The sequence below is a fragment of the Nocardia sp. NPDC058499 genome, from assembly GCF_042719915.1.
Taxonomy (GTDB): domain Bacteria; phylum Actinomycetota; class Actinomycetes; order Mycobacteriales; family Mycobacteriaceae; genus Nocardia.
Map to the genome: position 1 here is coordinate 1 of NZ_JBHXMZ010000004.1, position 57,671 is coordinate 57,671.

Below are 57,671 nucleotides of genomic sequence, written 5' to 3' on the forward strand. Positions count from 1 at the left end.
CAACCAGTTACCGGAGACCTCGCCACATCACCAACTTCTCCACCCGGACAACGGGTTCCGCCCCACAACTCGGGCGCTTATGAAACAGGCTCTAGGTGCCCCGCCGGTAGCCTCGGATCGGGAGATCAACCCGACAACGAGGAGTCATGCAGATGAGCCGACCGGTTCGGATCGGAATTCAACTCCAACCCCAGCACGCCCCCGATTACGGACTCATTCGCGACGCGGTGTTGCGGGCCGAGGACGCCGGCGTGGATATCGTGTTCAACTGGGACCACTTCTATCCCCTCTACGGCGACCCCGACGGCGCCCACTTCGAATGCTGGACCATGCTCGGCGCGTTCGCCGAGCAGACCGAACGGGTCGAGATCGGTGCGCTGGTCACCGGCGGCGGCTACCGCAATCCCGATCTGCTCGCCGATATGGCCCGCACCGTCGATCAGATCAGTGGCGGCCGGCTCATCCTGGGGATCGGTTCGGGCTGGTTCGAGCGCGACTACGACGAATACGGCTACGACTTCGGCACCGCGGGCAGCCGCCTGGACTTGCTCAAGGAATATTTGCCCCGGATCACCGGGCGGCTGGGAAAACTGAATCCGCAGCCGGTCCGTGAGATCCCGATCCTCATCGGCGGCGGCGGGGAGAAGAAAACGCTGCGGCTGGTCGCCGAGTACGCCCATATCTGGCACAGCTTCGGTGAACTGGATGTGTTCACCCACAAGAGCCAGGTCCTCGCGGAGCACTGCTCCCGGGTGGGTACGGAACCGGCGAAAATCGAGCGGTCGGTGGCCTGGCCGGGTGTCGAAGCAGCACCCGCTTACCACGCCGCGGGGGCCACGCTGTTCACCGTGGGGATCAACGGGCCGGATTACGACCTGACCCAGGTCCGGGAGGCGGTCGCCTGGCGGGACCAGATCAACCCGGAGCCGGTCAGCGGTATCGCCTGACGGGGCTGTTACGCGATACGGCCATGCCCTGAACTGTTCAGGGCATGGCCGTACCGCATTCCGCGGGTCCTTACCGGACGGCTCCCTACTATGTCGCGCCTGAAATTGGGCCGGTAAGTTATTGTTTTGTTTCTGGGTTCGACGGGTTGATTTTGGCGAGGTAGTCGGCAAGGGATTGGAGGATCTCGTCGGCGGTCTTGGTCCAGCGGAAGGGGTGGGGGTTGTCGTTCCAGGTCTGGATCCAGTCGGTGATGTCGTCTTCGAGGGCCTTGACGGAGGTGTGGACGCCGCGGCGGATGAGTTTGTCGGTGAGCAGGCCGAACCAGCGTTCGACCTGGTTCATCCAGCTCGATCCGGTCGGGGTGAAGTGGATGTGGAAGCGGGGATGCCGTGCCAGCCAGGTCTTGATTTCGGCGGTGTTGTGGGTGGCGTAGTTGTCGCAGACCAGATGAACCTCCAGGTCGCGGGGCACGGTCTTGTCGATGGTGATCAGGAATTTCTTGAACTCGGCGGCGCGGTGGCGGCGGTGGAGTTCGCTGATGACAGTGCCGTCGGCGATGTTGAATGCGGCGAACAGGCTGGTGATTCCGTGGCGCAGGTAGTCGTGGGTGCGGCGTTCGGGGGTGCCCATCGTCATCGGTAGCACCGGCTGCGAGCGGTCGAGGGCCTGGATCTGGCTCTTCTCGTCGACGCACAGCACTATCGCCTTCTCGGGCGGATTGTGGTACAGGCCAACGACATCGACCACTTTCTCCACGAACAGCGGGTCGGTGGAGAGTTTGAACGAATCCTGCAGGTGCGGTTTGAGATCGAATCTCTTCCAAATCCGGCCGATAGTCGATTTCGACAGCCCGGTGCGTTCGGCCATCGACGTCCGCGACCAGTGAGTGTCTTTGCCGGGCAGCGTTTCCAGCGTCGCGACGACCACGTCTTCGACCTGGTCGAGCAGGATCGAGGGTGGCCGGCCCGGCCGCGGCTCGTCACCCAGGCCGTCGAGCCGGTCCGCGACGAACCGGCCCCGCCACCGGATCACGCTCGACTCGTCCACACCGAGGTCGGTGGCGACCTGTTTGTTCGTCGCTCCCTCAGCGCAGGCCAGCACGATCTTCGCCCGCATCGCCAGATATTGAGCCGTCTTGGCCCGCCTCGCCCACGAAACCAGTTGCGCGCGTTCGGTATCGCTCAACACCAGCTCCGCCTTCGGTCGCCCCTCACGACCGCGATCATGCAGGCCGGCGAACCCCTCGGCGGCAAACTTGCGTCGCCATTTCGCCACCGTTCCCACAGCCAGACCCAGATCCCGCGCGACACCAGCGTTCGATAGGCCATGAGCGCAGGCCAGCACGATCCGGGCTCGTTCGGCCTCGCGCCGATCCAGTGACACTGCCCTACGCACAAGCTCGGCGCGCTCGACATCCGACAGCACAATCTCGACAGCAGAAGGCCCACGATGCGACACAAAAACAGGCTACATACTTACCGGCCCAATTTCAGGCGCGACATACTACTTGTCCGCCCAGCGGGTGGTGCCCGGCGGTGCGGTGAAGGTATTGATCATGTCCACCGCGGCGATGATCAGGGTGGGGCCGCCGACGACGATCGTGCCGATCACACCGCCGAGGGCCGCGCCGGTCACGATTCCGGCGGGTATTCCAACACCGGTTCCTGCGGTGATGAGCAGGCCGGCAACTGCGCCGACAACCGTCCCGACGAGCCCGCCGATGGCGGAAGCCAGGCCGATCTGGGAGGTGAGATTGTCCTGGGCCGCGAGGTTCTCCTGCGGGGAAGCCACCAGTTCGGCGGCCGGCCGCGCTGCCGCCGGGTCCTTCACCGCGGTGAGCTCCAGGACCCGGCCCTCCTCGCGGACCGCGTGCGGCAGCGGGTACTCGGTGCCGCCCTCACGGACCGCCAGCGGCAGGGTGACCACGGTGGCGCCGGATTCGTCGACGATATCGACCGTTTCCCCGGCTACCTCGAAGGTGCCGTGGGTGAGGGTGGTGACAACGGTTTTGCCGACCAGTTCGGTGCGGTAACCGATATCGGGCGCGGCGGCCGGCGCCGCGTATGCGGTCGCCGCACCGAAGGTAGCGGTGGCTATGAGCGGCACTACGGCCGCGGCAATCTTGCGGATCCTCATTGGTTCACATGTCCGATCTGATCACGGTATCGCCAAGGGTGGTTGACCGTCGGGACTACCGCGCCGACCGAGTTCCGCCGGACCGAAACGGCTGAGTCCCGGCGGTTTCGAACATTTGAGACACTACGCTGCCGAGGGCGCAAGTGCGACATAATTTAGGGGAATTCTCTCCGAAAAAGTTTAAAGATGGGATGAATCGGCTACCCAGTAGTGCCTTCGGGATCGAGTTGACCGGGCCTCGGTGCAGCACCGGCCGTGCCGGCGTCGCGGTCTCCGTATCGCACTCCGAAAACGGGCCACTACCGCCCGAAATCCAGATCCGTATGCGTGTCGCGCGCGATCGGGGTCGCAAGATCGGCGAACATGTGGCTATCTGCACTGATGCGCACTTGATAATGTAACTGTGTGCGTAGTTCCAGCTGACCGTTTCGAGGAAAGAAGGAACGCTCATGACAACGGCACATGCTCAGCACACCGAACACGAGCACGAACACGGACCGGACTGCGGCCATGTCGCGGTACCGCACGGCGACCACGTGGACTACGTCCACGACGGCCATCTGCACCGCGAGCATGCCGGCCACTACGACGAATGCGAGCCCGCGGCGCATACCGAACACGGTGGCCACGACCATGTGCACGGTGAGGGCTGCGGCCATGTGGCCGTCCCGCACGGCGACCATGTCGACTACATCCACGACGGCCACCGCCACGCCCCGCACGACGGCCACTACGACGAACACTGACCCCCGCGAATCCGCGCGCAGATCCTCGGTCCGGCCACTGGGTGATAGGCGCACGGCCCTGCGACCGGCGTGAGCGTGCCGCCGATGACGGCCCGGCCGCACGCCACCGGGCCTCCGGAACCGGTCACCACGATCGCTGTCGTGGGCCCGTGCACGCTGCGCGGCGCCGGTCGCGGCCGCACCGGCGTCACGGTCACGGCATTCCGGTCCCGGTAACGCCCCGACCGTCTCGTGTCGGCGGCCGGTAACGACGGAATTGCCTGCGCGGACAACTGTTCCCGGCATATCAGGATTTGGTTGTATTCATCGGGACCTGCCGCAACGGTGGGTCCCGATGAATACGGTAGTGCGTCCCGCGGTCGATCCCCGGGGTGTCAGTTCTGCGGAGCCGCCTGTTTCTTCGGTGCCCACTGTGTAGTGCCCGGTGGCGCATTGAGGGTATTGACCAGCTCCACTGCCGCGATGACCAAGGTGGGGCCACCGACGGCGATCGTGCCGATGATGCCCCCGATGGTGGCGCCGGCGATAACGCTGGCGACAACGCCCGGTCCGGTGACGATGCCGGTGAGACCCACGAGCGCGCCGATCGCGGTACCGACGAATCCGCCGATGGCGGTGGCGATCCCGAACTGCGACGCGAAATTGTTCTGCGCCGCCAGATTCTCCTGAGGTGAGGCCACGAATTCGGTGGCAGGTCGCGCTGACGCGGGATCCTTCACCGCGGTGAGCTCCAGGACCCGGCCCTCTTCCCGGATCTCGTGTGGCAGCGGGAATTCGGTGGTGCCCTCGCGTACAGCCAGCGGCAAGGTGACCACTGTGGCACCCGATTCGTCGACGATATCGACGTTTTCGCCGTCCAGTTCGAAGGTGCCGTGGGTGAGAGTGGTGACAACGGTTCTGCCGGCGAGTTCGGTGCGGTAACCGATATCCGGTGTGGTGGCGGGCGCCGCGTATGCGGTTGCCGCGCCGAAGGTCGCGGTGGCTATCAGCGGCACGACGGCCGCGGCAAACTTGCGGATCCTCATGAGTTCACACGTCCGATCTGATCACTTCGTCGCAAAGGATGGTTTACAGCCGGTACGAGCACGCTGTCCGAACACACCGGGGCGAATTACCTGCTCACCGGCGAAATCGAACATTCGGGACACTACGCCTGGGAGAGCTTCCGGAGGGCGGGGATTTCGTCGAAATTCCGCCGTGCCAGGTGTAATGGGCCGCACTGTATATCGGCGGGTCGGTGAATGTCCAGCTATCCGTTGCGAATCGGTGCGGGTGGATCAGCGTGGGCGTAGAACGATCTCGGTGGGATGGCCGTCGCGGGGGGTGTCGATCGCGGTTCGGACCGCACGGGCGACCGTCTCCGGACGCAGGAACTGGGCGGGATCGTAGGCCCGGCCCTCCCCGGCCACGATCTCGCGCTGCATATCGGTATCGATCCGCCCGGGATGGACGGAGGTCACCCGGATCGACGGCTCCTCGAGCCGCAGCGCGTCCCCGAACGCCCGTAGACCGAACTTGCCGGCCGCATACGCGGACCATCCGGCGTTCGCGCGCAGCCCGGCCCCCGAATTGATCAGCACCACGTGACCGCGCGCCGCGCGCAGGGCGGGGAGCAGCAGCCTGGTCAGCTCCACCACCGCGATCAGGTTGGCTTCGAGCGTTTCGCGCCACTGGCGTACCGAGGAGTCGGCGATAGTGCCCAGGTCGGCGATACCGGCGTTGTGCACGAGAACATCGAGCCGCTCGATCGGCGCCGCCGCGGCAGCCACGGCGGAATAGTCGGTGAGTTCGACCGGCCAGCCCGTCGCGCCGGGCAGCTCGGTCAGGATCGGTTCCAGGCTCGCGGCGGTCCGTGCCCCCAGCAGCAGCGCGTGGTCGGGCGCCAGCTCCCGCGCAATCGCCGCCCCCAGCCCGCGCCCCGCCCCGGTGACCAATGCCACGGCCTGCTCCCGGCCGGTCCCTTCAGCTCCACGTTGCACAGCAGAATTCTATTGCCGCACAGATCTGCGCGGGCCCAGGCCCCCTCCCCGCCGCGCGGATTAACAGAGCCAACATCCTGGTGAAACCCCGCCCGAGTAAAACAACTATGACCAGCCCCGACCTCCACCGCCCCCAGAAACCCCCAGCCAACCCCCCACCAACAACCCGGGTGGGGCCCGCCCGGTTCTGGAGCGACGGAGCGGGGGAGCGAAGCGGAGGAGCGGAGGAGTGAAGAACCGGGCCTATAAGGGCCCCACCCTCGAGGCGCGGAGCGCCTCCAAAATCACAGCCCGCCCATTCACGGACGGTCCACCCCCGAGACAGCGGAGCCCCGAGACAGCAGGGCCCCGAGACAGCAGGGCCCCGAGACAGCAGGGCCTCGACGCAGCAGGGCCTCGACGCAGCAGGGCCCCGAGACAGCAGGGCCTCGACGCAGCAGGGCCTCGACACAGCAGAGCCCCGAGACAGCAGGGCCTCGACGCAGCAGAGCCCCGACGCAGCAGAGCCCGAGACAGCGGAGCCTCGACACAGCGGAGCCCCGAGACAGCAGGGCCCCGAGACAGCGGAGCCTCGACGCAGCAGAGCCCCGACACAGCAGAATCACCGGCGAGCAACTGCTCCAGGCATGCCCCGATCTGCGCCCCCTCGGACCTCGCGGCACCGAAGGCGCCCAGGAGACAGCGAGCAAGATATAGAGATGGCACACCCCGGCTTCACCCCCACCCAGCTCGCCGCCCGTGCGGCATACCTGCTGCGTGGCAACGATTTGGGCACCATGACCAGCGCCGCCCCGCGACTGTATCCGCATATGTGGAGCTGGGACGCGGCCTTCGTCGCGGTGGGTCTGGCGCCGTTGAGCGTGGAACGTGCGGTGATGGAACTCGATACGCTGCTTTCCGCGCAATGGAAGAACGGGATGATCCCGCACATCGTGTTCGCCAACGGTGTGGACGGTTATTTCCCGGGACCGGCCCGCTGGGAATGCCGGTTGCTGGCGGTGCAGGCGCCCGACGGTCCGGATACCTCCGGGATCACCCAGCCGCCGGTGCATGCCATCGCGGTGCAGCGGATCCTGGACCATTCGCGCCGGCACGGGCGCAGCACGCGTGCCGTGGCCGAGGAGTTCTTGAATCGCCGCTGGTCCGATCTGGTGCGCTGGCATCGCTGGCTGGCGCATGCCCGCGACCCGCTCGGCAACGGCCGGATCACCCTGTATCACGGCTGGGAGTCGGGGATGGACAATTCGCCGCGCTGGGACCGGGCTTACGGCAATGTTCTGCCCGGCGCGGATCTGCCGCCGTATCGGCGTGAGGATGTGCTCGTCATCGATGACCCCACCCAGCGCCCCAGCGACCGCGAATACGACCGGTACCTGTGGCTGGTGGAGCAGATGCGGCGCGCCCGCTACGACGACGCCGAACTGAGTTCGGTGATGCATTTCGCCGTGGAGGATGTGTTCGTCACCGCGATTTTCGCTATGGCCTGCGAGGTGCTGGGGCAGATCGGCGAGGAATACCACCAGCCGAAGGCCGATACCCGGGAACTTTTCGCGTGGGCCGACCGGTTCCGCGCCGGCGTGATCGCCACCACCGACGCCCGCACCGGCGCCGCCCGCGATTACGACACCCGGCTGGGTCGCTGGATCACCACCGAAACCCTGGCGATGTTCGCGCCCCTCATCAGTGGCGGGTTGCCGCGGGCCACCGAGCGCAGCCTGCTGCGGATCTTCGAGGGCCCGCGGTTCTGCGGCCACCCCGACCTGCGGTATGCGCTCCCGCCCTCCACTTCGCCGGTATCGAAGGATTTCCGCCCCCGGGAGTACTGGCGTGGCCCGGTGTGGCCGGTGATGAGCTGGCTGTTCTCCTGGGTTTTCGCTCATCGCGGCTGGGCGGAGCGTTCCTTCTTGCTGCGCGCCGAAGCGTTGCGCCAGGCCAGCGACGGCAGCTTCGCGGAGTATTACGAACCGTTCACCGGGGAACCGCTGGGCAGTATGCAGCAGTCGTGGACGGCGGCCAGCGTGCTGGACTGGCTGGGCTGACCGATCAGGCCGGCTGCGAGCTGGCGGCGGGTTCGCAGGTGCTCTTCAGCGAACATCCCCCGCAGGATCCGCCGCAGCCGCCGGTCTCCGGCGGCGGGGCGATGGCCTCGGCGGCCCGCGCGCCCGCATTGGCGCCCGCGCCGAGGGTGAACAGCGCGATGACCAGTACGCCCACGGTCACGATGATGCCGGTGAGCGTTGTCGCGGCCAGCACCACCAGCCCGCCCGCGGCGAGTAGCGCGCCGGAAACCACCGAGGTGGGTGCGGCGATCCGGTTCGCGGTGCGGAACGCGGTCTCGTCGCGCAACGCGGCTTCGGTGTGCACACCGATGTAGCGGTTGCCGGGCAGGCGGCCGAAGAAGCCGAGCACGCCCGTCGTCAGGGCAACGAGGGCCAGGACGAACAGCAGAATCGCGACGACAAGCACCAGCCGAGAATACCGCAGGGGGTTCGGCGGTCCGCGGCTCGGCCGGGGCACTTGCAGGGAGTAGACCCAGGTCACACCTTGGTGCAAGGGCTCGGCCGTGCTGCCGAGATCGGTCCGGCGTTATGCCGGCAAGTGCCGCGCCGAACCGGTCGTGAATATTCCGTTGAGAGGGCTTACTCGTAAGGCTGAGGATGCGAGCTTGCTTCGCCGCCGCCGGTGGCCGGCGGTTTTCGGCGGGCCGAACCAGGGCCACCTGGTGCAGGGCTGCACTCGCCACGGCGGCTACGCACGGATCTCTAGTCCAATCCACGTCAGATGGCCGGCATTTATGGTCGGGGCCCGCCCGGTTCTGGAGCGACCAGAGGGAGGGAGCGCAGCGACCGACCGGCGGGAGTGAAGAACCGGGCCAACAGGGCCCCGACCCCGCGACGCCGGAGGCGGCGCCATAGACACAGGGGGCAAGTCTTAGGCTGTCGACGACGGATTTCTCCCCATGAGCAGCTAGAGAAGGCAGGACCGTGCAGGACTCCCGCGCAACCGAGACGGCCGGGCGGAGCTCGGTAGACAACGGCACCCCGGTCCGGGGTGACGATACGCCCGCCCATCGGTACACCGCTGCGCTCGCCGGGGAGATCGAACGCCGGTGGCAGGAGCGCTGGAACGAGCGCGGCACGTTCCATGCGCCGAACCCGGTGGGTCCGCTGGCGGGGGAGGTGCCGGCGGACAAGCTGTTCGTGCAGGACATGTTCCCGTACCCGTCGGGGGCGGGGCTGCACGTGGGGCATCCGCTGGGTTATATCGCCACCGATGTGTTCGCGCGGTACCACCGGATGCACGGGCGCAATGTGCTGCACGCGCTGGGCTACGACGCGTTCGGCCTGCCCGCCGAGCAGTACGCCGTGCAGACCGGTGCGCATCCGCGCGACACCACCGAGGCCAATATCGCGACCATGCAGCGGCAGCTCGACCGGCTGGGCCTGGGGCACGATCGGCGGCGGTCCTTCGCCACCACCGACCCGGAGTACTACAAGTGGACGCAGTGGATCTTCCTGCGGATCTACAACGCCTGGTATGACCAGGAGGCCGGCCGGGCCCGGCCGATCGAGGAGCTGGAGCGGCAGTTCGCTTCGGGTGCCCGCCCGGCGCCCGGCGGTAAGGAATGGACGGGTATGTCCGCCGCCGAGCGGCGGGCGCTGATCGACTCGTATCGGCTGGTGTACCAGACCGATTCGATGGTCAACTGGTGCCCCGGCCTGGGGACCGTGCTGTCGAACGAGGAGGTCACCGCGGACGGCCGCAGCGAACGTGGCAACTTCCCGGTCTTCCGGAAGCAGCTGTGGCAGTGGATGATGCGGATCACCGCCTACTCCGACCGGCTGATCGACGATCTGGACCATGTGGATTGGCCGGAGAACGTCAAGGCCATGCAGCGCAACTGGATCGGGCGTTCGCGTGGCGCCCGGGTCGAGTTCGCCACGGCGGCAGGCGATGTGGAGGTGTACACCACTCGTCCCGACACCCTGTTCGGCGCCACCTACATGGTGCTGGCCCCGGAACACGAGATGGTCGATGCGCTGACCGCGGCCGCCTGGCCGGCCGATACCGATGCCCGCTGGACCGGCGGCAGCGCGACCCCGGCCGATGCCGTCGCGGCCTACCGTAAGGCCATCGCGGCGAAATCGGATCTGGAGCGGCAGGAGAACAAGGAGAAGACCGGCGTCTTCCTGGGGGCCTTCGCCACCAACCCGGTGAACGGCGCGCAGGTGCCGGTCTTCATCGCCGACTATGTGCTGAGCGGGTACGGGACCGGGGCGATCATGGCCGTGCCGGGGCAGGATCAGCGCGACTGGGATTTCGCGACCGCGTTCGGCCTGCCGATCATCCGGACCGTGGAGCCGCCGCAAGATTTCGACGGGGAGGCCTACGCCGGTGACGGCCCGGCGATCAACTCCGACTATCTGAACGGGCTGTCCATCGCCGACGCCGAGGCCGCCGTGATCGCCCGGCTGGAAGCCGACGGCCGCGGCGCCGGCACGGTGCAGTACAAGCTGCGGGACTGGCTGTTCGCGCGGCAGCGGTACTGGGGTGAACCGTTCCCGATCGTCTACGACGAATCCGGTGCCCCGCACGCCCTGCCGGAATCGATGCTGCCGGTGCGGTTGCCCGAACTGGACGATTTCGCCCCGGTTACCTTCGACCCGGACGATATGAATTCCGAACCTTCTCCGCCGCTGGCCAAAGCCACCGACTGGGTGGCGGTGGAACTGGATCTGGGTGACGGACCGCGCACCTACCGCCGCGATACCAATGTCATGCCCAACTGGGCAGGTAGTTCCTGGTACCAGCTGCGTTACGCCGATCCCACCAATTCCGCGGCGTTCTGTGCGAAGGAGAACGAGAACTACTGGCTGGGCCCGCGCCCGGCCGAGCACGGCGCGGACGATCCTGGTGGCGTAGATCTGTATGTCGGCGGTGTGGAGCACGCCGTCCTGCACCTGCTGTACGCCCGGTTCTGGCAGAAGGTGCTGTTCGATCTGGGGGAGGTGAGCAGTAGCGAACCGTACCGGCGCCTGTTCAACCAGGGCTATATCCAAGCTTTCGCCTACACCGACGCACGCGGCGCCTATGTTCCGGCGGCCGAGGTCGTCGAACGCGATGGCACGTTCTACTGGACCGACGCCGCCGGCACCGAGATCGTGGTGAACCAGGAGTACGGCAAGATCGGCAAATCGCTCAAGAACGCCATCTCCCCGGACGAGATCTGTGAACTGTACGGGGCGGATACGTTCCGGTTCTACGAGATGTCGATGGGCCCGCTGGATACATCCCGGCCGTGGGCCACCAAGGACGTCATCGGCGCGCACCGCTTCCTGCAGCGGGTGTGGCGGCTGGTGGTGGACGAGGAGACCGGCGCGACCCGGGTCACCGAGGACAATCCGTCCGATGAGACGCTGCGGTTGCTGCACCGGACCATCGCCGGGGTCGACGAGGATCTGGCGGCCATGCGCGACAACACCGCCGGCGCCAAACTGATCGAGCTGACCAACCACCTGACCAAGGCCTACGCGAAGGGCGCGCCCCGTTCGGCCGTGGAACCGGTGGTGCTGATGCTGGCGCCGCTGGCCCCGCATATGACGGAAGAACTGTGGGAACGACTGGGCCACACCGGTTCACTGGCGCACGGCCCGTTCCCAGTGGCCGATCCGGCATTGCTGACGGCAGAAACCGTGGAGTACCCGATCCAGGTGAACGGGAAGGTCCGCAGCCGTATCCAGGTGGATCCGGAGGCCGATCAGGCCGCGATCGAGGCGGCCGCGCTGGCCGACGAGAAGATCGCCGCGCTGCTGGGCGGGAAAGCGCCGCGCAAACTGATCGTGGTGCCGGGCCGGCTGGTCAATATCGTCGCCTGATCGGCCGACACGGTGGCCCGGCAACACCCGGGTTACCGTGTTGGCCGGTAGTTAATCTGCGAGACTCCTCGGACTTGCCTGCGTCGGCTAGCGTGCGTGCGTTCAGCCCGGAACAGGAGTCCACTGTGAAACCTCTTGCGCTCTTCGTCGCACACCAGCCGGCCGGCTCCCGGTCGCGCGTGACCTGCCAGTACAAATGCGGTAACGCCTGCTTCCACGAGGTGCCCAATACCTCGTCGAACACCTACTTCGGGGATATCGTGGCGGGAATCTCCCGGCGCCGGGTGCTGCAGGGCGGCGCGGCCGCGGTGGTCGCGATCGGCGCCGCCGGTACCCTCGCGGCCTGCGGTGACGATGCCGGGGCCGGTAGCGCCGAGAGCGGGCAGGGTATGGGGACCGGGTTCGCGCCGGTCGCGCCCAACACCGAGGATGCGGTCGTCATCCCGGACGGCTACGAGCAGGGCGTGGTCATCCGCTGGGGTGACCCGCTGTTCGAGGATGCGCCCGAATTCGATTTCTACGGCCAGACTCCCGCCGCCCAGGCCAGGCAGTTCGGTTACAACAACGATTTTGCGGGGCTGCTGCCGATCGAAGGAGAGCCCGGCAAATACCTGCTGGTGGTGAATCACGAATACTCCACCGAGGTGTTCATGTTCCCCGGGTACAAGCCCGAGGCCATCAGCAGGGAGCAGGTGGAGATCGCCATGGCCGCGCACGGCCTATCGGTGGTCGAGGTGCACGGCGAGCCCGGAACCGGGCAGCTGAAACCGGTTTTCGGCAAATACAACCGGCGCATCACCGCGACAACGGAGTTCGAGCTGACCGGCCCCGCCGCCGGCAGCGCGCTGCTGAAAACCACCGCCGACCCCACCGGCACCAAGGTGCTGGGCACGATCAACAACTGCTCCGGCGGTGTGACCCCCTGGGGCACCGTGCTTTCCGGGGAAGAGAACTTCAACGCGTACTTCATCGGCAAGGCCGCGGATCCGGTGACCGCCGAACGGCTGGACCGCTACGGCATCGGCGAATCCGATTCCCCGCACTTCTGGGAGAAGTTCGACAAACGTTTCGATATCGCCGCCGAACCCAACGAGGCCAACCGTTTCGGCTGGGTGGTCGAGGTGGATCCGTGGGACCCGCAGTCCACGCCGGTGAAGCACACCGCGCTGGGCCGGTTCAAGCACGAGGCCGCGAATATCCACGTCACTGCCGACGGCACCGTGGTCGCCTACAGCGGTGACGACGAACGCTTCGACTACATGTACAAATTCGTCTCCACCCGCAAGATCGAACCCGGCACCGGTGCCGCGAGCCGTCGCCACAACCGCACCATCTTGGATGCCGGCACCCTCTACGTCGCGAAACTCACCGGCGATCACCCCGACCGGATCGACGGTTCGGGCACCGTCCCCTCAAACCAGGGCTTCACCGGAAAAGGCCAGTGGATCCCGATCCTGCGCACCGGGGAAGACGGCCGCGGGGAATCGCTGGTGGACGGGATGACCGCCGAAGAGGTCGCGGTGTTCACCCGCCTCGCCGGTGACAAGGTGGGCGCCACCAAGATGGACCGCCCCGAGGACTTCGAGGCCAACCCGAAAACCGGCAAGGTCTATGTGGCGCTGACCAACAACAGCAAACGCGGCACCGACGGCGAGGCCGCCGCCGACGAGGCCAACCCGCGCAACGAGAACAAGAACGGCCAGGTCCTCGAGCTCACGGACGATCACGCGGGCACCGAATTCACCTGGTCGCTGCTGCTGGTCTGCGGTGACCCGGCGGCCGCCGACACCTATTTCGCCGGCTACGACAAGTCGAAGGTCAGCCCCATCTCCTGCCCGGACAACCTCGCCTTCGACCCGTACGGCAACCTCTGGATCAGCACCGACGGCAACGCCCTCGACGCCAACGACGGACTGTTCGCGGTGGTCCTCGACGGCGACAGCCGCGGCGAGACCAAACAGTTCCTGTCGGTCCCCGTAGGCGGTGAGACCTGCGGTCCGGTGATCACCGAAGAGCGGGTCATCGTATGTGTCCAGCATCCCGGCGAAACCGATGACGCCTCGGTGGAGACCCCGGCTTCGCATTGGCCCGACGGCGGAACCTCGCAGCCGCGACCGTCCGTGGTGGCGGTGTGGAAGTCCGGCGGCGGTCGGATCGGCGTCGAGTAACCGTTGTGCCGCAGCGGATCCGGCCGGGCCGAGTGGGCCCGGCCGGGTCCCGCCCGGAACGGCCGCCGGGGTTGCTCAGCGGAAGTCGTTCGCGTGGTCTTTCGCCCATTGCGCGAAGGGCTGCCCGGGTCGCCCGGTCACCTCTTCGACGATCGACGAGACGTTCGGCGGGTGAGCGGCGCCGGCCGCCCAACCGGCCAGCACGGGTTCGATTCCGTAGGCCGGCATGGTCTCGCTCAATCTGGCGCGGGCCTCGTCGACGGATACCACCTCGAAGGCTATTTCGCGATCGATGGCTTCGGCGATCCGGCGCACTTGCTGTCGCAGTGTCAGTGCCTCGACGCCCCATACCGGGTAGGCCTGCCCGTGGTGCCCCGGCTCGGTGAGCGCCGTGACCGCCAGGGCCGCCAGGTCCTTTTCGTGTATGGGCGCGGTCCGGGATTCAGGATCAGTTGCGTAGGCGAGGCCCTGGGTACGGATTGAATGTTGCCACCACCAGAGGGCATTGGTGGCGAACATACCGGGCCGGAGAAAGGTCCATTCGAGACCGGATTCCACTATGGCGGACTCGACCGCACTGTGCGTGCGGCCGATCGGGTTGTGTTCCGACGTGTCGCCCAGAACTGCCCCGGATGACAGCAGGACGACTTGTCGCACGCCTGCGGACCGGGCCGCCGCGACGAATCCGTCGATCCCGGCCGGTTTGGCGTAGAGGAAAACGCGGTCTGCGCCGTCGAGTGCGGCGGATAACGTTTCGGGACGCTCGAGATCGGCCGCGACCATCTCCGCGCCCGGAAAAGGGTTCGCCGCATAGGGAGTTCTGCTCGTCGGACGCACCTGCTCACCCCGCGCAACCAATCCCGCCGCGACGTGGCGGGCGACATTACCCCGGGCTCCGAAAACCACTGTGACCATGGCCGGGAGCCTAGGTAACTCGCTAACTAGCAGAAAGGACATACCTACAGGTAAGGTGCTTTCATGGCGGTACGTTCCCAGGCAACCACCCTCGTCGGCGGGGAGCTGAGTGACGCATTCAACAGTGATTGCCCGGCTCGTGAGGTGCTCGACCACATCACGAGCCGCTGGGGCGTGCTGATCCTGGCCGCGCTCGGTTCCGGGCCGCTACGTTTCTCCGCGCTGTCCGCAATGATCGGCGGAATCAGCGAGAAGATGCTTTCGCAGACCCTGCGCACCCTCGTGCGCGACGGCCTCGTCGCGCGGACCGTAGAACCCACCACGCCGCCGCGGGTGAGCTACGAACTCACGGAACTGGGTCAGGGCCTCGCCGTATCACTGGGACAGTTCCTCGACTGGGTCCGGGCGCATGCGGCGGAGGTCGTCGCCGCCCAGGAACGACACGACCGGCAACAGGGGTGAGCCCAACCGGCTCGAGCGGGCACCAGCGGGCCGAGTCAGTCGCCCGCCGGACGAGTTGCGGCAGCCATTCGCAGGCCGGGCGTTCCGCGGCATGCAAGCACGCCGAGAGCAGTCGCGGAGAAGTCCGGACAGGCGGTGCGGTGAGTTCGCTCCGACACAGGTGTACTCCTACCCGCTGCCGGTGAGGCCGCCCATCCGGGCGAACCGGTTGAAATCCCCTTGGGCGCCGCTGTACACGTTCACATCGGTGGGGCCGTGGATGCCGGGGATCGAGCCGGAATCGGTCTGCTGCCAGAACGTCCACGCCGGCCAGCGGCCGGGGACCTCCGGTTGCGGACGGTCACGGTAGTCGGCGATCCACAGCGGGTAGCGGTGGAACTGATCGCTGTCGGCCATCGCGGTCTTCCAGAAGGTCGGATAGGTGTAGATGATCGGGACGCGGCCGGTCAGCGCTTGGACAGTATTGAGATAGCGGTGCGTCCAGTCGATCAATGCGGCGGGTGGGAGTCCGCCGGAGTGCTCGATATCCAGTACCGGTGGCAGATCCAGCGGGCCGTTCTGGCCCAGTACGACCGCGGCGTAGAGCGCGGCCTGCGGTTCCGGCGGGAGGTCCGGATGCGCATAGTGATAGGTGCCGCGGGCCATCCCGGCGACCCGCATATGCAGGCTGTCCTGGACGAAGTACGGGTTGACGTAGTGCAAGCCCTCGGTGGCCTTGACCATGGCGAAACCGTGACCGGCGGCGCGGACCGCGAACCAGTCGATGGGTCGCCCGCTGTCGTGCTGCCAGGACGAGACGTCGGGGCCGGTCGGCTGGGCGGTCGCGGCCGGGCAGGCGCCGAACCCTGTCGCGCACACCAGCACCCCGCCCACAGCGGCCTTCCGCAGCAGGCGCCGTCCTACTCGGTCACCGGCCCGGTGGTGGGTACCCGCCGGCGTGCGGTGGTCGTTCGGGTCGCCGGGTCCGCGCCGCAGGAGGCGGCGCAACGGTGCAGTCGGTCTCCAACGGACAGGTTTCATGGACACCGACCCTATGCACCGGCAGTGCGGCTACCGGGTAAGACCGCGCCGTGAATCGGCACCGATATCGTCGCGGACCGCTCGGTCGCGAGCCCCGGCTCGGGCCGGCCTTCCCCGGTCCGTGGTCTACGGGGCGGCCGTGGCGTGGTCGCGGAGCCAGTCCCGGTAGTGCGTACCGGCCAGGCGGGCGTCCGGGCCCGCGAGGAGCACATCATCGGGGACGGCCGCGAACATACCGGCCGATTCGTCGGTGACGACGAGACGGTCGTCGTGCTGCGCGGCCAGGGTGATCCGGCCGAGTTCGTCCAATGCGAAGACCTCCGGTCCGGCGATATCGCGGATCCCCTGTAGTGGGGCGCGGGTGGCGACTTCGACCACCGCGTCGACGACATCGGCGGCCGCCATCGGCTGTAGCCGGGTGCCGGGCAGGCGGACGGTGTTGCCGTCGGCGGTCCAGGAAAGTACCGAGTCCAGGAATTCGAAGAACTGGGTGGCCCGGAGGATGGAGTACGGCGTGGGACCCCACTTCACCATCTGTTCCTGCCGCGTTTTGGCGCGGTAGTAGTCCAGTTGCGGCACCTTGTCCACGCCGACGATTGACAGCACGACCTGGTGTTTCACTCCGGCGTGTTCGCCCGCGGCGAGCAGGTTGTCCATCGAGGTGCGAAAGAAATCCAGGGATGCCTCGCCGAAGGTGGGCGAGTTCGCCACATTGGTCACCACATCGGCGCCGGCGAGCACCTCGTCCAAACCCTCCCCGGTGATGAGGTCGACCCCGGTGGACGGCGCCGCGGGGACGGCTTCGTGGCCGGCCGCCGCCAGCTGCTGCACCACCTGTGAGCCGATTCGTCCGGTACCGCCTACGACTACGTGTTTCATTGTCCCGCCTTTCACGGCATGGCCCCGGTTGCGCCGGGGGATTTCACGGAAGTCGGTGCTCTGGGTGTCCGGTGCTGCGCACGGGGCGGGAGCGGTCCCGCCGTGCCGCGGTGGCCGGGTTGTCGGTCACCGTATTCGGGTCCAAGGAAACCAGGTGCAGACCCCGGTAGGGGATCACCCGGCTCGGGTGAGGTTGCTCGGGTGCCTCGTGTCCCACAGCTCTGCCAGCGGCCGAAGAGGACGGCGCCGCCCCTGCTGGCGAGGGGTTTTCCGGTGAATCGCGACCACCCTCTTGCCTATACGTATACTTCTACATATAGTGGGCTCATGCCGAATAAGACCATCTACGTTGCCGATGACGATCTGCCCCTGTTCCAGCGAGCGCAGGAGCTCGTCGGCGGCAACCTGTCCGGCGCGGTGGTCACCGCGTTGCGGCGGTTCATCGAGCTCGAAGAAGGCCGGCTCGAAGGCTTCGACGAAGTGGTGCTTCGGGTCGGGCACAACGGGGTCCGGCAGGTGCGATTCCAAGGTTCGTTGCTCGGTGAACACCGGGACGTCAACGAGGAAGGGATGGAGCACTTGCGGGTGTTCCAGGGCAGGAAAGGCAAATTTGCCTTGCATGCGCAGTATTCGAAATGGTCGGACTATCCGGAATCGCAGAACTGGTTGCGCGATCTGAAGAACTGGCGGCGGATGCTCGGAATCGAACAGGACTGGGGCGATTATCAGCTCACCGTCACCGGCACGCTGGAGGAATTGAAGGGAAAGATTCCGGACGAGCTGTACCGGCGGGTCGCCGATATCGCCGATCGGCCCCAGGTGGAAGAACTCGATATCTGATCTTTTCCGGATGCGGCGCGCGCCGCTGACCGGCTGAATCCCGATACCGCGACCTGGGGAGCGGTGGCGATGAAACATGCCCTTATTCGCATTCGAATATGTATTTCACGGAAGGAAACCTCATGAACAACGGGCGCAGTCCCGCAATCCGCGCCACCGGCCTGCGGAAATCCTATGGGGACAAGATCGTGCTCGGTGGCGTCGATATCGCCGTCCCCGAGGCGACGATTTTCTCGCTACTCGGCCCCAACGGTGCCGGGAAAACCACCACGGTGCAGATCCTGAGCACCCTCATCGCCGCCGACGCCGGCGAGATCCGCGTCGGCGGATACGACCCGGCCGACGAACCCGACGCCGTGCGCTCGGTCATCGGGGTCACGGGACAGTTCGCGGCCGTCGACGAACTGCTGACCGGCCGGGAGAACCTGCACCTGATGGGCGACCTGCACCACCTGCCCCGGCGGCGCACCCGGGAACTCGCCGAGGAACTACTGGACCGTTTCGAACTCACCGACGCCGGCGACAAACCCGCCTCGACCTACTCGGGCGGTATGACCCGCCGGCTCGACCTGGCGATGACCCTGGTCGGCGACCCGCGCATCATCTTCCTCGACGAACCCACCACCGGACTCGATCCGCGCAGCCGGCGCACCATGTGGGACATCATCGGCGGCCTCGTCCAGGACTACGGCGTGACCGTTTTCCTCACCACCCAGTACCTGGAGGAAGCCGACCAGCTGGCCGACCGGATCGCCGTACTCGACCAGGGCCGGATCGTCGCCGAGGGCACTTCCGCGGAGCTGAAACGGCTCGTACCGGGCGGTCATATCCGGGTGCAGTTCGCCGACGCCGCCGGGCTGCGGGCCGCCGCCGATGTGTTCGGCTCCGTCGCGCGCCCGCTCACCGACGAACTCACCCTGGCCGTCCCCGGCGACGGCGGCCTCGGCTCACTACGAGCGGTACTCGACCGGATCGACTCCCACGGACTGCCCGCCGAAGGCCTGTCCGTGCACACGCCCAACCTCGACGACGTTTTCCTCACCCTCACCGGAACCCCCACCGCAGACAAGGAACCCGTGCGATGACCACCCTGACCCATGCGCCTCGCGCGTCCGCCCCACTGGCCGATTCCTGGACCATGCTGCGCCGCAACCTCCTGCAAGCGCGCCGCTATCCGAGTATGACCATCTCCGTCACGGTGATGCCGATCGTCCTGCTGGCCATTTTCAACTACGTTTTCGGTGGCGCCCTGGAACCCGGCCTCGGCGGTGAATACATCGACTATCTGGTGCCCGGGATGCTGCTGATGCTGCCGGCCTACCTGACCGCGTCGGTGGCGGTCTCGGTGTGCAGTGATGTCACCAAGGGCATCGTCAACCGGTTCCGGACCATGGCTATCGCGCAGTCCGCGCTGCTCACCGGGCATGTGCTGGGTGTGCTTATCCAGGCCTTCCTGGCCGTCGCCGCCATGCTGGGGGTTTCGCTGCTGATGGGTTTCCGGCCGTCGGCGACCCCGGTGGAATGGGTCCTCGCGATCGGTTTCCTGCTGCTCGTGGTGTTCTCACTGACCTGGCTGTCGGTTGCCTTCGGCCTGATCGCGCCGAACCCGGAGAGCGCCAGCAATCTGCCGTTCCCGATCATGATGCTGCCGTTCCTCGGCTCCGGCCTGGTGCCGACCGACACCATGCCGACGGTGATGCGCTGGTTCGCCGACTACCAGCCGTTCACACCGTTCACCGAGACCCTGCGCGGCCTGCTGATGGGGTCCGAGATCGGCAACAACGCGCTGATCTCGCTGGGGTGGTGCCTGGTGCTCGGACTCGGCGGCTTCCTCTGGTCGACCACGGTGTTCCGGCGGCAGGGCCGCTGAGGCCGCTGCCGACACCTCCGATCCCCGCCGTCCCCTCGGCGGGGATCTCGGCGTCTAGTTGCGTTCGACCTCGATCGGGTGAGTGGCCAGCAACGACAGCGGCAACGGCTGCCGGCGCAGCACCTCGGCCCACATATCGGTGCGGCGGCTGGTGATCGGATCACTGGGCAGCGCCGACACCACGATCCAATCGTCGTTGTCCAGTTCGCTGTCCAGCTGACCGAAGGTCCAGCCGGCGTACCCGGCGAAAATCCGGACACCCTCGACCAGCGCCCCGATCCGCTCCGGAGCGGCATCCAGATCCACCAGCACAACCCGGCCGTCGACACGCCGTACGCCGGGGACGTCGTCGATGGACGCGCCCACCCGGACGGTAGCCAGGCACAGTGCGGCATCGCGTTTCACCGGGCCACCCACGAACAGCATGCGCGGCTGTGCACAGACTTCGCTCCACTGCGGTAGCACATCGTGCACGGCGGTTTCGCTGGGCCGGTTCAGCACCACACCCAGGGTTCCGGCGTCGTTGTGCTCGATGATGTAGACGACCGTCCGGCGGAACGTCGGCTCGGCCAGATCGGTCGAGGAAACGAGTAGTGAGCCGGCCCGCACCATCTGCTCGTCCTGCCGGCTACCGCGACGACCAGGGCCGGGTTCGTGCCCGCCACCGCGGCCGCCCCGGGTCTTGCGATCATCGGGGTCATCTGCCTGCGCCACCAGGCCATCATCGCAGTTATTGCGCGATCGCGCCCCTCTGATCACCCGTTCGCTTCACGCAGTGTTCGGATGGGCGTCGGTTCCGGGCCATCCGGAGATACGCCTGCGGCCTGGCGTGGCCGGTCTTGCGCCGCAGCGTCTCACCGAAGCAGGGCCGAGAGCCATCCGTGGTTACGCAGCGCTGCCGCCGCCCGTCCTTGCTCGTAGAGTCAGCCGTATGCGACCTCCTGAGGTGCTTCTCGGCAACAGCGACGACGTGTACGACTTCTACCGTGCGCACCGGCAGAACCGGTTCCAGGCGATGGGGGCCTACGCCCTGCTCGGGCGGCGTTACCGGCCGCGGATCAGCTACGCAGACGGTGCCCGCGCCGCCATCCGCGAACTGATTCGCGCCCGCACGCCGCTGCTGATCGCGGTCAACCACCTCTCCCGGCTGGATCCGTACACGCTGGCGGCGGCCGCGTGGCGCAGCGAGTTGCGGCCTGTAATCGGGCGCACCCGGGTGCTGGCCAAGGACGAACTGTTCGTCGAGGAGAAACTGCGGCGCCGGATCGACATGATGGGCGGGATCCCGGTGTTCCGCGGCACCGATCACGGGTTGCGGGCGGTGAACGCCGCCGGCCAGCGCATGATGGATATCTGCGCCGAACGCCTGGCCGAGGGCGACAGCCTGGCCGTTTTTCCGGAGGGCACCTGCAACGATGTGGACCCGGCGCAGGTCCAGCCGGTCGGGACCGGCATCGGGCATATCGCTTTCCGGACCGTCAAGCACGGCGTCCATCCCGCACTGCTGTGTCTCGGGCTGAGTTACGGCCCGCGCGCCGACCCTGCTGTGGAGCCGACCAAGGAAGAAGCGAAATCGGCGAGCTTCCATTTCACCGTCCCCCGCACCGAGCTACCGGCGCGCCCCGCCGAGATCACCCGGCTGGTCCGCACGGATCTACAACAGGCGCTGGACGGAGCGGTCGCCGGGTACTGATCGGAGGGCGTGCCGCATCGTGTCGGCAGCCTCCCGCTCGAGTCGAGCAGTCTCATGCGCACAGCGCTCAGCGGTGTTCGGTATCGCTGCGGGTGCGGTGCGCGTACCGCGTTTTCAGCGGTCTGCTGCGCCTACCCGCGCAGCGGAGCGCGTCATTGCGGCAACCCGAGCCGGTCGCGGGCCCAGTGCGGGACCATCGACAGATACTGCGGGCGGGTTTCGATGAAATGCCCGACCACCCGGCACATCGGCAGCGCGCCGAGTCCTTCGACGCCGGTGGCGTGCAATGCCGCTTCGACCAGGTCGCGGGCATAGCCCTGGCCCTCGAAGCGCGGGTCGATCTCGGTATGGACGAACGCCCGTTCACCGGCGGTGTCCTGATATTCGATGTAGCCCGCGACCTCGCCGTCGACCGTGATCTCGAAGCGTTCCAGTGCGGTGTTGTTGCGGACGTCCGTCGGCATGGCTCGACGCTACTCGGTCGACCGCGAAAATTCGCCTCGATCGGGTAGTCGGCGCGGCGAGTCGCCCCCGGCGTCAGGACATTTCGACGATCGCTCGCCCGACGATCTCCCCGCGGGCGAGCGCCTGGTACGCCTCGTCGGCCTGCGCGAGCGGGTAGCGGCGGGTGATGACCTCCTGCGGCCGCACCGTATCCGCGGCGACCATGCGCAACAGGGCCGGCATATCGGTGCGGGCTTTCGCGCCGTAGGAGCCCAGTACCTGGAGTTTGCGCCGGACCAGCCGGGCCAGGTCGATACTGCCGGTGGAGCCCGCGGGTGCGATACCCACCACCACCGCGCGGCCGCCGTCGTCGAGGATATCCAGCGCCGTCGCGAAGGTGGCCGGACTCCCGAGCGCCTCGAAGGCCACGTCCACGCCGTGGCCGCCGGTGAGTTCCCGGACTCGGGCGGCGGCGTCCTCGGCGCGGGAGTTGACCGTATGGGTGGCGCCGAGTTTCGCAACGGCGGAAAGCTTTTCGTCGCTGATATCGACGGCGATGATCTGGGCGACCCCCGCGGCCGCCGCGAATTGCACGATCGAGGAGCCGACCCCGCCCGCCGCGACCACCGCGATCCGGTCACCGAGACCGAGTTCGGCGGTGTGGATCGCGCCGAGCGCGGTGAACGAGCTGCAACCGAGGATCGAGACCGCGTCCAGGCCGACCTCCGCGGGTACGGCGAAGACATCGGAGGCGGGTACGACACAGTATTCGGCCAGCCCGCCCATGGAATACATGGCCAGCGGTGTCCCGTCGTGGCGGGCGAGGCGGCTCGTACCGTCGTAGAGGGTGCCGTTCAGGCGGTTGTGTGCGAAGAATTTCTCGCACAGGTCCTCGGCTCCGCGGACGCAGTGCCGGCAATCCCCGCACGGCATGATGAAGCTGCACACCACGTTATCGCCCACCGCGATATTCGCCACGCCTTCGCCGAGCTGTTCGACGACACCGGAAACCTCGTGGCCCAGTACCGCGGGCGCCGGGAACTTCACCTCGGACCTGAGGACGTGCAGGTCGGTATGGCAGACCCCGCAGGCGGTCACCCGCAGCAGTACCTCGCCTCGCCGGGGCTGCGGTACCGGGATGTCCTCGACGACCAGCCGGGGTTCGCCTCCGTAGAAAACTGCGGCCTGCACAGCACCCTCCTCCACCACTCACTCGTTGCCCCCACATCCGCCACTGGGGGCACCCCCATCACCGTCTCAGAACTACCCCTCGACGGGACCTGATTCGGCGAAATCCCCCGACATTCCCGCCCCGCCCCTCCGCCGTGCCGATACCCACCCACCCAATAGACGTTTATCGCGCCCACCTCGAAATACGCCCCCGCCTTCGCGGACCGCATACCACGAAACCGTGCTCCACAGAGCCCCCCGGCCCGCTTGCCCGTTCCTGTGTGGGTCCACCTTCCCTGGGTGGGGCCCGCCCGGTTCTGGAGCGACCAGAGGGAGGGAGCGCAGCGACCGACCGGCGGGAGTGAAGAACCGGGCCCGTAAGGGCCCCACCCTCGAGGCGCGGAGCGCCTCCAAAATTACAGCCCCGCCCCTCACGGATGGTCTGCCCGATAGCCGGGATATCCAGGACCCCGACCCTGCGTGGCGGAGCGCCTCCAAAATTACAGCCCGCCCTTCACGGGTGGTCTGCCCGACGGCCGGGATATCCAGGACCCCGACCCTGCGTGGCGGAGCGCCTCCAAAATTCCAGCCCGCCCTTTACAGACGGTCTACCCGACAGCCGGGGATATCCAGATCCCCGATCCGCGTCCCGGAGCCGCCCAAAATTACAGAGAGCACTGCTCTTGACTCACCGGCAGCAAAGTGCGATCGTTGTTCACAACAGAGAGCAGCGCTCACAAAGGAGAATCCCGATGACCACCGCCACCCGCTACCTCGCCCCCACCGGTTTCGACCCGATCTTCAACCGGATCGTCAACCTGCTGCCCAAACTGGGCATCAGCATCGCCGGCTCCCGGCTGCTGGCCGTACGCGGCCGCAAATCCGGCGAGTGGCGGACCACCATGGTCAATGTGATGACCGCCGCCGACGGTGAGCGCTATCTCGTCGCGCCGCGCGGGCATACCCAATGGGTGCGCAATCTGCGGGTCGCCGGTACGGGCGAGTTGCGGCTCGGTCGCAAGACCGAAACGTTCACCGCGGCCGAGGTCGCCGATACCGACAAGATTCCGCTGCTGCGGCACTACCTCGAACGCTGGGGCTGGGAGGTCGACCGGTTCTTCGACGGTGTCACCAAGAACGCCACCGACGCCGAGCTCGCCGGAATCGCACCGGGATTCCCGGTTTTCCGGCTGGACACGGTGCGCTGATCAGGCGGTGGTCGCGCCGCGTGTCGCCAGGAAATCGATGGCGGCGACATAGCCGTAGCCGCCCATCCCGGCGATCACCGCATCGGCGATGGGCGAGATGTAGGAGTGCCGGCGGAACTCCTCACGGGCGTGCACATTGCTGATGTGCACCTCGACGATCGGCACCTCGGGGATGACCAGTGCATCCCGCAGCGCCACCGAGGTGTGGGTCAGCCCGCCCGGGTTGATCACGATTCCGGAAGCCGTACCGCGCGCGCCGTGGATGCGGTCGATCAGTTCGCCTTCGGAATTGGATTGGAAATGCGTGATCTCCCGGCCCCGCGCCGCGGCGGCCCGACGGCACAATTCGATTACATCCTCGAGGGTTTCCGTGCCGTACACCTCGGGCTGGCGAGTACCGAGCATATTCAGATTGGGGCCGTTGAGAACGAGGATCGGACTGCTCGGGGTTTGCGGGAAGGAGGCGTCGGGCATGACAGCAACCCTACCGACACCCCGAACGCGCACCGAGGGTTCTGGGCTACCGTTACGGGGTATCTCTGCAGTGGAAGCGGACTTGCGGGGTAACGCCACAGCGCCGTGGATCGATCGGTAGCGTAGCGAAGCCGGGTGTCCTCCGACAGTCCGGTAAATGATCATGGCCGGTTCGGCGGCGAGTTGGGTACGGCCACAACTACACACGGTGGAACAGGCTATGGTTTCGGGTTTGCGGGCACTCGCAAGCAGGCATTTTTCAGGTACGGTGGTCTTGTTACTGGAGTGGCAAGAGTGAAGAGTGGGCGACATGGATGTGTGGGGATCCCGCCGCTTTCGCTTCCGGGGCGCAGTGGCCCTTACGGGGGTGGCGGCTCTGGCAATCGCGATGGGATCGTGCGGGTCCGGCACCGAGCAGGCCGGTCCCGAATCGGTCGTCGATCAATTCACCGAACTGCTCGACGAGCGTGATCATGCCGCGGCGGCCGAACTGACCTCCTATCCCTCCGCCGCTTCGGCAACTCTGGGGCAAATGTTCGACGGGCTCGAAACCGGCAACGTCGACTACGAGAAAACGCAATTCATCGGACTGGACGCCGAAACCGGGATCTTCAGTCTGGACGTGCACTGGAACTTCGGTGAGCGCAAGGACTGGTCCTACAATCTGGAAGGCACCATCCGCAAACTCTCCGACGGGTGGAAGATCTCCTGGGATCCGGCCGTGGTGATGCCACAGCTCGAGCACGACCGCACCGTCCGGCTGGTGCGGACCACCCCCGAACCGGCGCCGCGCGTGGTGGACAATATCGGCAAACCGCTGATGACCCAGCAGACGATCAATGTCATCCAGCTCGATCCCGCGCGGATGCCCGACCAGGTCGCCTCCACCGATGCGCTCTCTCGCGCAATCGAACCGGTCGCCCCGTTGATCACCGGTGCGTCGCTGCGGGAGAAGCTGGCAGCGTCCGGCGGTAAACCCATTACGGCCGTGAGCCTGCGCGAAGGCGATTTCGCGATCCTGGAACCGGAGATGGCCCCGATTCCCGGTGTCGTGATGAAAAAGGAGCCGCGGCTGATCGTCTCCGATCGCCGGGTCTTCTCGCCGATGCTCGACGCCATGACCAATGTCTTCGAGGAAAGCCAGGACAAACATTCCGGCTGGGCCGTACAACTGTTCGAAAACGGGCAATTCGTCAAACAATTGGCCGGCCACCAGGGCCCGGCCGGTCCGGATATCGCCGGCACCATGGACCAGCGGCTGCAACGCGCCGCCGAGGACGCGGTGGTCAGTGTGGGCTCACCGGCCTCGATCGTGGTCACCCAGCCGTCCACCGGCGCCGTGGTCGCCGTCGCCCAGAACAACTACTCCAGTGCCCAAGGGCCGGTCGCGTTCACCGGGTTGTACCCGGCGGGCGGCATGATGGAGCTGTTCCGGGAGGTTGCCGCGGCGTCCGAGGGGAAGTCCGCGAAGGATGTCTCCGACGCCGAGGCGGTGGAAGCCGCGGCCGCGCTCGGCGTGGGCGTGGACTTCCGGGTACCCGGTCTGGAGGAGGTCACCGGCCGGCCCGCGGGCGCGGGCGACGCCGAACCGGTCCGTCAGGGCGGTGGTTCGGACGCACTGCTGGCCAGCCCCTTCGGTATGGCGATCGCGGCGGCGGCCATCGGCGACGGCACCCTGCGGCCGCCGATGATCGAACGGGGCCGCCCGGGCGAAACCGACGCGCCGACGGGCCCGCTCCCCGGGCCGGTCACCGATGCGGCGCGCCGAGTGCTGCGTGACGGGATGAAGGCGCCGCAGATGGCACGGTTGCGCGGATTCCGCGATGTCACCGGGTATTCCGCCAAGGCCGGCGAAGACGGCTGGCTCATCGCCACCATGGGTGACCTGGCATTCGCCATCCATATCGCCGATGTCGACAGCGGCGATATGGTCGTGCGGATGGGTGAACGGATGCTCGCCTCGTTCGCCAAACCCGACGAGTGAGGTCCGGCGTTTCCTAGTTGATCGCCCGGATCGCCGCCCGCCAGCCGAGCAGGAACAGGGCCAGCACCGACGCCGCCACGATGACGAAACTGACCGCCGTGCCCTGACCGCTGACCACCCGGAGCGCCATACCGATGATCAGGGTGCTCGACCAGATCACCAGGCCGGTCGGCCGCAGGCGCATACCGTTGAACGGTTCGGTTTCCCGGCGCCGCCGGTACAGCAGGTAGGCGGCGACCCAGCCGACGGCGAGTCCCGTCGCGAACGGCCATGCCGTACGCAGCAGACCGGCGAGGATCGCCTCGTCGTGACTGCGGCGCCCGATAACGCAGAACAGCACCACCAGCAGCGCGTCGACAACGATAGGTCCCAGCCATCTCACACTGCGCAGCATAATGGGTCGCAATCCGGCGAACTCCGTCCGTAGACCTGTCGCCGGGCGTTCCGCGCGGCGGGTCAGGCGTTGCGCCGGGTGAACTCCTGCTCGTATTCGTCGTCCTCGGCGTTGCGATTGCGGAACAAGAACGCGAACACTATCCAGCCGATGATGGCGATCAAGACGAAACTCACCAGCCGGTAGACGAACGCGGCGGCGACGGCCTGGGCCGCCGGCAGCCCTGCAGCGGCGGTGAGCCCGTAGATCAGGGTCGCGTCCACGTAGACGATGCCGCCGGGCGCGAACGGGATGGACCCCACCGCTTTACCGGCCGCGAACGCGATCAGCAGACCCGCCCACCGCGGGTCGCCGCCGATGGCGTAACACGCGGCACCCAGGCAGGCGACATCGGCGATCCGGTGCACCACTGCCCAACCGGTGACCCAGACGCCGTCGCGGGTGCCCATATCCACCGATTCGACCTGGGCCAGCATCTCCCGGATCTTCTCGCGCCCGGCGTCCGCGGGGCGTTTGCGCAACCGGTTGACCAGGGCCAGGCCGCGCCGGAACACCCCTTCGAGGGTGCCCGGATGGCGGGACGCGTAGTTACCCGCCCAGACCAGCGCCACCACGGCGGCCACCGACACGATGACGTTGACCGGGCCGACCCGCCCACCGGCCAGCACCGTGCCCAGCACACCGAGCAGGGCGAGCCCGGCGGCCGATACGACCCCGGAGAAGACGAGCTGCCACGACGCGACCACCGGGCTGGCGCCCCAGCGCCTGGTCTGGCGGTAGGTGAACGCGGTGGAGAAGACCTGCCCGGCCGGCAGCGTGACCGACATGGCCGTCGCGCCGTACACAACGGCCACCGATTTGAGCTGCCTGACCTCGACGCCGCCCGCCCGTAACAACTGTTTCTGCACCCGGCCGAAACCGGACATGGACAGCATTTGCAATGCGATACACGCCGCGACCCAGCCCCAATGGATTTCGGTAAGTTTCTGCCACGACTCGTGCAGCCGGGGATAGAGGTAAACCCCTTCCCCGATCAACAACAGCAGCAGTACGGAAACGGCCAGCCATTTGAGCCACCGGAATCTCCGGGAGCGTTTCCGATTCTCCGGCGTTTCGCCTGCCCCGGACACAGCAGGCGTATCCGCTGTATCACCGTTGGCAGTCACGAGCCCAGCCTAATGGACGCCGGTGGCCTGCCACCCGGCCCCGCAGCCGGGACTCACCGGAGCGCGTGCTATGTGCGTTCCGCCTCGTCGGCGGTAGGTTCCGATTCGACGGCCGTCGCGGCGGGCACTGTGCTGGTCTCGGCCACGGAATCGCTGGGCCAGGACAATCTCGTCTTACGGCGCCGCCCCCGTAACTGCACTTCCTCGCCGGCGGTCCAATTGCGCTGTTCGCTCTCCTCGGCGAAATAGAGCGCGGACCCCGAGGCGAGTGTCCGGCCCGGATGATCTTTCGCCAGTTCGGTGAGCCGTGACGCCTCGTTCACCGGGTCACCGATCACCGTATATTCGAATCGGTTGGCCGCACCGATATTGCCCGCCACTGCCAACCCGGCCGAAACTCCGATACCGATATCGAGCCCGGATATCGACCGCAATGCCACGCGCAGATCCCGGGCGGCGGCCAGTGCCGCCGTCGGCGCGTCCGGGCGGTCCAGCGGGGCACCGAATATCGCCAGGGCGGCATCGCCGACGAACTTGTTCACGAATCCGTGATGGCGGTCGATCACATCGACCACCACGCGGAAGAATTCGTTGAGCAAATTCACCACCTCGGTCGGCGGATGTTCGGCGGCGGTGGCGGTGGAACCGACCATATCGACGAAAAGCACCGCCACGAACCGGGTCTCCCCGCCGAGCTCGGTGCCGTAATCCAGGGCGCGCTGCGCCACCTCGGCGCCGACATGCTGGCCGAAGAGTTCCTGCAGACGCTGCCGGCTCGCGGCCTCCTCCATCATCCGGTTGAAACCGACCTGCAGTAGCCCGATCTCGCTCCCGTCGAAGACCTCGACCTGCACCTCGCGGGAACCGTTCTGCACCTGGTCGATGGCCTGGCTGAGCTGACGGACCGGGTCGGAGATACTCGACGCCGTCAGCATGGACAGCGCCAGCGCCTGCATGATCACCACCCCGCACAGCAGCAGGATCGACACAGCCAGCGACTGCGCCGAGAATTTGACGTCCGACGAGATCTGGGTCACGCACAGCAGCACGATCGCGATGGTGGGGGCGAAGGTCCCCATACCCCAGGTCATCGCCATCCGGGTACCGACGCCGGGGGTGAGGGTGTGGTCGAAACGGCCCGCGCTGAGCGCCTCGGCGGCGACGGGGCGCAGAATCCGCTCGCCCAGCATGTAGGTGAAACCGAACACGATGGTCGCGGCCATGCATTCGGTGATGATCACCGTACCGGCCAGTGCCGGAGTCTCGGAGATGATGGCGGTGGCCAGGACGGCGCCACCGAGAATCCACAGCGCCAGATGCAGGATCGCCTGCCGCAGCGGCGCGTGCAGGGTCGCCATCTGTTCCTGCCGGCTGGGTGGCCCGCCGCGCACCTGCCAGCGCATCACCGGCCGCAGCATCAGCGCCGAGGCGACCACACTGAGCACCCCGCCGGTGACGAACACCACCCCGGGGACGAGTAGCCCGATCTGCCGGGTTCCGGGTTGCTCGCCCTCCGGCACCGGCAACCCGTACTGTATGAACGCCCACACCAGCACCGCACCGAAAGCGTTCGCGAGCAACATCGAGGTGAGGTACAGCGGCCAGCGCGTATGCATGGTCTGTTTGACCGCTTCCAATGGCGCTGACACATGTACTAACTTAGCGTCCGGCCCCGACGCCCCGGCGCTCCCGGGTTGGGCGCCGCAGGAGGGGTACGCGGTCGCCGCGGACCGGGCGCGGCCCGGTGCCGGGCCTGTTCCCGCCGCGCTCGTTAGGCTCGGCCGGGTGACCGAGCCGAAACCGACCGCCGCAGACGCCGTTCACCCGATCGTGCGGCAGACCGCCGAATGGGCCTGGCGACTACTGGTGATTTTCGCCCTGGTGGCGGTGCTCGCGGCAGCCGTGCGAAGGCTCGATACCGTAGTGATTCCGCTGGCCATCGCCTTGCTGGCGGCCGCGTTGCTGGCTCCGCTGGTGGATTGGATGCAGCACCGCGGTGTGCCGCGGGGGCTCGGGGTCGTGGTCGCACTGGTCGGTTCCCTGGGCCTGGTGGCGGGGGTCGTCACGTTTGTGGTGGAACAGTTCGTGGTGGGTGTACCGCAGCTGTCCGACGAGTTCACCAGCAGCATCCACAAGGTGCAGGACTGGCTCATCACCGGCCCCATGCATCTGAGCGACGACCAGATCCGGACGGCCGGCGACGCGGCGATCCGCACCATCCAGTCCAACCAGGACACGCTGACCAGCGGCGCGCTGACCACCGCGACGATGATCGGCCATATCCTCACCGGCACCTTTCTCACGCTCTTCATCCTCATCTTCTTCCTCTACAGCGGGTACCAGATCTGGGAGTTCGTGACCCGGATCGTGCCGCGCGCGCATCGCGAACGGGTGCGGACGGCGGGGGAACTCGGCTTCGGGTCGCTGGTGGGCTTCGTGCGGGCCACCGTCGCTGTCGCGGCCGTGGACGCGATCGGGATCGGCGCCGGACTGGCGCTGCTGGGGGTCCCGCTGGCGCTACCGCTGGCCTCGCTGGTGTTCATCAGCGCGTTCATCCCGATCATCGGCGCATTCCTGGCCGGTTTCGTGGCCGTGTTCATCGCCCTGGTGACGAAGGGTTTCGTCACCGCGTTGATCGTGCTGGGCATCATCGTCGCGGTGATGCAGGTGGAAGGCCATGTCCTGCAACCGCTGCTGCTCGGGCGGGCGGTGCGGATCCATCCGCTCGCGGTGGTGCTGGCGATCGCCGCGGGCCTGGTCCTGGGCGGGATCGCGGGCGGCCTGCTGGCGGTACCGCTGGTGGCGGTGCTGAACACCGCGATCCGCTCCCTGCTCGCCGAAGACCCCGAAGAACTGATCGCGGAATTGGCCGCGGACCGCAAGGGTATCTATGCGGCCGAACCCGATTCACCCGAACACGCGACGGAAGGTACGGGGCGATTCGCGATCGCCGCGCTGCTCGCCGAGGCACAGCGCAGGCTGATCCTGCCCCGGCCGTCCGACGCCGAACCCCTGGGCTCGCCGGCACCGGAATCGGCGCCGGCGCTCGCCGCCGGTGCAGAGCCCGCCACCGCCGGGGACCCCGGCCCACCGGATGGACACCGCGAGAAGACTCCGCCGGCCGATCCGGTAGACGCCGGTGAAACGGGAGGTCACAAGGTCTGATCCGGCAGGAAAAGCCCACCGTATCCGGGAATGCCCTGATGCGGGACCGGGCCGGTGCTGGGTAATCTCGGACCTATGAACGGCCCCGATCCGGTATTCGACGGTGCGGGTCCCGGTAGCCGGATCGGCAACCGGGACCTGCGTGTTTCCGATGCCGAACGGGAACACGTCGGACAGTTGCTGCAACGCGCGGTGGGTATGGGCATGCTGTCGCTGGGCGAGTTCACCGAACGGATGGATACCGCGCTCGCCGCCAAGACCCGGGGTGAGCTGAATTCCGTGCTCGTCGATCTGCCGGGCGTGCGGTTGATCGGCGAACCCACCGCGCCGCAACCGGCCCACGGCAAACCCGCCCCGCTGCCGCAGCCCGGCGATACCGCGCGGGCGCCGCTGTCGGGTGTGGTGCAGGGCGGGATCATCCGCCCGCGGATGTCGGGGGTCACTCGTCGCGGCGACTGGCAGGTCGCACCGGTGTTGCGGGTCAACAGCTGGCTCTCCGGCGTAACCCTGGATTTCACCCAGGCGGTGATGACCACCCAGGTGGTGGAGATCCAGGTGGACGACTACGCCAGTTCGCTCACCCTGGTCGTCCCACAGGAGGCAACGGTCGACCTGGACGGACTGGAACTGATCGGGTCCAGCGTGAACAACAAGGTGCGCAGCGGTCCGCCGATCGGTCCGCTGCATCTGCTGGTGCACGGCCGGGTCCGGTTCGGATCGGTCACCGCCAAACAACCGTTCATGGCCCACTGGCGGCGCCTGCTCGGCAACTGAACCGCACACGAGACCCGCGGTGTCAGCGGGCCGTGGCGGCCGCTACTGCGGGTCCTCGCGGCGGCGCAGCAATTCGTTCACGCTGACCGAACGCCCTTCACTGTGGTGCCTGCCCGTTTCCTCGGCGGTCGGCGGTGTCCCGGCCTGCTGCCGGCGCGCCGATCGCAGACCTGCCATCCAGGATTCGATGCTGTTGCGTTCCCGCGGGTCCGGGTCCTGTTGCGGGCCCGCCGATCCGGCGGATTGTTCGGCCAGGCTGTCGGGGCGCGGCCGGGCCGGTGGCGCGGGTCGCGCCGGCGGTCCCGGATTACGAGGCTGCGCGGGCATCTCCGGCGGCAGACCACGCGGTACGCGGCGAGGCAGTTCGGGCAGGCCGGATTGCGGCGCGGCCGGCGATCCGCCGCCCGGGTTGGAGACGCGGGGCATCGGGCGCGGTTGCGAGCCTTGATCAGGCGCGGAACCCGATTCCGGATAGCCGGGCTGCCGCTGATTCTGGACCGGACGCGGCGGGGCCGGCGGCCGGCCGGGACCGGGGGTGGGCCTGCCGCCGGACGGCTGGGGACCGGCAGGGCGCGGCGGTGCGGGGGGCCGGCTCGGTGCGCCGGGTAGCCGTAGGGAGCTGTCCTGCCGCGGCGCTGCCGGATCGTTGTTCATCCGCGCCTGCTGTGGTGTCGGGGGCAGCGGCGGCGCGTCCGCGGCGGTCGGGTAGACCGTGCGGCCGGATACCTCGCGGCTCTCGGCGTCCTCGATCGGTTCGGAGGCGAACAGCCCACGCAGGGTCGGCGTCGCGAAACCGGATCGGCCCGGCTGCGGTCCGGCGTTCGGGCGGCCGGGGGCAGCGCTACCCGGCGGGGTCTGCGGACCGGCTTGGTTTCCCGGCTGGTCGGGGCGGGGCTGATTCTCCGGCCGACCTGCGCCGGGCTGAAGGCCGGGCCGGGGCGGTCCGGGCGGGCTGCCGGGTCGCGCCGAACCGGGCTGGTTGCCGGGGTGCGCCGGGCCTGATTGATTGCCGCCCGGCCGGCCGGGACCCGGGTCGCGGCCCGGTCCCGGGGGCGCCGGATGGGGATCGTTGCCACGGTTGGCGCCGGGGCCCGAAGCGCCGGGGGAGCGTTCCGGTGCACGGCCCGGGCCCGCGCCGGGACCACCCTGCCGCGGAGCCGCGGAATCGGTGGCGCCGCGGTCGGGACCGGCGGCTCGCGCACCACCGGGCCCAGCGGAGCCGTCCGCCGGCGGCCGGGGGCCGCGGGCGGGTGCCCGGTTCTCTTCGGCCGCCGGGCGAGTGTGCCGGCCGGTCGCCGTGGGATCGTCCTCCGGCCCGCCGCGACCGGGTTCGCCCTCGGTCGGCGGGGTGGCGCGTGGCCGGGTGGGGTCGGGCGGGGTGGGCATCGATTGTTTCGGCGCGGTCGGTGTGGAACCGGCCGGTGCCTGTTTGTCGGCGCCCTTGCGCGCACTCTTGGGTACCGCGCTCATATGCGCGGTGGGTGCGGCTGCCTCGATCTCTTCGCGGCTGCGTTTGAGCACCGGCGTCTTACGTTGTTTCTCCGACGCGAGCGCAGGCATCTGCATGGTGACGGGATCGGTGACCGGCGTCGTTTTGACCAGGTCCACCACATCGCCCGCGCCGGGGCGCTCGTCGTCCAGGATCGGCTCGCCCAGGCCGATCTTCTGCTGGATCCGCTTCATCCAGGCCGGTGCCCACCAGCAGTCGTCGCCGAGCAGTTTCATGGTCGCGGGGACCAGCAGCATGCGCAGGACGGTGGCGTCGATGATGAGCGCGGCGATCATGCCGTAGGCGATGTACTGCATCATCACCAGATCGGAGAACGCGAATGCGCCGGTCACCACCAGCAGGATGAGAGCGGCGGCGGTGATGATGCGCCCGGTGTGCGCGGTGCCGATCCGCACGGCTTCGGTGGTCGAGGCGCCCTGGGCGCGCGCTTCGACCATCCGGGACAGTAGGAACACCTCGTAGTCGGTGGACAGGCCGTAGATGATCGCGATGATCAGCACCAGCACCGGGGACATGATCGGCTGCGGGGTGAAGTTCAGTAGGTCCGCACCGTGGCCGTCGATGAATATCCAGGTCAGGATGCCCAGGGTGGAGCCGAGACCGAGCACGCTCATCAATGCCGCCTTGATGGGCAGCACCAGCGAGCCGAAGGTCAAGAACATCAGCACCGTCGTGACCAGCAGCACCACGGCGATCATCAGGGGTATTCGGTCGACCAGGGCGTCGATACTGTCGCCCTGAAGCGTCGGCTGCCCGCCGACCAGCATCGTCACATCGTCCGGTACGTCGATCGCCCGCAGATAGTCCACGGTCGGCCGGTAGTTGTCGGAGTCGACAAGTGTCGCATCCGTGCGGAACACGTTCTCTTGGGTCGGTGACTCCGATGGCACACCGAAACCTGTGGCGTCGGCCAGCCCGGGCGCCTTGTCGGCCTCCTTCAATACTTTCGCGATGGAGGACGTGTTCTCGCTGAGGAAGATCAGCTGGATCGGGTCGGATTGGCGCAGCGGGAAGGTTTGATCGAACTCCTCCTGTGCGAGCCGTACGTCGTTGTCCGGCGGCAGATACTTTTCGCTCATCCCGCCGAAGGCCAGGTTCTTCACCGGGATTATCAGCAGCAGGAGCCCGACGCAGATCGGGATGGCGATCTTGAGGGGATGCTGCATGACCCAGGTGGTGACCCGCCCCCAGATGCTCGCCTCGACCTCTTCCGCGGATTTGGTCTTGCGCATCTTCTTGAAGCTCAGCATGTCTACCCGCGGCCCCAGCACGCCGAGCATGGCAGGGAGCAGGGTGATGGAGCCGAGTGCGGCCAGCGCGACGGTGGCGATGGTTCCGTAAGCCATCGATTTCAGGAAGCCCTGTGGGAACAGCAGGAGACCGCCGAGGCTGGCGATGATCATGGTCGCGGAGAACACGACCGTTCGTCCGGCGGTCATTACCGAACGCCGGACAGCGGCCGCGGTGTCGTACCCCTCGGCTAGTTCTTCCCGGAATCTGCTGACGATGAACAACCCGTAGTCGATGGCCAAGCCCAGGCCGATCATCGAGACCACGGCACCGACGAAGGTATTCACCTCGGTGAACTTCGTGACCAGCATGAGAATGCCCTGCGCCGCGATGATGGTCAGGCCGCCGACGATCAGGGGGAGCCCGGCGGCCACCACACCGCCGAAGATGAAGAACAGCAGGATGCCGACCGCTGGGATGGCCAGGATCTCCATCCGCTTCTGGTCGTGCGCCATGGTGTCGTTGAGCGTGCCCGCCACCGGTTGCAGGCCCGCGACCTGTACATCGACCCCGTCGATGAAGAAGACATCCTTCACGGCGCGGTAGTTGCGGACCATCTCGTCGTCGTTGTTGCCGACGATCGCGATGGAGGCGAAAGTCTTGGTCCCGTCCTTCGAACCGACCACCGAGGGCTGGGCTTCACCGGTTTCGGTTTTCCAGTAGGCGAAGTTCACCTTGGCGATCTGATCGGGGTGTTCGCGCGGCAACCGGTTGAGGTTGTCGACGATCTTGTCCCGGAACGCGGGGTCGGAATCGACGGTTTGCCCCTCGGGTGCGGTGTAGAGCACCAGCACATCGGCGTTGTGATCGCGACCGAAGGCGCCGTCGGAGATCTCGGCGGCCTTCACCGATTCCGAATTCGGATCGAACAAACCGCTGGAGGTCAGGTGATCCGCCAGCCCGAGACCGTAGGCACCCAGACCCAGCATCCCTGCAACAACGACTCCGATAACGGCGAAACGCAGCCGGTAGACCAGATCGCCCCAGCGGGTGAACACTTTAAGCGACTCCTTGTGCGGGGCGAGAGGTGAGCAGCGCCGACAGCGGCCGGAACGGCTGCAGCCAGGCACCCTCGTCGGGCAACGAGTCGAGGCTCACCCGTGGGAGCGGTTCACGGAACACACCCGGGATGTCCTCGAGGTCGACGAATTCGAGAGTATCGGATGTTACGGCCCAACTCGCGTGCTCGCGGAAGCCGAGTACCTGAACCGGGATTCCGTCGGCGGCGAGCTGTTCGAGTGGTTCGCGGAACGCCTGGCCGTCTGCCGAGGCCACGATGATTCCGGCCAGGCCCGCGCCACGGGTGCGTTGCGCGATATGGCCGAGCATATCGGAGTCGACATCGGAATCTTCGTCGATCTTGGGTTTGGCGAAGACGGCGTAACCGACGTTGCGTAGGGCTTCCACCCACGGCCGGACCACGTCGGCGGTGCCGGGGGCGATATTGGTGAACACCGTTGCTTCCGGCTCCACCCGTTGTTTCTCGCCCGCGGACAATTCGGCGGTGCGGGCGAGTAACCAGCGGCCCAGCGCGTCGAACCGGGGACGGTAGGCGGCAGTGGGACGTCCACCGAGAATCGCGCCCAGACCCATGTCCAGGTTGGGGGCGTCCCAGACCAGCAGCACGCGCCGGAGTCTGTCCGGATCGGGCCCGGTGGTCTCGGCACCGGGTTCGTGCAGACTTTCGGCAACCTCGCCGCCGGACGGGGCCATCTCACTGACGCTCATCATTCGATCTTGCCCCATATGAACTCGTTGATCGCACTTCCGGCCCGATGTGCCTTGCTCTCGAATTTGGTGACGGGGCGTTCGAATCCGATCGGCGCCGATTCGCGATGCTGTGCGCTCACTCCGCCGGTGGTCTCGTTCAAGCCGACGAGCAGGGGTTCTGCCGCGCCGACCGCCGCGATGTGCTCGGCGTAATCGGCGTGGTCGGTCGCTACGTGCAGCACTCCGCCCGGCCGCAGCCGGTCGGCGATGAGAGCGAGGGTGGCCGGCTGCAACAGCCGGCGCTTGTGATGGCGCGCCTTCGGCCACGGGTCCGGGAAGAACACGCGCACGCCGGTCAGCGATCGGGGAGCAATCATGTTCTCCAGCACATCTACCGCATCGCCGCGCAACAGCCGGATATTACCGATCTCGTCGCGTTCGATCCGCTGGACGAGTTGCGCCAGGCCCGGCTGGTAGACCTCGATACCGATCAGGTTCAGGTGCGGTTCGGCCTGTGCCATCTCGGCGGTCGCGGTACCGGTTCCGCAGCCGATCTCGATGACCAGCGGCGCCGGGCGCCCGAACCAGGTGTCGGCGTCGAGCGGTTCGTCGGCGACCTCGCGGCCGATCAGCGGCCAGGTGCGATCCCAGGATTTCTGCTGGTTGGGGGTGAGTGCGCCGCGCCGGGACCGGAAACTGGTGACCCGCGGGTAGAGCCGGGATCCGGTGCGCGATCGCGTCCGGGGCCCGGTCCCGTCCGTCGTGCTGGACGATGCGGGCGGAGTCGGGTCGGCGGGGCGGACGGCGTCGTTCACGTCCCTATTGTCCAACATGGCCCGGGATCGTCCGAACCGGACCGAGCGCGGCGCTACTCGCGGGTAGTCGATGCTTTTCCTGTGAGCCCGGATCCTGTTCGTGCCCGGTCGGTGGCTCGTTGTACTGCCCGGGGACGCTGTCTGCCCACGCCCAGCGCGCTGGGGGCGCTCTTCTGACAGAATGCGCACCGGAACAGGGGGTGCGAACGGTGACAGTCGAAAGATCGGACAGGTACATGCGGGAGGCGGGGGCAGCGGATCCGCTCGAGCGGATGATTTCGACGTTGCGAATGGGCGACGGGGTGGACACCGGTGTAGCGAACGGGATCGAGGCGGCGGTCCAGCGGTGGCGGTCGCTACCGCGGGCGCAGGTGGCGGGTCGCGCCCGGTCCGGGCGCACCACGGTGGCCGAGGCGCTGGGTCTGCAACACGGGGCCGAGACCGCGCCGGTCGACGAACCCGGCTCCCCGGACCCCGTGCTCGACGCCGACATCATCATCTATGTCCTGGCCAGTACCCCGTCGCCGGGGGACCGGCGGATCCTGGGGTCGCTACCGCCGGAGCGCACGCTGGTGGTCGTGAACAAATCCGACGCGATCGGCACCGGCTGGGCCGATGCGGTAGCGGCCGCGGAACAGTTTTCCCGGGCATTCGGGCTACCGGCCTTCCCGATCGTCGCAAGCCTGGCCGCGCGAACGGTCGCCGGTGCGCTGCGCGAGACCGATCTGGCGTTGCTGCGCCGGCACGCCGGTAACCGTTCCCTGTCGGCGGTATCGGCGGAGGCGTTCGTCTCCCCGGCCGCGGGTCCCGATACCGCTGAGCGGGCGGACCTGCTCGAACGCTGGGATCTGTACGGCGCCGCCTGTGTGCTGGCGGCGCTGGAACGGGAACCGGACCTCGCACCGCAGACGGTATTGCAGATCCTGAACACGGTGAGCGGGATCGAACCCGTGGCCCGGCTGCTCGGGCTGCGCTATCAACAGGCGATATCCCGGCGGGCCGGCGGGCTGGTCGACGAACTGACCCGGCTGGCGGCGCGGGCTGTCCCGCAGGGCAGCAGCCGGGCGCGTGCGCTGATCACCGAATATCTGGATACCGACGAGGCGAGATGGCTGGGCTTGTGCGGTGGGCTGGTCGATCCCGCGGTAGCGCATCTGGCGGCCGGTTATCCCCGTTTCGAACCCGCGGACGCCGACGATGCTCTCGCTCGCGCCATCCGGTGGCGTGCGGTGGTCGCCAGTGATCTGTCACCGGCCGCCCGGCGCGCCGCGGTACGCGTACACAACGGCTACGTCCGGGTATGGGAACGGATGAGCAGTGTCGGACTCTGATGCGGTGTCGGATACCGACCTCGGTCCGGGGGCCGGCGCTACCGCCGCGGCTGCCACTTCGCACGGTGCGACGTTCCCCGAACCGGTCGCCGCCGTAGTGCGCCGCTGGAACCCCCAGGGCATGGCGCTGCTCGACACCATGACCGTCGCCGGGAACAACGCGGAGGTCCGGTTGCTGGGCCCCGACGACGCGAACACCACTCTGCTGCGCACCGAACTCGCCCGTTTCGAACCCCGGATCGAACTGAGCACGCCGTCGGCCGACCCCGCCGGCGCTGCCTCGGGCTCGATCACCGTGCTGGTCCTGGATGCCGGTGTGGCGATCGGTGCCACCGAACTCGATCTCGTGCGCCGGCTGCGTGCGGCCGGCAGCCGGGTACTGCTGGTTCTGAACGGCACCCACGCCCATCTCGACTGGCAGCTGGTCCGCGACCGTAGCGCCGAACTCCTCACCGCCGCCGGGCTCGACTGCGAGATCGTGCCGGTTTCCGCCCGGCTGGCGCTCGCCGCCCGGACGGCCGGAGATTCGGCGCTGCTGGACCGGTCCGGGCTCGCCTCGCTGCACGCCCGGCTGGCCGCACTCACCACCGATACCACCACCGTGGACACCCGCCGGTCGGCCGCGGCCATCCAGGTGCTGGCCCAGACCCTCGATCGGATCGCGCAGGAGGAGGCGCTGCTCGCCGCCGGTAGCGAAGCCGAAATGCTGCGTACCGAACGCGCGCGGCTGCTCGCCGAGCGCGACGGCGGGCGGGCGGTCGCGGTATCCACGCTGCGCGCCCAGCTCAACTTGGCGCGGATGGATCTGCTGACCCAGGTGGGGCACCGGGTGCGCGCGCTGCACGCCGAAGCCCGCACCGAACTGGATCGCCTGGACCGTGCGGGGCGGGCCAGTTTCCCGGAGCGCCTGCGCGCCGCGGTGGCGGCGCTCACCGATCCGGTCGACCGCGATATCGCCGCCCGGCTCACCGAGTTGCGGGCGCGCGCGGCCGCCGCCGGACCCGGCGCGCCGGACCGGGCCCCGGATTACCGGCACGATCCGGCACCCACACTCGGCCCGGATCCGCAACCCCGCGGCCGGGGTGTCGAAGATCACCTCATGATCGTTGTCGGCGCGTCGGCGGGGGTCGGTCTGGGACGCCTGCTCGTCTCGCCGCTGGCCCTGGTGCCCGCCCTGGACGTGGCCACGATCCCGGTGACCCTGTTGCTCGGCGCCGGCGCGGCGGCCTGGGTGGTGCGCGCCCGCCGCCAGCTCGCCGACCGGGATCACCTGCGGCAATGGGTCGTGGACGCCATCGCGAATGTGAAGGCCCAGCTCGAGCAGCGTGCGGTAACCGCCCTGGTGGAGGCTGAAACGGAACTGTCCGACGAAATGGTCCGGTCCGCCGCGGATCGGATGCTCGCCGTGGACCGGCGCGTCGCCGAGCTCGAAACGGCGCTGCGCCGGGCCACCTCCGGACAGCCCGGCCGGCTCGCCGCCTGTGCGCGTGACCGGCAGATACTCGAGCAATGGACGCCGGATTCCGGAAAATAGTTTGTCCACCCCTATTGATAGGCAACCCGCTTCCATAGGGGCCGCAATACCGCGTTAACCTCTAGACAGGAACCTGGGCGTCCGCTTGGTCCTGGTGCACATCCCCGAGACCCGGTGGTGGGTACAGCGGGCCGTAGCGGGCGCCTCACCCGCCAATGGTGGCGCTAGGTGTTTTCGCGCTGGTCACGGGCCCGAGGGCCAGGGCGGAAGCAGCTGTTGCCGCCCATTTCAGGAGAGTTTTCATGACCTCAGCGACCATTCCCGGTCTTCGTGGATCCGACGGCACCGCGCCGACCGAACACAGCGAACTGCTCGCCTGGGTTCAGGAGGTCGCCGAACTGACTCAGCCGGAGCGAGTCGTGTGGGCGGACGGTTCCGACGCCGAATGGGACCGGCTCACCACCCAGCTCGTCGAGGCGGGCACCTTCAAGAAGCTGGACGAGAAGAAGAAGCCGAACTCGTTCCTCGCGTTATCCGACCCCTCGGACGTGGCCCGGGTCGAATCGCGCACCTACATCTGTTCCAAATCCGAATCGGATGCCGGCCCGACCAACAACTGGGTCGACCCCACCGAGATGCGCGCCACCATGACCGAGCTGTACCGCGGCTCGATGAAGGGCCGCACCATGTACGTGGTGCCGTTCTGCATGGGCCCGCTCGGTGCCGAGGACCCCAAGCTGGGCGTCGAGATCACCGATTCGGAATACGTCGTGGTCTCCATGCGGGTGATGACCCGCATGGGTCAGGCGGCGCTCGATCTGCTGGGCACGGATCGGCCGTTCGTCAAGGCACTGCATTCGGTGGGCGCGCCGCTGGCCGAGGGCCAGGCCGATGTCCCGTGGCCGTGCAACGACACCAAATACATCACCCACTTCCCCGAGGACCGCGAGATCTGGAGCTACGGCTCCGGCTACGGCGGTAACGCGCTCCTCGGCAAGAAGTGCTACTCGCTGCGTATCGCCTCGGCCATGGCCCACGACGAGGGCTGGCTGGCCGAGCATATGCTCATCCTGAAGCTGATCTCGCCCGAGGACAAGGCGTACTACGTGGCCGCCGCGTTCCCCAGCGCCTGCGGTAAGACCAACCTCGCGATGATCCAGCCGACGGTCCCGGGCTGGCGCGCCGAAACCCTGGGCGACGATATCGCCTGGATGCGGTTCGGCAAGGACGGCCGGCTGTACGCGGTGAACCCGGAGTTCGGTTTCTTCGGCGTCGCCCCGGGTACCAACCGCTCCTCCAACCCGAACGCGATCGAGACGCTGGAAGCCGGTAACACCGTCTACACCAACGTCGCCCACACCGACGACAACGATGTGTGGTGGGAAGGTCTCGAAGGCGAGCCCGATCACCTGATCGACTGGAAGGGCAACGACTGGTACCTGCGGGAAACCGAAACGCTGGCCGCGCACCCGAACTCGCGGTACTGCACTCCGATGTCGCAGTGCCCGACCCTGGCCGCCGAATGGGACGACCCGCAGGGCGTGCCGATTTCGGCGATCCTGTTCGGCGGGCGCCGCAAGACCACGGTCCCGCTGGTCACCGAATCCTTCGACTGGCAGCACGGTGTGTTCATGGGCGCCACCCTGTCCTCGGAGCAGACCGCCGCCGCCGAAGGCAAGGTCGGCACCGTGCGCCGTGACCCGATGGCCATGCTGCCGTTCATGGGCTACCACGTCGGCGATTACATGGCGCACTGGATCAACGTCGGTAAGAACGCCGACGCCGGGAAACTGCCGAAGATCTTCTACGTGAACTGGTTCCGCCGCGGCGACGACGGCCGGTTCCTGTGGCCGGGATTCGGCGAGAACTCCCGCGTCCTGGAATGGGTCGTCGGCCGGATCGAGGGCACGGCCGCGGCGGAGAGCACCCCGATCGGCAATGTGCCGACGGCCGCCCAGATGGATCTGGCGGGTCTGGACGCGGACCCGGCCGATGTCGACGCGGCGCTGGCGGTGGATGCCGACGAGTGGCGGGCGGAGATCCCGCTCATCGAAGAGTGGTTCGAATTCGTCGGCGACAAACTGCCTTCCGGTGTGCGTGACGAGTTCGAGGCGCTGAAACAGCGTATTCAGTGATAGCTGGGGCTTGGGGGTGAGCGTCGTGGATTGCGGCGCTCTACCTCCGGCCCGGCACTGTTGACTCCGCTTTCGGGGGATCCGCGTTGGGCGGGCTTTAATTTTGAGCTGCCCCGTGCCTCGCGGGCTGTGATATTGGGCCGCATCGCGCCCTGGGGGCAGGGCACCCGTTGACTCAGCCCTCGGTGTAGACGGCCCGTGAAGGGGCGGGCTGTGATATTGGAGCCGCTCCGAGGCTCGAGGGCGGGGCCCTTTCGGGCCCGGTTCTTCACTCCCGCCGGTCGGTCGCTGCGCTCCCTCCCTCTGGTCGCTCCAGAACCGGGCGGGCCCCGCCCATGGGGCTGGTTAAAGGGGCGGAGGCCCCAGATGGTCGACACCATCCGGGTTTTGGGTGTGCAATGTCGTTGATGGGTGTTTCGCTCGGGCCGGGGATCGTTTGTTCGGTGCTCTGTCCCGTGTGAATGTGGCCGGGGCGTTCGGCCAGCGAGATGTGCGTTGTGGGCTCCGTGTTGGGGCGGCCCGGGCGTGATGGCACATCGGGCGACTCGGGCCGAATTCGAGGTGCCGTTACTTGCTGCGGTGCGGGCCGGCGGGTTCTCGAGGGCTTGCGGGTGGGGTGCGTCGGTGCGGCGCAGGGTGGTATGGGCGGTTTTGCCTTATTCTGGGGATGTATCGAATCCCATGCTCACGCAATGCTGAATGCCGGACTGTCCCGCTCCTGATCGGCCCGCCTTCGCACGATCCACGGCCCGAGCCGATCACTCCGCGAGAGGTGGTTGGAAATGGCCGAAGGGCAGCTGTCCCCGCAGTCCAGTGATGATGTCCCGGTGAGCACCCCACTGCATCGGGCGGCCGGCCGGTTGCAGTCGGCGCTGCCGGAGGGGTGGCAGGTGGAAGTGGTCGACGCGGCGGACGGGTCGCCGGACGGTGGCCAGATTCTGCGCGCATTGCTGGTTACCGAATAGTTTGCTCGCCAGGGGGTTTCCCGGGGTGCCCGGGATGCTCTGTCATAGGGTCTATTTCACGCATTGCGCGTTGCCGGCTGCTCGACTGTGGCAGGGTTTGTGCTGCGCGGCAGCCGGACTCGTAGGGTTTCCGGCGCTGGTCCGTGCCTGTCTGCGTGCGCCGCTCGTCGGCCTCTCGTCGAATTCTTCCCTCTCGGTTCGTATTTCATCGAACGCACTATTGCGATTTGTTGCTGGATCGCGCATGATGTTAGCCAGGTATCAGCTCGCTCCATTCATCGAACCGAAGACCCACAATCGGGAGTGCGTTCATGGCGGTGCAAGTGATCGGCCGGGCGTTGATGACCAGCGACCAGACCGACCATCAAGCGAAAAGCGTTGGCAGCGGCGGCTGGGTCGTCTCGTTTCTACCAGGACGGACCCTGACCACCGAGCAGGCAATGGCTGCTATACAGGCGGCCGAAGCGGTGGCGGTGGTCGGGGGATTGGCCGATCAGGTCGGGCTCACCACACTCGAAACCGTCGGGCTCGCCATCCAGGAGTCGCCCTGGACCCGGGCAGAACCCGTGGTGCGCAACGGCTGGCGCGACCGGATCGGCCGGCGCCGCCCGCAACTCGCGCTCTAGTCCTACCGCGGTGACCCGCCGGGCTTTTCGGCGACCACCACCAGATTGCTGACGAGTAGCTCCCGCAGCCCGGGAACCCGGACCAGCCACCAGGCCCAGCGCGGGTGATAGCGCGGGAACACCGCATGCACGGTCGCGGTGGTGCGCTCGGACCAGCGCACACCGTCGCGGGCGGGCACCGCGAACAGCGACACCCCGAAACGGTTCTTCGGCTCCCTGCCGTTCTTCCGGCGGTACCGGCGCGCGGCGTACTCGCCACCGAAGTAGTGCCAGGGCCCGGTTTCGTGACCGCCGAACGGCCCCAGCCATACGGTGTAGGACAGCACGATGATCCCGCCGGGCCTGGTCACCCGCACCATTTCGTCGGCCATCCGCCACGGGTCCGGGATATGTTCGGCGACATTCGACGAGAAACAGATATCGACGGCATCGTCGCGGAACGGTAGCGCCATCCCGGAGCCGCGCACCGCCGCCGGAACCGAGATACCCGCGGCATGCATCTCGGAGGGGTCGGGCTCGACCGGGATGTACCGGGCACCGGCCCGGGCGAATTCGTCGGCGAAGTAGCCGGGCCCGCCGCCGACGTCCAGCACGGTCGTTCCGGCCAGATCGCGGCCGGTGAGATCGGCGTGGAAATCGCCGAGCAGATGCACGCTGTCGGTGGCGATACCGCCGTAGAAGCGGGCGGGGTCGGTCTGCTCGAATCGGAAACTGCGCAGCAGTCGTACCGAGCGTCCCAGGGTGGCGCGCCGGGCGAAACGGAACCGTTTCCGTGACTGCCGCGGCACGACCGGTTCCGCCGCCCGGGGGCCGGGAACACCGGCCGCTGCGGGGGCGAGGTCCGCCGCTGCGGGCGGTATCCGGACCATGGAGGATTCCTCGGCGTCGAGCACGATGCCGAGTCTCGCATATTGTGACCGGCCACAGTATCTCCGGCGGCGCCCGGCCGGGACGACCGGTCACGATTGCGCTGCGCTGCGCCCGGATCGGCGGCCCGACATTGGCAAAAGCATGAGACATGCAGGTGGGGCGACCTACCGGGCAGTACTGCGCGCTAGGGTGTAGCGCGATGCCCTGTCCCGTCCGCGGGACGACCGGACAGTCCCGTCCGCGGGAACACTGCGACAGTCCCGTCCGCGGGAACACTGCGACAGTCCCGTCCGCGGGACCCGAACCAACCGGAGAAGCCCCGACGTGCGCGAAGTACTCCTACTCTGCTGGCGTGATACCGGGCATCCGCAGGGCGGCGGCAGCGAACGGTACCTGGAGCAGGTAGGCGCCCAGCTGGCCGCCCGTGGCGTGCGGGTGACCCTGCGGACAGCCCGCTACCCCGGCGCGGCGAAACGTGAGCGGCTCGACGGTATCGATATCAGCCGCGGTGGAGGCCGATTCACCGTATACCCCCGGGCGCTGGCCGCGATCCTGTTCGGGCGGCTCGGCCTGGGCCCGCTGAAAGGCGTGCGACCGGACGCGGTGATCGATACGCAGAACGGCATCCCGTTCTTCGCCCGGCTGGTCTCGGGGGTGCCGTCCGTGGTGCTGGTACATCACGGGCACCGGGAACAGTGGCCGGTCGCCGGCAAGCTGGTGGGGCGGATCGGCTGGTGGATCGAATCGTCGCTGTCGCCGCGGATCCATCGCGACGACCAGTACCTGACGGTTTCGCTGCCCTCCGCCGAAGAGTTGGCGACGCTGGGCGTGGACCGGTCCCGGATCGCGGTCGTCCGCAACGGTGCCGAACCCGTTCCCCCCGGGGTCGCGACCGGAACCGCGGCGGTGCGCACGCCCGAACCGCGGGTGGTGGTGCTGTCGCGGCTGGTACCGCATAAACAGATCGAGGACGCGCTGACCGCCGTCGCGCGGCTGCGCGGCCGGATCCCCGCCCTGCACCTCGATGTGATCGGCGGCGGCTGGTGGGCGGACAAGCTGAAGAAGCAGGCCGCGGCCCTCGGCATCGCCGACGCGGTGACCTTCCACGGACATGTCGGTGAAGGCCGTAAGCACGAACTGCTGTCCCGGGCCTGGGTGCATGTGCTGCCGTCCCGCAAGGAAGGCTGGGGGCTGGCGGTGATCGAAGCCGCGCAACACGGGGTACCCACCGTCGGTTATCGCTCCTCCCGGGGCCTCACCGATTCGGTCATCGACGGGGTGACCGGGCTGCTGGCCGACGACGCGGACCAGTTGGCGATCATCGTCGGCGAACTGCTCGACGATGCGGCCGCCCGCACCATCATGGGCGAGAAAGCGCGTTCCCGGGCCCGGGAATTCTCCTGGGAACATACGGCCGCAGGCGTGCACGAAGTACTGGCGGCCGCCGCCGGGGGCCGGCGGGTCAGCGGACTGATCTCTCCGGGAGACGAGCGCGCTGCGCGGATCACCGAGGTAGGTGCCTGAGCCTGCGGGCGCCCGCTGCGAGCCGGTCGACCGGTTACTCGATCGCTCGGCGCCGGTATTGCTGATCCTGGGAGAGTGACGAGCCGCTGCCGGCGGTCTGAGTATCGCCAGGAAATCACTCGCTTCGGGCGGAGCAGTGATTTCAGTCGAGTGTTCGGCGTGCCGGTCGCCGCGAAATATGCGGGAGCAGCGTCGCGAGCAGCGGTGTCACCAGGAGTAGCGCCCACACGATATGTGCGCCGATCAGCAACGCGCGGTGATCCGGCGCGGGCCGGGGTACCACGTCCGGGACCTGGTAGAGACGCAGTTCCTCGCTGTCGAATACTTGATCGAGCTGGGTGAGGGTGGTCGCGGATTCGCCCAGCGGGCCCGGCGAACCACGCTCGACGAGGACCCAGCCGACACCCAGTCGCGCGAGTTCGTCCGCATCGCCGCCCGCGAGCAGTAGATCTTCCACGGTCTGCGCGCGCGTGCCCTCCCCGCTCACGGTCTCGCCGCGGACGGGCAGTGCACCGGTTTGCAGGACATCACGCGGCAGCATTCGCGGTGCCGGATCCAGGACCGGCGCCGTACCGGAGTAAGGGAAGCGCCGGAACATACCGCCGGGGAGAACCGCGATATCACCGGGGCCATCGATGCGTTCGGCCACCTCGGTCCAGGAGTCCGGGTACCCGATGGCTCGCATCTGCCCGCCCACACCCCAACCCAGGTCGGGTAGCGGCAGGATAAGCATCCCGATGAAGAGCACCGCCAGGGCAATTGATGCGCGCATCGGCCCGGGCCGATCGGCATCGGGGGTCCCCGCGGTCTGTGTGTCCCGTTCCGGGACGGAACGCTTCGCACCGGCTTCCGGCTCGCCGGTGGCGTTACCCGAGCCGGGTTCGATTACCCGGTCGGCGCCGGAATCCTCTACGTTCTCGGCGTGGAGACCGGTTGCGTCGCCGCCCGTGCAACCTTCGGCGCCGCCGGAGTGGAAGAGGGTGGCGTCGCCTGCGGGGGAATCGACTGTTCGGCTGTGGTGCAGGCTGGTTGCCTCACCGGGTGCGCGGGGCGAATCCTCGCGTTGTACGGCCGTTTCATCGGCGGTTGCCGGGGGTCGGCGGCCGGTCAGGATCGAGCAGGCTGCCGCGGCGCACAGTGCGTATCCGGGGACGGCGAGCGCGACGAATTTCTGTGTATCGCGGAGCAGCCCGGCGCCGGGGATGTGCACGACCAGCCATTCCATGACAGCCAGACCGGCCGGGGTCGCGGCGAGGGCCGGTAGTGCGACCGCCGCCGCGGCGAGGATCAGCAGGATGCGACGGGCGCGGGTGCGTTCGGGGTCGCCGTCCGCGGCCGCTGCCCTGCGGATTCCGAATGCGACGACGGCCAGCAGCAAGATGGTCGCGACCGCGGCCAGCGGTGTGGTCCGGGAACCGGGGACGGCGTCAGCGTTCCAGATCCCACCCAGCCCGGCGAGACTGCCCACCGTGCCCAGCCAGGGTTCCGCGCGGGCGGCGAAGGCGGGTACACCCGCCGGGTCCGAAGGTTCGGCTGCGACTCCCGAGACGGCGGTGGCGAGCAGCCATGGTACGCAGACCGCCACCACGAGTCCGAGTACACCGGCCGATCGGCGCCCACCGGCGATCGTCACGGCGACGATTGCGCCCAGTAACGCGCCGGTCGGGGTCAACCCTGCTGCGGCGAGGAGGCCGGCGAGCACGGCCCAGTTCCGGAAGTTATCGGACCGGATGCGGACGCCGCTTCGGTGTGCAGTTCGGTCGCCCGGAGGGGGGTGAGCCACTGAATCAGACCGGCCCCGCCATGAGCCGCTTGCCCGAGACGTCGCCCCGGTGCCCTCGGTGCCGCGCCCGGCGACCTGTTCTGCCTGGGTATCGGCGGGAAATGGATGTATGGATTCGGCGGTATCCGGCGGAGCCACCGATCTGTACCGAGGGCCCGCCTCGCCGCGTACTCGGAGGGCGGCGATGGCTATCCACGGCAAGGCCGCGTAGCCGGTGAACAGGCTCCAATGCCCTTGTAACAGGCGTTCGGCGACGTAGGGGTTCCAGACTGTGAGTGTGGTGGCGACCAGTTGCGCGGCGAGCGGCGCACGCAGCAGGTCGCGGGCCAGGAGGGCGGCGCCGTAGCCGGCGGCCCAGAGCGCGGCCACCAGGATCGTCTTGACCGCTACTCCGCCGTCGGCGAATACCGAAACTGTGGCGAGCAGGGCGTCCTGCGGGACGGCCCGGGGAGCGGCGTCGCCCAGGCCGAGCGCGGTATCGGTGAGATAGGAACGAGGGGTGCTCACGGCATCGCGGAGCAGGAGATAGCCGGACCGTAGCAGCGGCGCGGTGATCAGGAGGGTGAGCAGCAGGCTGTATCCGGCCGGGAGCCACCGTGTCCACCGGCCCGCTCGTTGTGCACCCACGGCCAGTCACCCTACGTTCGCGGGTCCGGGCGGGGCGGACCGGTCCACCCGCCGCCCCGGGTGGGAGACTTGCCCGCGTGCAGTTCGTTCGCCGTCTTCCCGCCGTGGCGGACATGACCCTGGTCACGGCGGGTGCGATGACCGCGAATATCGCGAGTTATCTGCTCCAGCTGCTGGCCGGGCGCTGGCTCGGTGTGGCCGGGTACAGCGAATTCGCCAGCCTGCTGGCCGTCCAGCTGCTGTGTGCGGTACCGGCGCTGGCCCTGCAGAACGTAGTGGCCCGCGAACTCGTGCACGGATCCGATATCGCGGCGCTGCGGGCGCTGCGCTGGCGGTGCGCGGTTCTGGTGGCGGCCGCGGTGGTGGTGCTGGTGCCGGTGGTGAGCGTGCTGCTGGACGTGGGGGTCGCGGCGGCCGCGGCGGCCCTGGGTTCGGCGCCTGCCCTGGTCGTTCTGGCGGGTGAGCAGGGTGTACTGCAGGGGCAGAAACGGTTCCGCGGGCTGGCGATGGTGCTCGGGGTGACCGGTATCGCGAAGGTTGTTCCGGCGGTGGTGGTGCTGGCCGCGGGTGGGGGTGCCGCGGCAGCGCTGTGGGCGGCGGCCGGCGGTGTCGCCGCGGCGGCCGTGTACGGGCGGATCGTGGCCGGCCCGGGGCATGCGGATACGGCCGGAAATCATGGCGCGGGGCGCGGGGCGGAAGTGCCCGGTGGTTCCGCTTTTCCGGTGATTTCGCCGGACGTGGACTCCGGGCTGACCGACGCACGGCCGGAGGAGGCCGGAGCCGGCGGGACGATACCCGAATCGGCGGGGCCCAGCGACGGTGTGAAACCGGGGTTGGCGGATGTGGCCGCGGTGCTGCGGGCGACGCAGGTGCAGGCGGCGTTGATGGCGCTGTCGTCGGCCGATCTGATCGTGGTCCGGATGGTGCTCGAGGAACCCGATGCCAGCCGGTACGCGCTGGGCACCATTGCTACCAAGATCGCCTTCTGGCTGCCGCAGGCAGTGGGTGTGGTGTTGTATCCGCGGATGGCGCAGCCCGCGTCGTCGGGTTCGGCGATACGTTCGGCGCTTGCGGTGCTCGCCGGTATCGGGGTTGTCGCGGTGTTCGGTGCGGCGGTCGCGGCTCCGCTGGCGCCGTTGCTGGCCGGTCAGGACTACGCCCCGATCCAGGGATTGCTGTGGTTGTTCGCGCTGCACGGCGCGATCCTGGCCGTTCTGCAGGGCGCGCTGCTCTCGGCGATCGCGGTGAACCGGACAGCATTGGCGATGCTTGCCTGGGTGGGGTTGGTACTCGAGGTGGTGTTGATGCTGGTAGTGGCGAATTCCGTCACCGGTCTCATCGTGACCGCCGCGCTCGTCGCCGGCGCGACCACCGCGCTGGTGGCGTTGCTGGTCATTCGGGCGGCGGCGCGGCGTCCGGCCGTGGCCGCCGAGTGATCGGCGGTAGCGCTGCCAGGCCCACCGCGATCACCGCGATCAGTGCGGGCACCTGGACCCACAGCGAATCACCCATATAGCCGCCCGGCATCCGCCAGGGCCCGGTCGACAGTGCTGCGGCCGATACCGCGGTGCCGATTCCGGCGACCGCCGCCAGGGCCCGCCGCGGCAGTTGCGGGACGAACCGCAGCACCGCCAGACCCGCGACCGTGAGCACGGTGGCGGCGGGGCCGGCGATCACCGTGGTCGCGGCCGTCAGTGCAAGCGCGCCGACTGCCCACGGTGTGCGCCACACCGGCACCGGGATCGCCGGATCGCCGCGGGGTCCGCGCGGAACGGCAAGGGCGAGCAGCGGTATCAGCAGCAACAGGCCACCGAAGATCGCCACCCGGTACCAGGTATCGATCGGGAACGACACCGTCACCGGTCCGGCCGCGCCGGCCGGCAGCAACCAGCCCTGCTGCCAGCCGTTCACCACGACGGGGTCGAGTTCCTGCCCGTCGGCGGTGTGGGCCCGCCAGCCGATATTCGTGCTGAGCGGAAGTGTGAGCAGCTGGGTTCCGGTATCGGCGACGGGCGGTGTGGGCTGGGGGCCGGCCAGGCGCAACCGGTCGACGAAGAACAGTTCGGTCGGCGCGACCAGCACATCGACCTCGCCCGCCGGAAGTGAAACCGGCTGGGCCGCACCGGGTTCTGTCTCCGGTGCCGCCGGCGCGGCGGGGTCGGGGCAGGTCTGTGCGGGAATCGGTGCGCCGGAACGTAGTTCGCCGGCGGTGGCGGTGATGCTGGTGGGCACGAGGCGGCCACCGACCGCGACGGTCGGCCCGGCTTCGCAGCCGACGGTGACGAGCCGGTCGTCCGGTGCGGGTGGCGGGTACTGCGGCCCCAGCACGTTCACCTCGGCCAGTCCGGCGGGTTGGGCCTGGTGGTAGCCCAGGGCTGTCCGGTCCAGGACCGATTCCCAGCTGCGGATACTCAGTTCGATCCGATCGGTCACCGTGGGGTGCAGATCGATCCGGGAAGTCTCGTCCGGGTCGTCGAGTTCACGGATCTGCGGTCCGTTGCCGAGGTTCACCGCCACGGAGGTCGGGGCGGCCGGGAGCCCGCCGAGCGAGGGGGTCAGTTCGAGCCCGGTCACCAGTGTGGGTTCGGGGAGTTCGATGGTCAGCGTCGGTTTCGGGCCGCGGGTATCGCGGGCGGTCTCTTCGGGCGCCGTCCAGCTGGTGCGTGGATCGCCGTCGGTGGCGGCGAAGGCCGATCCGCGGAGATCGCCGACATCGGACGCGCCGCGTGCCACCGGTCGCGCCGGATCCGTCAGCAGCGCTTCCAGTGCGGGGCCCTGCCGCGGCCGGACCGTGAGCTGTGGATCGACCGTCACCGGCGCGGGCACCGACAGCGTGCGGCTGAACGCACCCATCTCCTCCGGGGCCAGCGCCAGCCCCTTCCCGCAGCGAACGCGGTCGGGGGCGTCGAAACAGGCGCTGCGGCCCGGGAATTCCTGTCCGAGGTCCCAGCCGGTCACCGTGGCGCCCGCCGGTGGTTCCGGAAGTACTGTGCGGTGCCGGATTTCGACCGGGACGGGAAGCTCGGGTACCGAGTAGTCCTCGACAGCCAATTCGCTGATCCCGAACTGGCCACCCGTACTGCCGCGTTCGGTCGATCGCGCCGTGATCTTCACCCAGTCGGTCGAACCCACCGGCAACGCCACCGAAACCGGTTCACCGGGTTTGCCGATCCGGGCGGAGACACTGCCGTTGTTGGTGCGCACCTCCACCCATTTCACGGGGTCGCCGATGGCGGCGGGCGTGCTGGTGAAACGCAGCAGCCCGGACTTGAACGGTTCATCCATATCGAGGCGCAGCCATTGGCCGACAGCGTATTCCCCCGCATTGCTGATCCAGGCGGTAGTGGGATCGCCGTCCACGATCGCCGCGGTCGAATTGCCCGGCGCGGCACCACCGATCTGGGTGGCATCGGCGGCCGAACTGGAGGCGGTGACGGTGGCGCCGGTCCAGTCGCCGCGGACCGGCTCGGCACCCGGGACCGCGTAATCCGGTACGAGGTTGTGCGTGCGACGCGCGTCGTCGGGGGCGCGCAGCGCGGAGTTGTGGTTGTCGACCTTGCCGAAATCGGTTTCCCGGTCCATCGGGGTATCGGTCACCGTGACCGGCCCCACCGGCAGGCCCGCGGCGGCGGCATCGGCGGCGAGCAGGGTCGGTTCGTGGGATGTGGCGGGGTCGCGGTGGAGTCGTTCCAGCACTTCCGGACCACCCTGCACCCTCGGAACCGAGGCCAGCGCAGCGGTGTACGCCCCGGGGAATTCGGCGGGCGCCCCGGTGCCGCTGCGTATCTCGGCGGGAGTGCCCGGCGCCGGAGCGTCGACGCGATAGATCTCGACCGCCGGGTACTCCGGCCGCAGATCGGCGTCGACCACGAATTCGTCGTTACCGGACCCGTGCTCGATCGGCTCACCGAACTCCGCGACCTTACGCAGCCCGGGCGACCCCTCCACCGCGCTGTGCGCCAGCAGCGGCCGGGTCGACCGCGAGGTATCCGGATCCAGATCGTTGCGCAGCACCAGCACCCCGATGCCCTGTCCGCGCAGCGCGGGCGCCAGACCGGCCGAGGGCCGGCCGTCGGCGATGAGCCGCTGCACCGAATCCATGGCGCGGATGGTGCCCGGCGGATTCAACGGGACCGCGTCGCGCACCGCCCACGGCGTCTCGGCCAGCGCCTGCAGGGGTTCGTCCCGGGTCAGGCCCCAGACCTGGCTGCCGAAAGGCGCACCCGGGACCACCAGTGCCCGGGTATCGGCGGCGTTGTCGCGTAACCAGTCGGCGGTCTGCTGCCAGTAGGCGGGCACCTCGTCGTAGGCGCCGCGCGGGGCGAGTTTGCCGGTCCAGGCCAAGGAGGTGGACAGTGCGAGCGCGGCCAGGATCAGCATCGCCACCGCGACCCGGCGGTCGCGATGCGGGTTGGCGAACGCGTGGCGCCACTGCCCGGCGCGTACCGAACCGGGCAGCGGCACCCGGGCCAGCAGCTGCGCGAGACCCAGCACCAGCGGTAGCCGGATCAGGGGTTCCAGTTTGTGCACATTGCGCAGCGGCGCACCGCCGGAGTCGAGGAAGACGCGGACGGATTCGGCGAACGGCCCGCCCAGCTGGCCAACATAACCCGCGCAGATACCGGTGAGCCCGACACACAAGATGAACACGAGCCGCCCGCGCCCGGGCATCGAGCGCATCGCCAGCCCCGCCATTCCCGCGGCGGCGAGCAGGCCGGTGGCCAGGACCGCGGCAGGCTGGGTGACCAGCACCGCGCCCGCGATCCGCTCCGGCGAGACGAACGGGGTCCAGCTGTCGGTGCCGCGCAGCACTTCCCCCAGCGACGCCCACTGTGTGGTGACCCCGGACGATTCGATGTAGTCGAGGAACGGCGGGCTCACCCGGCCGAGCAGCAGCAGCGGCACCGCCCACCACGCGACCGCCAGCACCAGCAGCGGCACCCAGGCCAGCGTGAACCGCCACCAGGCTCGGTTGGGCCGGTAACTGGCCCACCACAGCAGCGCGGGCAGGAAGGCCGCCACCGTCGCGACCGCGTTCACTGCGCCCATCAGCGCCAAGGCCAGCGCACTGCCGGCCGGAGACCGCGCTCCACCGCGCCGGCGCCGCTGGTAGGCCGTGCCGAGGGCTGCGGGTGCGAGCAGTACCCACGGCGCCAGCATCATGGGCAGGGTTTCGGAGGAGATGGATCCGAGGGTGGTGAGCACCCGCGGGGACAGCGCGTATGCGGCGGCGGCGATGATCCGCGCTCCGCGTGCGCCGATACCCAGGGTTTCGCAGAGCTTGACAACACCCCAGAACCCGGCGAGCAGCAGCAGCGCCCACCAGATCCGCTGGGTCACCCAGGCGGGAATCGAGAGGAGATCACCCAGCGCGAAGAACGCGCCGTGCGGGAAGAAGTAGCCGTAGGCCTGGTTCTGGACCTGCCCCATCGGAGCCTGGCTGCTCCACATATGCGCGGCCCGGGCCAGGAAACCGAGCGGGTTTTCGGCCAGGTCGTATTTGGTGTCGGCGACGGTGAGCCCGGGGGCCTGCAGAAAGGTCAGCAGGAAGGCGATAACGGCCGATCCGGCGAACCACCGCGCTCCCAGCCGGTCGGTGAGTTCCGGCGTACTACCGGTTTCCGCGCGCGGCGAGGCTGCGGTTTCGGACTGCTCGGGCACCGTGGGTCAGGCGTTCGGCGTCCCCGCCGCAAGTGCCGGGCGGGGACGTGGCTGGGTCGGGAGGGGTCTCAGCGTTTGCCGTATTCGACGCTGTTGAGCAGCGAACTGTCCGCGTTACCGCTGCGGTCCACTTCGGGGCGGGTGTTCTGCTGTACTGCGGCGGTGATGGCGAAGACCGCGATCGCGCCCAGCAGGGCACCGCCCACCGCACTCGCAATACCGGGGACAGCAAACTTCATCGCAGCACTCCAAACTCGACGCAGGCAGTATCCGGGCCAACCTAGCAGTATCGCGCCGGTCCGGAAATGTACAGTCCGGCGTTTCACCCTACTGGGTACGCCCGGCCGGCGGTGGCCGCAGGGCCTGTTCTCTCCGGGCGGGCCTGCGGCCTTCGTACGGCCGAACCGTATGGACTGCGGCCGGAGCGCGACCACGCAGCCGGGTCGTATCGCAGTGCGACCGGGAACAACCACCTCGCCGGTTCGCTGGGCGAGTCGGCACCGAAGATAAGAGTGCTTGATCCCTCGGCGCCGACCCGCGGCATGGTCGCGCCGCCAGGACCGTCCTTGGGCCGCGCAACTCACCATTGCCCTGTCGTCAGGCGCCGTCGCGGGCCTGCAGCTGTTCGGTCTCTCCGAACGGTCCGGCAGACGCGTCGGGCTCGCACCGTGCGATCTGCCTCTTACCCGCGCTTCTCCGGAATGCCCAGTGCGCCGAGCAGGGTGTGCAGTTTGCTCGTTGTCTCGTCGAGTTCGGACTGGGGATCCGAGGCCGCGACGATCCCCCCGCCCGCCCAGGCACGCAGGGAAAGCCCGTCGGCCGATAGTTGCGCACTGCGGATCGCGACCACCCAGCACCCGTCACCGCTCGAATCGCACCAGCCGACCGCACCGCCGTAGAACCCGCGGTCCTCCTCGTGCGTGGTGATGTACTCGAGTGCCTGGGCGGTGGGAGTGCCGCACACCGCCGGCGTCGGATGCAGCAGCAGCGCGAGTTCCAGGGCGCTGGGCGCCGGATCCCGCAGCACACCGTGGATCGGAGTGCCCAGATGCCATACGTCGCGGGTACTGACCAGTTGTGCGCGCGGCGGCACAGTGAGCCGGGTGCAGACCGGGTTCAACCGTTCGGTGATCCAGTCGACGACGAACGCGTGCTCGGCCCGGTTCTTCGTACTCGCCGCCAGCCGCTGGGCCTGGGCGTTGTCCGCTTCGGGATCGGGGACGCGGGGCAGCGTTCCGGCCAGCGGATACACCGCGACCGATGTTCCGGTGCGCTGGACCAGCGTCTCCGGGCTCGCACCCACCAGGGTCGCGCCCGTGTTTCCGGCGGAGGTGAGGTCGACAGCGAAGACATTCGCGCGTGGATGCCTGGTCAGCAGGTAGGCGGCGAGGGACTGCGGGTCGAGGGCGGTATCCGCCGTGGCCAGCACCGACCGCGCGGCAACCACTTTGCGCAGCGGCTGTCCGGGGTCGGCGAGGATTCCGATCAGCCGCGCGACCCGCGCGCGATGTTCGTCCCGGGAGGGGTGTTCGCTCACCACGCGCATGCCGGGGAGCTCGGGAAGCGCCGCCGGGCGCCACGGGCCCGCGGTGTGGGCCAGCTCGGCGGGTTCGACCAGCGCGGCCGGGCGGCGTGGGTCGAAGGGGAGTGCTCCGGCGATCGCCGCGGTGCCGCCGTGCAGGGCGTCGACGGCCTGCCACGGATCGTGGAACGCGGTGCGTACGCCGCTTGCGCGGACCACGCTGTCGGGTCGTGCCAGCAGGAACCCGGTCATGTTCCGACCGTAGCTTCATCGAGAAGGCCGGGCCCGTGACCACACCGAGGCCGTGATTTCGTGCAGCAGTGGATCGGTGGGCTTACAAGTTCCTCCGCACCACCCCTGGAGAGGGTGCACGGTACCGGCCGTACCGGACGCGGCCGGGTGCCTGTCGCGCGCCGTGGCCGGACAGCCGGGTGCGTTTTCCGGAGCTGTGGCCAGAGGGGGATGGCCCGGATCGTCAGGTTTCGGTGCGGCGGCTGTGCCCGTTGCCCGGCGTGCGATCTTGCGGCACCGGCGGTACCAGGAAGACCGGTCGATGGCAGTGCTTGAGCACCGCGTCGGCCACACTGCTGTGCACCAGGGCACGCAGCCCGGTGGCCCCGCGGGTGCCGGCGACGATGATGTCGACATCGAGCTCGTCGGCGACCTCGACGATCGAATGCCAGATACTGCCGGTGGATTCCTGGGTGCGGGCCTCGGCGTTCAATCCCGCCAGCCCCGCGAGGTGGACACCTTCGCCATTGATCTCGCGGGCCGTCGTATAGGCGATATCTTCCATATCCTCGTCCGGCACCCATTCGGGTTGCACCATCCCGGAGATTCCCGATATGCGGGCGGCTTGGCGCACCATCGGCTCCCAGGCCGTGAGCACCACCGCTCTGTTCGCAGTGAGGAAGCGCCCGGCGTATTCGATCGCGCGTTTGGCGTGTTCGGACCCGTCGTAGGCGATGAGCATCAGATCGCAGGGCATGGCGACCTCCGAGGCGGAGCCGGCGAGAAGATGATTCCAGATTACCGCTGTCCCGAAACCGAGCCGAGCTTTTCCGTGCGTGGCGCGCGGGATACCGTGCAACGATGCGGAAGTTGCCGTTCGTCCTGTTCGCGGTGCTCGCGATGATCCTTACCGCCTGTGCCGGCGGTGACGGCGGTGGCACCGGAACGCCCACGCCCGGGGCGCGCTCCCCGGAGGGCGGGACGAGTGCCGCGCCCGCACCCACCACCACGACCCCGGAGGATTGCGCCGCCGAGTATCTCGGGCAGTTCACCACCCGCGAGAAGCTGGCCCAGCTGCTCACCGTCGGGGTCACCGGTGCCGAGGACGCGTTGTCGGTGGTGCGCGACCATCAGGTCGGCGGCATCTTCGTCGGTAGCTGGACCGATCTGTCGATCCTGACCAGCGGTGAACTCGAACAGGTGCGGGACGCGGCGAAGGTTCCGCTGATGGTCACCACCGATGAGGAGGGCGGCCGGGTATCGCGGCTGGGCAGCCTCATCGGTAC

At 68.2% G+C, this 57,671-nt stretch carries 47 protein-coding genes (1 of these 47 running past the window's edge); 23 read left to right on the top strand and 24 right to left on the bottom strand.

The annotated features are described in order from the left end of the window. Positions 1–152: 152 nt before the first annotated feature. Entirely contained in the window at positions 153–947 is a 795-nt protein-coding gene (locus ACFWPH_RS13630; protein WP_378750771.1) for an LLM class F420-dependent oxidoreductase, read from the top strand. 118 nt (positions 948–1,065) lie between these two features. Here ACFWPH_RS13630 and ACFWPH_RS13635 read toward each other — a convergent pair whose 3' ends face one another. Both ACFWPH_RS13635 and ACFWPH_RS13640 read right to left on the bottom strand, forming a co-directional pair. Continuing rightward, positions 1,066–2,406, bottom strand: coding sequence for an IS630 family transposase (locus ACFWPH_RS13635; protein ID WP_378750773.1), 1,341 nt, complete (start codon positions 2,404–2,406; stop codon positions 1,066–1,068). A gap of 45 nt (positions 2,407–2,451) precedes the next feature. Continuing rightward, a complete protein-coding gene (locus ACFWPH_RS13640; RefSeq protein ID WP_378750775.1) occupies positions 2,452–3,084 on the bottom strand; it encodes an ammonium transporter in 633 nt (210 codons plus the stop codon). A 449-nt stretch (positions 3,085–3,533) separates the two neighbouring features. Between ACFWPH_RS13640 and ACFWPH_RS13645 the strand changes: the two genes are divergently transcribed. Beyond that, on the top strand, positions 3,534–3,830 hold the full coding sequence (locus ACFWPH_RS13645; RefSeq protein ID WP_280418295.1) for a hypothetical protein: 297 nt from the start codon (positions 3,534–3,536) through the stop codon (positions 3,828–3,830). An 84-nt stretch (positions 3,831–3,914) separates the two neighbouring features. Further along, positions 3,915–4,046, top strand: a complete 132-nt coding sequence (locus tag ACFWPH_RS13650; protein ID WP_378750777.1) for a hypothetical protein — start codon at positions 3,915–3,917, stop codon at positions 4,044–4,046. A gap of 158 nt (positions 4,047–4,204) precedes the next feature. Here ACFWPH_RS13650 and ACFWPH_RS13655 read toward each other — a convergent pair whose 3' ends face one another. Further along, positions 4,205–4,855: an ammonium transporter gene (locus tag ACFWPH_RS13655; protein ID WP_378750779.1), complete on the bottom strand. Its 651-nt coding sequence runs from the start codon at positions 4,853–4,855 to the stop codon at positions 4,205–4,207. Positions 4,856–5,107: 252 nt separating this feature from the next. Continuing rightward, positions 5,108–5,809, bottom strand: coding sequence for an SDR family oxidoreductase (locus tag ACFWPH_RS13660; protein ID WP_378750781.1), 702 nt, complete (start codon positions 5,807–5,809; stop codon positions 5,108–5,110). Positions 5,810–6,507: 698 nt separating this feature from the next. On the opposite strand from ACFWPH_RS13660, the gene ACFWPH_RS13665 reads away from it, so the two are divergent. Further along, positions 6,508–7,848: a glycogen debranching protein gene (locus ACFWPH_RS13665; protein ID WP_378750783.1), complete on the top strand. Its 1,341-nt coding sequence runs from the start codon at positions 6,508–6,510 to the stop codon at positions 7,846–7,848. 4 nt (positions 7,849–7,852) lie between these two features. Here ACFWPH_RS13665 and ACFWPH_RS13670 read toward each other — a convergent pair whose 3' ends face one another. Continuing rightward, on the bottom strand, positions 7,853–8,275 hold the full coding sequence (locus ACFWPH_RS13670) for an SdpI family protein (protein WP_378750785.1): 423 nt from the start codon (positions 8,273–8,275) through the stop codon (positions 7,853–7,855). Positions 8,276–8,793: 518 nt separating this feature from the next. Between ACFWPH_RS13670 and leuS the strand changes: the two genes are divergently transcribed. After that, a complete protein-coding gene (leuS, locus tag ACFWPH_RS13675; protein WP_378750787.1) occupies positions 8,794–11,685 on the top strand; it encodes a leucine--tRNA ligase in 2,892 nt (963 codons plus the stop codon). 125 nt (positions 11,686–11,810) lie between these two features. After that, the gene (locus ACFWPH_RS13680; RefSeq protein ID WP_378750789.1) at positions 11,811–13,853 is read left to right on the top strand and encodes a PhoX family protein; all 2,043 of its coding nucleotides are present in this window, start codon (positions 11,811–11,813) and stop codon (positions 13,851–13,853) included. Between the two features lie 75 nt (positions 13,854–13,928). On the opposite strand, the gene ACFWPH_RS13685 is transcribed toward ACFWPH_RS13680, so the two are convergent. Next, entirely contained in the window at positions 13,929–14,768 is an 840-nt protein-coding gene (locus tag ACFWPH_RS13685) for an NAD(P)H-binding protein (protein WP_378750791.1), read from the bottom strand. Between the two features lie 63 nt (positions 14,769–14,831). Here ACFWPH_RS13685 and ACFWPH_RS13690 point away from each other — a divergent pair, with 63 nt between their 5' ends. Continuing rightward, positions 14,832–15,230: a winged helix-turn-helix transcriptional regulator gene (locus ACFWPH_RS13690; RefSeq protein WP_378750793.1), complete on the top strand. Its 399-nt coding sequence runs from the start codon at positions 14,832–14,834 to the stop codon at positions 15,228–15,230. A gap of 168 nt (positions 15,231–15,398) precedes the next feature. Here the strand turns inward: ACFWPH_RS13690 and ACFWPH_RS13695 are convergent, their stop codons facing one another. Continuing rightward, the gene (locus ACFWPH_RS13695) at positions 15,399–16,250 is read right to left on the bottom strand and encodes a glycoside hydrolase family 25 protein (protein ID WP_378750795.1); all 852 of its coding nucleotides are present in this window, start codon (positions 16,248–16,250) and stop codon (positions 15,399–15,401) included. A 126-nt stretch (positions 16,251–16,376) separates the two neighbouring features. Then, entirely contained in the window at positions 16,377–17,129 is a 753-nt protein-coding gene (locus ACFWPH_RS13700) for an SDR family oxidoreductase (RefSeq protein WP_378750797.1), read from the bottom strand. 327 nt (positions 17,130–17,456) lie between these two features. Between ACFWPH_RS13700 and ACFWPH_RS13705 the strand changes: the two genes are divergently transcribed. The 3 genes from ACFWPH_RS13705 to ACFWPH_RS13715 all read left to right on the top strand — a co-directional run bounded on the left by ACFWPH_RS13705 (position 17,457) and on the right by ACFWPH_RS13715 (position 19,839). Then, on the top strand, positions 17,457–17,969 hold the full coding sequence (locus ACFWPH_RS13705; protein ID WP_378750799.1) for an EXLDI protein: 513 nt from the start codon (positions 17,457–17,459) through the stop codon (positions 17,967–17,969). A gap of 122 nt (positions 17,970–18,091) precedes the next feature. Beyond that, the gene (locus tag ACFWPH_RS13710; RefSeq protein ID WP_378750801.1) at positions 18,092–19,054 is read left to right on the top strand and encodes an ATP-binding cassette domain-containing protein; all 963 of its coding nucleotides are present in this window, start codon (positions 18,092–18,094) and stop codon (positions 19,052–19,054) included. After that, the gene (locus ACFWPH_RS13715; protein ID WP_378750803.1) at positions 19,051–19,839 is read left to right on the top strand and encodes an ABC transporter permease; all 789 of its coding nucleotides are present in this window, start codon (positions 19,051–19,053) and stop codon (positions 19,837–19,839) included. Before ACFWPH_RS13710 ends, ACFWPH_RS13715 begins: the two co-directional genes overlap by 4 nt. Positions 19,840–19,893: 54 nt before the next feature. On the opposite strand, the gene ACFWPH_RS13720 is transcribed toward ACFWPH_RS13715, so the two are convergent. After that, complete coding sequence (locus ACFWPH_RS13720) at positions 19,894–20,553, bottom strand: YqgE/AlgH family protein (protein WP_378750805.1); 660 nt, start codon at positions 20,551–20,553, stop codon at positions 19,894–19,896. A gap of 217 nt (positions 20,554–20,770) precedes the next feature. On the opposite strand from ACFWPH_RS13720, the gene ACFWPH_RS13725 reads away from it, so the two are divergent. Beyond that, positions 20,771–21,532 carry a lysophospholipid acyltransferase family protein gene (locus tag ACFWPH_RS13725; RefSeq protein ID WP_378750807.1) on the top strand — a complete coding sequence of 254 codons (762 nt, stop codon included), beginning with the start codon at positions 20,771–20,773 and terminating at the stop codon, positions 21,530–21,532. Positions 21,533–21,684: 152 nt separating this feature from the next. Here ACFWPH_RS13725 and ACFWPH_RS13730 read toward each other — a convergent pair whose 3' ends face one another. Then, positions 21,685–21,996 carry a GNAT family N-acetyltransferase gene (locus ACFWPH_RS13730; protein WP_378750809.1) on the bottom strand — a complete coding sequence of 104 codons (312 nt, stop codon included), beginning with the start codon at positions 21,994–21,996 and terminating at the stop codon, positions 21,685–21,687. A gap of 73 nt (positions 21,997–22,069) precedes the next feature. Next, positions 22,070–23,167 (bottom strand): zinc-binding dehydrogenase, encoded by a 1,098-nt coding sequence (locus ACFWPH_RS13735; RefSeq protein WP_378750811.1) that lies wholly within the window; start codon positions 23,165–23,167, stop codon positions 22,070–22,072. 731 nt (positions 23,168–23,898) lie between these two features. Here ACFWPH_RS13735 and ACFWPH_RS13740 point away from each other — a divergent pair. Continuing rightward, positions 23,899–24,354, top strand: a complete 456-nt coding sequence (locus ACFWPH_RS13740; protein WP_378750813.1) for a nitroreductase family deazaflavin-dependent oxidoreductase — start codon at positions 23,899–23,901, stop codon at positions 24,352–24,354. On the opposite strand, the gene aroQ is transcribed toward ACFWPH_RS13740, so the two are convergent. Beyond that, positions 24,355–24,828 carry a type II 3-dehydroquinate dehydratase gene (gene aroQ / locus ACFWPH_RS13745; RefSeq protein WP_378750815.1) on the bottom strand — a complete coding sequence of 158 codons (474 nt, stop codon included), beginning with the start codon at positions 24,826–24,828 and terminating at the stop codon, positions 24,355–24,357. A 367-nt stretch (positions 24,829–25,195) separates the two neighbouring features. On the opposite strand from aroQ, the gene ACFWPH_RS13750 reads away from it, so the two are divergent. Further along, positions 25,196–26,812 carry an NTF2-like N-terminal transpeptidase domain-containing protein gene (locus tag ACFWPH_RS13750; protein WP_378750817.1) on the top strand — a complete coding sequence of 539 codons (1,617 nt, stop codon included), beginning with the start codon at positions 25,196–25,198 and terminating at the stop codon, positions 26,810–26,812. Positions 26,813–26,825: 13 nt separating this feature from the next. On the opposite strand, the gene ACFWPH_RS13755 is transcribed toward ACFWPH_RS13750, so the two are convergent. The 3 genes from ACFWPH_RS13755 to ACFWPH_RS13765 all read right to left on the bottom strand — a co-directional run bounded on the left by ACFWPH_RS13755 (position 26,826) and on the right by ACFWPH_RS13765 (position 29,988). Beyond that, on the bottom strand, positions 26,826–27,194 hold the full coding sequence (locus ACFWPH_RS13755; RefSeq protein WP_378750819.1) for a DUF3054 domain-containing protein: 369 nt from the start codon (positions 27,192–27,194) through the stop codon (positions 26,826–26,828). A 74-nt stretch (positions 27,195–27,268) separates the two neighbouring features. Then, on the bottom strand, positions 27,269–28,372 hold the full coding sequence (locus ACFWPH_RS13760; protein ID WP_378750821.1) for a YbhN family protein: 1,104 nt from the start codon (positions 28,370–28,372) through the stop codon (positions 27,269–27,271). Between the two features lie 68 nt (positions 28,373–28,440). Beyond that, the gene (locus ACFWPH_RS13765) at positions 28,441–29,988 is read right to left on the bottom strand and encodes an adenylate/guanylate cyclase domain-containing protein (protein WP_378751728.1); all 1,548 of its coding nucleotides are present in this window, start codon (positions 29,986–29,988) and stop codon (positions 28,441–28,443) included. Positions 29,989–30,157: 169 nt separating this feature from the next. On the opposite strand from ACFWPH_RS13765, the gene ACFWPH_RS13770 reads away from it, so the two are divergent. Then, on the top strand, positions 30,158–31,537 hold the full coding sequence (locus tag ACFWPH_RS13770; RefSeq protein ID WP_378750823.1) for an AI-2E family transporter: 1,380 nt from the start codon (positions 30,158–30,160) through the stop codon (positions 31,535–31,537). A 123-nt stretch (positions 31,538–31,660) separates the two neighbouring features. Continuing rightward, positions 31,661–32,311 (top strand): DUF1707 domain-containing protein, encoded by a 651-nt coding sequence (locus ACFWPH_RS13775; RefSeq protein ID WP_378751730.1) that lies wholly within the window; start codon positions 31,661–31,663, stop codon positions 32,309–32,311. 42 nt (positions 32,312–32,353) lie between these two features. On the opposite strand, the gene ACFWPH_RS13780 is transcribed toward ACFWPH_RS13775, so the two are convergent. From ACFWPH_RS13780 to trmB, 3 genes are read right to left on the bottom strand one after another with little or no spacing between them, the layout of a single operon-like run. Beyond that, entirely contained in the window at positions 32,354–36,109 is a 3,756-nt protein-coding gene (locus ACFWPH_RS13780; RefSeq protein ID WP_378750825.1) for an MMPL family transporter, read from the bottom strand. 1 nt (position 36,110) lies between these two features. After that, positions 36,111–36,839, bottom strand: a complete 729-nt coding sequence (locus tag ACFWPH_RS13785) for an NYN domain-containing protein (protein ID WP_378750827.1) — start codon at positions 36,837–36,839, stop codon at positions 36,111–36,113. Further along, the gene (gene trmB, locus ACFWPH_RS13790; RefSeq protein WP_378750829.1) at positions 36,839–37,654 is read right to left on the bottom strand and encodes a tRNA (guanosine(46)-N7)-methyltransferase TrmB; all 816 of its coding nucleotides are present in this window, start codon (positions 37,652–37,654) and stop codon (positions 36,839–36,841) included. The genes ACFWPH_RS13785 and trmB overlap by 1 nt, the downstream gene beginning before the upstream one ends. Positions 37,655–37,845: 191 nt before the next feature. Between trmB and ACFWPH_RS13795 the strand changes: the two genes are divergently transcribed. The 5 genes from ACFWPH_RS13795 to ACFWPH_RS13815 all read left to right on the top strand — a co-directional run bounded on the left by ACFWPH_RS13795 (position 37,846) and on the right by ACFWPH_RS13815 (position 44,167). Next, positions 37,846–38,967, top strand: a complete 1,122-nt coding sequence (locus ACFWPH_RS13795) for a hypothetical protein (protein WP_378750831.1) — start codon at positions 37,846–37,848, stop codon at positions 38,965–38,967. 4 nt (positions 38,968–38,971) lie between these two features. Next, on the top strand, positions 38,972–40,501 hold the full coding sequence (locus tag ACFWPH_RS13800; protein WP_378750833.1) for a hypothetical protein: 1,530 nt from the start codon (positions 38,972–38,974) through the stop codon (positions 40,499–40,501). Positions 40,502–40,743: 242 nt separating this feature from the next. Then, positions 40,744–42,576: a phosphoenolpyruvate carboxykinase (GTP) gene (locus ACFWPH_RS13805; RefSeq protein WP_378750835.1), complete on the top strand. Its 1,833-nt coding sequence runs from the start codon at positions 40,744–40,746 to the stop codon at positions 42,574–42,576. Positions 42,577–43,358: 782 nt separating this feature from the next. Next, entirely contained in the window at positions 43,359–43,541 is a 183-nt protein-coding gene (locus tag ACFWPH_RS13810) for a hypothetical protein (protein WP_280419281.1), read from the top strand. Between the two features lie 311 nt (positions 43,542–43,852). Further along, the gene (locus ACFWPH_RS13815; RefSeq protein WP_051158074.1) at positions 43,853–44,167 is read left to right on the top strand and encodes a hypothetical protein; all 315 of its coding nucleotides are present in this window, start codon (positions 43,853–43,855) and stop codon (positions 44,165–44,167) included. A gap of 2 nt (positions 44,168–44,169) precedes the next feature. On the opposite strand, the gene ACFWPH_RS13820 is transcribed toward ACFWPH_RS13815, so the two are convergent. Further along, positions 44,170–45,060: a class I SAM-dependent methyltransferase gene (locus tag ACFWPH_RS13820; RefSeq protein ID WP_378750837.1), complete on the bottom strand. Its 891-nt coding sequence runs from the start codon at positions 45,058–45,060 to the stop codon at positions 44,170–44,172. A gap of 301 nt (positions 45,061–45,361) precedes the next feature. Here ACFWPH_RS13820 and ACFWPH_RS13825 point away from each other — a divergent pair, with 301 nt between their 5' ends. After that, the gene (locus ACFWPH_RS13825; RefSeq protein WP_378750839.1) at positions 45,362–46,561 is read left to right on the top strand and encodes a glycosyltransferase family 4 protein; all 1,200 of its coding nucleotides are present in this window, start codon (positions 45,362–45,364) and stop codon (positions 46,559–46,561) included. Between the two features lie 142 nt (positions 46,562–46,703). Here the strand turns inward: ACFWPH_RS13825 and ACFWPH_RS13830 are convergent, their stop codons facing one another. Then, on the bottom strand, positions 46,704–48,971 hold the full coding sequence (locus ACFWPH_RS13830; RefSeq protein ID WP_378750841.1) for a hypothetical protein: 2,268 nt from the start codon (positions 48,969–48,971) through the stop codon (positions 46,704–46,706). A gap of 77 nt (positions 48,972–49,048) precedes the next feature. On the opposite strand from ACFWPH_RS13830, the gene ACFWPH_RS13835 reads away from it, so the two are divergent. Next, positions 49,049–50,407, top strand: a complete 1,359-nt coding sequence (locus tag ACFWPH_RS13835) for a polysaccharide biosynthesis protein (protein ID WP_378750843.1) — start codon at positions 49,049–49,051, stop codon at positions 50,405–50,407. On the opposite strand, the gene ACFWPH_RS13840 is transcribed toward ACFWPH_RS13835, so the two are convergent. The 4 genes from ACFWPH_RS13840 to ACFWPH_RS13855 form a co-directional block, all read right to left on the bottom strand. Further along, positions 50,364–54,632, bottom strand: coding sequence for an alpha-(1->3)-arabinofuranosyltransferase (locus ACFWPH_RS13840; RefSeq protein WP_378750845.1), 4,269 nt, complete (start codon positions 54,630–54,632; stop codon positions 50,364–50,366). The genes ACFWPH_RS13835 and ACFWPH_RS13840 overlap by 44 nt on opposite strands. Before the next feature lie 68 nt (positions 54,633–54,700). After that, positions 54,701–54,871, bottom strand: a complete 171-nt coding sequence (locus ACFWPH_RS13845) for a DUF2613 domain-containing protein (protein ID WP_084493275.1) — start codon at positions 54,869–54,871, stop codon at positions 54,701–54,703. 443 nt (positions 54,872–55,314) lie between these two features. Continuing rightward, a complete protein-coding gene (locus tag ACFWPH_RS13850) occupies positions 55,315–56,406 on the bottom strand; it encodes an isochorismate synthase MenF (RefSeq protein WP_378750847.1) in 1,092 nt (363 codons plus the stop codon). Between the two features lie 223 nt (positions 56,407–56,629). Next, positions 56,630–57,142, bottom strand: coding sequence for a universal stress protein (locus tag ACFWPH_RS13855; RefSeq protein ID WP_378750849.1), 513 nt, complete (start codon positions 57,140–57,142; stop codon positions 56,630–56,632). A gap of 104 nt (positions 57,143–57,246) precedes the next feature. Between ACFWPH_RS13855 and ACFWPH_RS13860 the strand changes: the two genes are divergently transcribed. Next, positions 57,247–57,671, top strand: the 5' end (the start) of a protein-coding gene (locus tag ACFWPH_RS13860) for a glycoside hydrolase family 3 N-terminal domain-containing protein (RefSeq protein ID WP_378750851.1). It continues 745 nt past the right edge of the window; the window shows 425 of its 1,170 coding nt (coding positions 1–425); it begins with the start codon at positions 57,247–57,249; its stop codon lies off the right edge, out of view.

Bases quoted from the DNA above. Each gene is read 5' to 3' on its own strand.
- ACFWPH_RS13630 (WP_378750771.1), top strand. From the start codon at position 153: ATGAGCCGACCGGTTCGGATCGGAATTCAACTCCAACCCCAGCACGCC.
- ACFWPH_RS13640 (WP_378750775.1), bottom strand. From the start codon at position 3,084: ATGAGGATCCGCAAGATTGCCGCGGCCGTAGTGCCGCTCATAGCCACC.
- ACFWPH_RS13645 (WP_280418295.1), top strand. From the start codon at position 3,534: ATGACAACGGCACATGCTCAGCACACCGAACACGAGCACGAACACGGA.
- ACFWPH_RS13650 (WP_378750777.1), top strand. From the start codon at position 3,915: ATGACGGCCCGGCCGCACGCCACCGGGCCTCCGGAACCGGTCACCACG.
- ACFWPH_RS13655 (WP_378750779.1), bottom strand. From the start codon at position 4,855: ATGAGGATCCGCAAGTTTGCCGCGGCCGTCGTGCCGCTGATAGCCACC.
- ACFWPH_RS13665 (WP_378750783.1), top strand. From the start codon at position 6,508: ATGGCACACCCCGGCTTCACCCCCACCCAGCTCGCCGCCCGTGCGGCA.
- ACFWPH_RS13685 (WP_378750791.1), bottom strand. From the start codon at position 14,768: ATGGTCACAGTGGTTTTCGGAGCCCGGGGTAATGTCGCCCGCCACGTC.
- ACFWPH_RS13690 (WP_378750793.1), top strand. From the start codon at position 14,832: ATGGCGGTACGTTCCCAGGCAACCACCCTCGTCGGCGGGGAGCTGAGT.
- ACFWPH_RS13695 (WP_378750795.1), bottom strand. From the start codon at position 16,250: ATGAAACCTGTCCGTTGGAGACCGACTGCACCGTTGCGCCGCCTCCTG.
- ACFWPH_RS13700 (WP_378750797.1), bottom strand. From the start codon at position 17,129: ATGAAACACGTAGTCGTAGGCGGTACCGGACGAATCGGCTCACAGGTG.
- ACFWPH_RS13705 (WP_378750799.1), top strand. From the start codon at position 17,457: ATGCCGAATAAGACCATCTACGTTGCCGATGACGATCTGCCCCTGTTC.
- ACFWPH_RS13710 (WP_378750801.1), top strand. From the start codon at position 18,092: ATGAACAACGGGCGCAGTCCCGCAATCCGCGCCACCGGCCTGCGGAAA.
- ACFWPH_RS13715 (WP_378750803.1), top strand. From the start codon at position 19,051: ATGACCACCCTGACCCATGCGCCTCGCGCGTCCGCCCCACTGGCCGAT.
- ACFWPH_RS13725 (WP_378750807.1), top strand. From the start codon at position 20,771: ATGCGACCTCCTGAGGTGCTTCTCGGCAACAGCGACGACGTGTACGAC.
- ACFWPH_RS13730 (WP_378750809.1), bottom strand. From the start codon at position 21,996: ATGCCGACGGACGTCCGCAACAACACCGCACTGGAACGCTTCGAGATC.
- ACFWPH_RS13740 (WP_378750813.1), top strand. From the start codon at position 23,899: ATGACCACCGCCACCCGCTACCTCGCCCCCACCGGTTTCGACCCGATC.
- aroQ (WP_378750815.1), bottom strand. From the start codon at position 24,828: ATGCCCGACGCCTCCTTCCCGCAAACCCCGAGCAGTCCGATCCTCGTT.
- ACFWPH_RS13765 (WP_378751728.1), bottom strand. From the start codon at position 29,988: ATGCATACGCGCTGGCCGCTGTACCTCACCTCGATGTTGCTCGCGAAC.
- ACFWPH_RS13785 (WP_378750827.1), bottom strand. From the start codon at position 36,839: ATGAGCGTCAGTGAGATGGCCCCGTCCGGCGGCGAGGTTGCCGAAAGT.
- trmB (WP_378750829.1), bottom strand. From the start codon at position 37,654: ATGTTGGACAATAGGGACGTGAACGACGCCGTCCGCCCCGCCGACCCG.
- ACFWPH_RS13805 (WP_378750835.1), top strand. From the start codon at position 40,744: ATGACCTCAGCGACCATTCCCGGTCTTCGTGGATCCGACGGCACCGCG.
- ACFWPH_RS13810 (WP_280419281.1), top strand. From the start codon at position 43,359: ATGGCCGAAGGGCAGCTGTCCCCGCAGTCCAGTGATGATGTCCCGGTG.
- ACFWPH_RS13815 (WP_051158074.1), top strand. From the start codon at position 43,853: ATGGCGGTGCAAGTGATCGGCCGGGCGTTGATGACCAGCGACCAGACC.
- ACFWPH_RS13845 (WP_084493275.1), bottom strand. From the start codon at position 54,871: ATGAAGTTTGCTGTCCCCGGTATTGCGAGTGCGGTGGGCGGTGCCCTG.
- ACFWPH_RS13850 (WP_378750847.1), bottom strand. From the start codon at position 56,406: ATGACCGGGTTCCTGCTGGCACGACCCGACAGCGTGGTCCGCGCAAGC.
- ACFWPH_RS13855 (WP_378750849.1), bottom strand. From the start codon at position 57,142: ATGCCCTGCGATCTGATGCTCATCGCCTACGACGGGTCCGAACACGCC.